This window comes from Clostridium neuense (genome assembly GCF_045310695.1).
GTDB lineage: Bacteria > Bacillota > Clostridia > Clostridiales > Clostridiaceae > Clostridium_S > Clostridium_S neuense.
The window spans coordinates 1-57671 of sequence record NZ_JBJIAA010000020.1; the positions used below are offsets into that span (position 1 = coordinate 1).

Below are 57671 nucleotides of genomic sequence, written 5' to 3' on the forward strand. Positions count from 1 at the left end.
AAAGTCCTAATAAATCTTGGTTCAAAAATTGTAAAATACTTAGATATTTCAATTGTCTGAGCATCCTCTCAGCGAGTTATTGAAATATCTTAGTATTTTACGATTTTTTAGCCTTAGATTTATAGGATTTTTTTAACGCGACGAAGCATTGTTACTTCACACTACTCGTACTTAATTGCTTCTATTATATTCATTTTAGAAGACTTTAGTGCTGGCACAAAGGATGCAAAAACAGTTATTAAAATTCCAAGCACAAGGCTCATCACAAAAACGCTTGTTGAATAATGCATATCCATTGGGAAATCTGCTAGCATAAGTATATGTGGCATTACCTCTGTCATTAAAACTCCACCTACAATACCGCATAGGCTGCCAATAATGCCAATAGATACAGACTCTATAAAAAGCATTTTTCTAGTTTGAAACTTGCTCATACCAACAGAAGCATAAATTGCAAGTGCTCTTTTTCTCTCAATAAAACTTATAACAAAATTATTTAAAACACCAACTGTGCCTATTATAAGTGCCAATACTGGAAATGCCTTTATAAGAAAAAGTGTCTTATTTATATAATCTGTATTTTCTTTTTCTCTTTCTGTTATAGTTTTCATAGTAAGAGCTTTATCTTTAAACTTTTTAGCAAGATCATCTTTTACAGAAGCTGCATCTGCATAAGTTTTTATATATATAAAGCTTGGCTGAAACAAATCAAAGTCACCTTTAGCATATTTTTTAGGAATAATAGCACTACTGCCGCTGTTCATAAGAGTATTAAAAGATCCAACTATTTTATATTCTCTATTACCTCTAGCCGTTTTGATACCTATATAATCCCCAACCTTCTTATTTATCTTTTTTAAATCTGTAGTTGTCATGATTATATTTCTTCCTTCTTCAAAGTTTTTCATAACAACATTTTTATTCTGAAACAACCTTATGTCCAGATAATTTTCAATATCATAATTGCTTAAAAAGTATATTCCAGAAATTTTATCATTGCTATTTTGAACCTCTACATCCCAAGAAAAATATACTGGCTCAGCATCATTTACTCCATATGTGCTTTTGACTCTATTTACAACACTCCTATCAATAGATTTTCCATCATCATTGTCTACCCAAACATTATATTTAAATATGCCGTAAGCTTTAACTATCTCCTTTCCCATACTGTAACTCACAACATTTAGCATAAATAAAGTTGAGATTCCAATAGTTAAAAGAGAAATATTATTCATAAGATTCTTGTTTTTTCTTAAATTTTTAGCTGCTAATAGACCTTCATTTCCAAAAACAATACTATAAATTAGTTCAAATACTTTCACAAAAGTTTCTGTTATATATGGAACAATCACAATGATTCCAATAACTGCCGCAATCATACTTATGATATCAAATATCATGTCTAATGATTTGCCCATAGAATTTTCAGCTACAACTCTTGGAGCTATAATAGAAAGAATTATAATTGCTATTCCAAGTATAAACTTCCACAAGTTTTCCTTTGTCACTGTGTCTATAGTATTTAAAACAACATCTTTTACAGATAGTTTGGCTGCCTTTACTATAGGAACAATAGAACTTATAAAAGATACAGCAATAGCAAATAAGAATGCTATGGCAAGCTGCTTTAAATCATATTCGATTGAGATATTTATGGTAAAATCATCTGACAGCTGTTTACTCATAATCCTAGCTAAAAGCTTAAGAATTCCTATACCTGCCGCATCGCCTACTATTCCACCTAGTATTCCATAGCAAATACTTTCTCCTATGAGAACAACACTTGTTGTCATTCTTGTTGCCCCTATACTTCTAAACGTACCTATTACAGGAAGCCTTTCTGTAATAACAACCTTAAATACGGTATATATTATAAACATACTCATAATAAGAACTACCATCATCATAGCTCTAAAAGCCATTACGACTTGTCCAGTCTGCTCCTCAATAGCTTTATCATCTATAGCTTTTTCCACGGTATAATTTTTGTAAACTGTAGATAATCCTTTTATTAAGCTATCTGTGTCCTTTTTATTTTTTGCTTTTACGTATACACTCCATACCTCATTTCCAGCATTATTTATTTGTTGAGCCACACTTAATGGAACTATTCCAAGCATATTTTTATCGCTTTCTATCGCAAAAAAGCCTGTATTTTGAGCTATCCCTACTATATTGAAGTTTGCAGCAGTGTCTCCAATTTTTATTTTTATTTTGTTTCCTACATTAAGCGAATATTTGTCAGCAGACTTTTTGCTTATTATTATCTTATTTCCATTAAAGGGTTTTATAGCAGAAGCTTTATAAAAATTAAGAGGATTCATTATATTTATATCCTCATAATTGAAACCTCTAAGTGTTATATCTCTATCTTTATTTTCTTTTGTATATGTACCACTGGCATCAATTTCACCAATGGCATAATCAATTTTATTTTTAAATTTATTTGTTTTAGCTACACTTATAAAAGGCGATGGCGATTTTCCATTTGCATATATTTGTATATCTGCGTCACCAAGGTACTGTTTAGTTACCTGTGTAAATGTTTTTTTAATTGTTGAAGCAGTTCCACTGGAAGCAAAAAACAAAGCTGTAGATGCCATTATTGAAAATACAATTAAGAAAGCTCTTAACTTTTTCTCTTTTATATTTGTTAATATAAATTTTATTATTATTCTCATTTAAACACCTCGTCACATGGAAAATCAGCTAAAACTTAAAAATACAATTTTTGAATAAATCTAAATCTTTTCCATCTTTCTAAGAAATATATCAATGCTTTCTCTTTCTTCTTTCTCCTTGTCTTTTGACATTGGTTTTCTTCCAAGCCTGTCACATAGCGATAGAAGTGCTATCTCAGAAATAGATGTTTCACTTTTCATTTTTTCAGGCTCTGCAAATGACATGCTCTTTGCAACAAAAAATGTCTGCATATGCCATCTTACAAGCTTAGCCACCTTATTTACAAAAGCCTCTGGCTCGTTAAAAGATTTAAAAAACTCATAAGCAAGCTCCTCCCCAACTTTATCGTGGTCATAAGCTGTTATTTTACCCTTTCGAACCTTTGTTGTTCTCGCTTTACCTATATCATGAAGAAGTGCTCCCCACATAAAAGCCCTTCCGTCAGAGCTTTTATCCTTACTCTTTGCTGCATTATCAACTACAAGCATGGTGTGATTCCACACATTACCCTCAGGATGATGCTTAGGTTCCTGCTCCGTCTTTTCAAGATCTCTTAGCATGTTAAATGGATACTCATCAAGCTTATCTTCATTAAGTAATTTTGTTAAATATTCAGATGGCTTTACATCCTTCATAAGGTGATAATCTACTTCTTGAAAAACTTTATTTTTATCCATAATTTCCACCTTTCAGTACATATATTTTAATAAGTAATTTTTTCTCTACCTAAGCTATATTTTTAAAAGTCTCTCATTAGTTTTCTCTATTATCTCCTCAGGATATTCAAGATATTTTAAAAGTTTTATTGCATTTCTGTTTTTGCATACGCCATCTTTTATTTTATAATCAAAATTAAGTCCTTCCTCATTTATATCTTCTGTAAAATAATAGCATGAATATTTATCCTTAAGAATTTCTGTAAGTTCAAGGTCATGAGTTGCAACTAAAGTAAGAGTATTATGCCTGCTTATATAATTTAATATTTCGGCTGCTGCATTAACTCTTTCAACAGGATTAGTTCCTCTAAATATTTCATCTACAATACATAAAACTGGTTCGTCCCCACATTCGTTTATTATCCTTTTAAGTGCCTCTGCCTCTCTAAAATAATAACTCTTTCCTGACGATATGTTGTCCTCTGGACTTATGGAGGTCATTATCTTAAAAAAGCTTGTTTTATAGAATTTTGCCGTACAAGTATATATAGTTTGAGCTAAAAGAGCATTTACTCCAATCGTTCTAAGGAAAGTAGATTTTCCGGACATATTAGTTCCTGTAAGTATTATTCCTTTATTTTCTAAGCATATTGAATTTGCTACTGCATCTTTTACTAAAGGATGATAAACTTCTTCAGTTTCTATTGTATTTTCACTGTTTACGAACTCAGGTTCAGTATATTCTTCTCCTATCCATTCCCTAAATGAAGCTACAGCCATTAAGGCATCTAATTCTCCTAAATTTCTATAAAGCTCCTTTAAATCATCTCTATATTTCTTTATATCACTAATTGAAGAAAAAAACTTTCTTTCCTCAATTAAGAATACAGAATATAAAAGTTCAATGATAGGATCCCTGGTACCATCTGACACTTGAAGCCCAGCAGTTTGCTTAACTATTACCGAAGCATTTTTAGAAGTTCTTTTTAAAATTTCAGTGTAATGTTTTATCTCATCATTTTCAAATTTAGATATGTTTTTAGCTATATGTATTATTCCATTAAGGTATCCAAGTGAATTTATATATGATTCAACATCCCTTTTAAATTTACCATGCTGCAAACTATTTATGACAAATAATCCAGCTGCTATTATTACAAACTTCAACTTAAAAATAGGTATTGTAATAACAGAGAATAGAAAGACAGCAGCTAAAAAATTAAATAAATATTTGTATTTATAATTTACATTAAAGTCTTTTGTTATTATAGAGTAAACTCCATTATCTTTCATTCTTCCTAATCTAACAAGTTCCATTCCAATTTTATTTCTTATTTCATCATTGTCCTTAAATAACTTTATAACTTTATTTCTTTCTAACAACTTTTTTTCTTTAAGTTCAGGCTCCCTTAAAATTTTATAAAGCATTTCCTCTCCAGGAGAAGTTACTGTTCTATCTATAAGTTGAAATAATTCATCCATATTTAAATCAGCCCAAGTTTGATCATCGATGCTGAAGTTACTATCTTCTTTTCTTGTAAGTTCAAAAAACTTTTGAGTTGCTTTAAAATTTCTTTTTCTCCTTTCAAAATTTCCCCAATGTTCTTTAAAATTTTTATAATTAACTATATTTATCAACTTAACTTTCACATATGCAATTATGACAATTAATATAAGTGCAACTGCTACCCCCAACAAATAATAAGGATTTTTAGTATTTCCTGCAATTCCGCCAAATATAAAAGCACCAACAAGTGCAAAAAAGCTTAATGCAGCACATGTCATGCTGATATTATCTTCATTCATTAACTTTCCTCCCAAACACATTATTTCCTTAAATAATACACTAGCTTAAAATAGCTGTCAATTTGCATTTTATAATAATACGAAAAGCAGCTGGGAGGGGGAAACCGTCCAGCTGCTTCTATTTATTATACTTCTATGGGGGATAATTTTTTCACTTGCCATGATTATATAATAACTTATAATTGTGACAATCTTATTACAATTATAAGTACAATGTATTAATTTATAGATAAGGAGCATAATTGTTATGGTAATATTCTCTTCTTATCTCTTACAAAAGCCTCTGCTTCCCTTATATTATCTAGTTTTAGAAGGTTCATTGTAAGTCTTTCAAGTCCTATTGCAAGACCACCATGAGGTGGCATTCCAAATTTAAAGGTATCTAAATAGTTTTTAAAATCCTCTGGGTTTAAGCCTTTTTCTATCATGCTATTTTTAAGCATCTCATAATCGTGTATTCTTTGACCGCCAGTTGTTATTTCCATTCCTCTAAAAATCAGATCAAAGCTGTGTGTTAAATTTTCTTCGCAGGGCATTGTATACATCGGTCTCTTTTCCTTAGTATACTTTGTTAAAAATACAAAGTCAGAATTATATTCTTCTTTTATAAACCTTCCTATAAGCTCTTCACCTTCATGATCTATATCTGTAGTTAAGTCTGTTTTATTATATTTTTCCCTTAATATTTTTATTGCTTTCTGAAGCGTCATAACTGGAAGTTCTCCTTGTAATTCTGGGATTTCAACCTCAAGAAGTTTAAGCTCTTTTGGGCACTTTTCTTTTATATTCTTAAATATATACTTTAAAAGTTCGCATTCAAGCTTTATTAAATCTCTCTCATCATTAATAAAGCCCATTTCAAGGTCCATACTTACATATTCATTTAAGTGCCTTTTAGTATCATGACTTTCAGCTCTATAAACATGACCTATTTCAAATACTCTTTCATATCCAGCTGCCACCATCATTTGCTTATAAAACTGTGGACTTTGTGCAAGGTATGCCTTTCTATCAAAATACTTTAATTCAAAAAGCTCTGTTCCTCCCTCTGCGCCTTCTGCAGTTATTTTTGGTGTAAATATTTCTGTAAACCCTTGAGTCTGTAAGTACTCTGAAAAACCATGCGCAATTTCTGCTTCAATTTTAAAAACCGCATTTACTTTTTCATTTCTCATGCTTAAAACTCTATGATCTAAAACAGTATCAATATTTGCCTCAATGTCTTCGGTGTTTATCTCTATTGGCAGTTCTTCCTTTACCAGAGATAAAACCTTCAAACTATCTACTTGAACTTCAAAAGTATCTTTATTCTTTTTGACAACTCCATTAACCTCAATTACACTTTCCAACCTTAAATCCTTAATATCAACCTCTTTTGTATTTATTACACACTGAATAATTCCAGTTCTGTCCCTTAAAAGTATAAATGCAATTTTCCCAAGTTTTCTTATTCTATGAACCCATCCTTGAAGCTTTACTGTTTTATCTAAATTACTTTCAACCTCACTTACTAAACATCTTTCCATAATTTATTCCTCCTAATTAAAATTTTGTATAAAAAAAACGCCCCCAAAAGGGACGAATTATTCGCGGTACCACCCTGATTAACCAACCTACTTGATTCAGTGACAAGCGACAGGTGATAAGCGACAAGTTTAGGATGGTTTTCTTCCATCGGGAAAATGAAATAAAATTAAGTTCAAAAGTTTTTCGAAGTGGAACTGAGAAAAACTATCCTTAACTTGTCACTTGCCACTGCTTTTATGCCTTTCCGTCAAAAAAGCTCCCACTCCAAATTAGGAGTGAGAGCATATTCCCACGGTACCATCCTTACTTAATCAAATAAGCTGATTCTCTTTAAACTGTTAACGGTAGAAACCGGATTATTCTACTTGAATTTCAAATAATCTACTCCAAGATGTCCTTCATCTTAATAACTTTTATCGGCTCGCACCAAACCCGATTCGCTTAAAACCTTATTAAAACTACTCTTCTCTTCTTCGTATTTAAGTTATATTGTATTACTTCTTATGATTAGTGTCAATGATAAAACTGAAATTCCAATAAACTTCTAAATCATAGTTTCAATAATCTTTCCATCACTTAAACTTATTATTCCACCATCAGAATTATCTCCAAACATACAAACATAAGTTCCTTTAAAAGAATACTTCTTAGCTGTTTTTACATTTGATACTACACCTTTTTGACTATCAATAGTATACAAGCCACCAGTATCAGAAACATATATATTCTTTGGCTGTATTGATTCTTTTAGAGATATTGTACTCCAGTTTCCCTTAAATGTATTTAGCATATGGGCCTTCTTTTCAGAATTGCTTCCTCCAGTCCCTTCTGCATTTCCTGTAGAAATATTACAGGTATAAACTTGACTAACCTTATTGTTAACCAACTTTCCTATATAAACCATTCCGTTATCATCCACACCAAGCAGCTTAGAATTAGTTACTTGTGGTACTTGAAGCTTTTGATTATATCCATTATTAGACCTCATGTAAACTTTTTTATCAACTTCATCCTCAAATACAATTGTGTTTTCGGATTTAAAAATATAATAATTTCCTATGTTATGTATTGGTAATTGAAGCTCTTTTATTCCAGTTGATATATCTAGTTTTTTTAGTAAACTATAATTTCCAGAACCATTTTGGGTTACTTTTAAATATATTAATGTATTCTTATTATTTTGTTCGATTCCTGTAATTCTATAACTTGATCCAACAGGATAAGCCTCTGCTTCATTTTTCATATTTAAATTTCTTTTCATGTTATTTTCTTTTGGTGAATAAGTGTAAACTTTTATACTAGAGTATTTTCTTTCTATTACCATAAGCTTATCATCGCTGGCTCTCCAGCTTATACTTGTATCAGCTACTGGTACTTCTAGATTAATGCTATTATCCTTACCAGTATCCATTTCTATAACGTGAATGGAGTTTTTCAAATAATAAGATACAAATTTTCCAGTAGAAGATACCTTAATATTATAAGCTCCACTAGGTATACTAACCTTCATATCACTCTTCTTTCGAGCTGGTATGTCGATTTTTTTATAGGTCACTTTTTTATTGACTCTAAAGTTATTAAAATAGAGCAGCACAGCAGATTGAAGTGTCAAAGAAATAAGTATCCAAATGATTATCTTTGTTATTCTTTTCATAGTATCTTCTCCTTACTTACTGTTCCACATATAATATATCTGGTACAGCTCTTTCTCCCGTGGCACTGGATGGATTATTTATAACTTCGCCCTTATAATACATTGTGGTAGAGCCTCCTCCATCTAAGCACACGGCATTAACTGCTTTAAAATCTCTCATTAAATTTTGTACATCCTTAAGACTGGCTCCAACCTTAGTTAGTCCTTGCCTACCATCGATAGTTAAAAATATAATGCTTTTATCTTCTGCCTGACCTATAACAGTTCTGGGATGAAGCCCAAGAACCTCATTTTCTTGTATTTTATTCTCGCCATCCTTTATTACATAAGGCTCTGTCACAAAGGCTTCCTTCACATTATTCTTAATAAGCTCATTTGCAGAATAGCTTCCGCCAACAGAAAGATTTCCATCTTCATCTATACTCATTACACTGTCCATTTTGTCATCCAATTTACTTGAATCCTTAGGATAAACTATCTTCCCATCAGAAATAACAAATCCCGATGGTATTGCTCCCGTTCCATTTCCAGAAGTATCCTCATAATACCCTCCATTAATGGCCGCCAATGCATTATACCTTTTAGCTATATCGTGCGTAGTATCTCCTACATACCCTATGTGACTGGAATACCCTATCTTAACTCTCTTTGGGTTTTTAATTACAAGGACGATGGCATTAAACTTATCAGTATCCGGCCTATATTCTGCAATTCCATCATCATTATATTGCACCTTTACCGGTTCACCCTTTTTATTATTGTCAATTGCATTTTCAGCTCTATTTTCTTCCTTTATTATGGCTGCTATTTGTGCATCGTTAAAAAACCATTTTGCTATGTATTGGTGTGCTCCTGTCCCCATGATAGTGCTAATTATAGTATTTCTTACATTTTTAAAAGGTCCATAAAGCGCAAATGGAAGAGCGGTTACACCAGTAAATATAATTTCAAACAAAATAAATATAATTATCTCTTTAATCTTATTTGATTTCCTGTGATTTTCTAATTTACCCATAATTATTCCTTTCCATATAAAAAATGTAAATATTTTCATATATAATATTAATTTTAAATAAGCTAGAAGTCAAGTTATTTAATTAAGCAAATAATTTACAAAATAAAAACAGTTGGATAGGGGGACTAACCAACTGTTTTCATATAAACTTGCAATCATGAGGGATCTTTAATAACTTTCTATGTTTATATAATACCTTATTATTGTTACAATAAAAAATACAAATTATTAATAAATTTAGAACTTTTTATTCCTCATAAACTTTAAAGATAAAAATATCAAAATCATAGAATATGCTATTGCAATGATAAGGTCTGCCATCAATTTATAAAAGCTTGAAAAACTCATAACATCAATTAAACCAAATCTGCTTATTATTAAGTATGCAGGTGGAAACACAATGGTAAGCCATTTTACAAATGAGTAATGCATTGAAAGGGGAACTTGTATAATGGACACTATGAGAACACCTACTAAATACAATAATCTCAGCTTACCACTATTTATTAATCTTTGGTCAAATAAAATAGCAGTTGAAATTCCAAGTAGACCTATAACCCAATGACTTAACAACGCTCCAAATACATCCAAAGCATAAACTTTTCTTATAAAAAAGCCTCCTGCTATAGGATAAAATACTGCTAATGTACTAAATAATATTACGAGCATCAAAATAAATACTATTTTACCTATATAATAATAATTCTCTTTTTCAACGTGTAAAATAATAAGCTGCTGCTGAACTAATTCCTCACTGCTCGCTAAACTGTACATAAGCCATGCAGAAAAGCAATATGTAAAAATGCATGAAAACATATAAGCCGTCATAACATAAAGAGGTTTCTGGCTATATGTAAATGCAATAAAAACTAAATAAAAAAGAAATGGTGCCACATATCTATTGGATCTTAAATACTGCTTAAAAAGATATGGCATTAAAATTTTAAAAGTCCTAGCCAAGTTCTTCACCCCAATACGAATTTACTGAAACAATGGTTGCACCTGTTTGAAGCAATTTTAATATACTTCTATCACTAAACTTTTTTTCTATTATTATATATCTATAATCTTTTTCCTTACATTCTAATATTAAATCTTCAATCTCAATTTCTGTAGAGTCATTTAGACTAAAACAAATCTTCATGTATTGTTTGTCCCTGTTCTTATAATAATCACTGTGAATTTTACCATCTCTGATATTTATAACTCTATCAGCCAGCTTTTCCACTAAATACATTTCATGGCATGCTAAAACAATGGAAAGCTTGGTTTTTCTAAACTCCTCTAGCATGTTTATAAAATTACTCTCAGATTCCGAATCCTGTCCTGAAATTGGTTCATCTAATAACAATATATCTGGTTCTACCATAACCGCCTGCATAACAGAAACTTTTTGAATTGTGCCCTTAGACAAATACTTTATTCTGGTATCCTTCATTCTGTCCATATTAAACATAGCAAATAACTCATTACAACGAACTTTGATGAATTCCTTGGATAATCCCTGAAGCTTTCCCATATAGAACAAATATTCACTTGGAGTAAAATTTAATTTAGGAAATCTATCTGGTACATAGCCTATCTTGATTTTTTCGCCTTCATTATGAACAATTCTTTTTCCACTTGATATACTAGTAAGCCCGCTTATTATTTTAAGTAAAGTACTCTTGCCTGTTCCATTAGGTCCTGTAATAGCTAAAAGTTCATTTTTAAATATATCCATACTTATATTATCTAGAATTGTTTTATCATAATAGGTTTTTGTAATATTTTCAAGTGCAATCAGCTTCTCCACAATACACCTCCATATGAAAAAGCAGTTGGAAGGGAGAGTATACCAACTGCTCAAACATGTTAATTATTATATACTATTGTTGCATTAATTGTAATAATTATATACTACATTATAATTATTACGATTATGTTTCAATTATAAATACAAATTATTAATTTATATTTACTGCTCTTTAATAAGGATAGCTCCATAATTATTCATTTTAAGGGTGTACACAGTTTTTTCCTTGGTATTAGGCTTCACTCCAAACACATTGTTTAAAATTCTTTCCTTAAGTAAAGTTTTCATAAGCTCATTATTAATTTCTATACTATAAGCAGCCAAGGAATTTTTCCATGAAGTAAACTTGCAGCCTGCCTTCCAATTAGTGCAATAATATGCCTTTGAATTTTCTAGTATATCACCACTTTGGCATAAAGGACATTTACCTAAAGCTTCTACAGTCTTTTTATTGGGATTCAACTTATTTTTATTGCCAGCTTCAAACACAATTGCCCTATTTACTTTAGCAGACTCCTGTATTATATATCTCACATATCTTTGAATACTTTGCATAAATCTTTGAGATGCCATTTTTCCCTTTGCAATAGATGTAAGACCCTTTTCCCATCTTCCTGTAGTTTCTGGTGACTTTAATTCCGGTGGAACAATTTCTATAAGCTTCATACCTTTATCTGTTGGCTGAAGAGTTTTTCCTTTTCTTTTTATATATCCAACACTTATAAGCCTCTCAATTATAGCCGCCCTTGTCGCTGGAGTTCCTATTCCACCTTCTTTAAGCTGTTCTCTTAATTCTTCATCTTCAACAAAACGTCCTGCATTTTCCATAGCTGAAAGAAGTGAAGCTTCATTATAGGTACTTGGAGGTTTCGTTTTTTTCTGTTGAACTTCTGTTTCTTTAATTTCTACCTCATCATTTTTCTTTAATTTTGGAAGTTCATCCTCTTCGTCTTCCTTTTTAGCTTTACTATCACTCTTATAAAATTCCATCCAGCCTAGCTTCAATATAGTTTTTCCTCTGGTTAAAAATTGTTCTCCGCAAACTTCAGAGGTTATTTTAGTTATTGTGTACTCATAGTTAGGATAAAATACACACATAAATCTTTTTACTATTAGATCATAAGCCTTAAACTCATCCTTTGTAAGACTCTCGATATTTGGCTTTACATCAGTAGGTATTATAGCATGATGATCTGTAACCTTAGAATCATCTATAATTCTCTTTGTAAAAGGCAGCTTTTTCATGCTTAAAAGCTTTGCCGAAAACTCCTTGTACGGCCCCATATTAAGCTTGGCTATGGTGTTTTTTACTTTATTCACCATGTCATGACTTAAATATCTACTATCTGTTCTAGGATATGTAACCATTTTTCTTTTTTCATATAAATTTTGAATAATATCTAAAGTTTTCTGAGCAGAAAATCCAAATTTTTTATTGCAGTCCCTTTGAAGCTCAGTTAAATCATATAGAAGTGGTGGCACTTGCTTTTTCTTATTATTTTCCACACTTACTACCTTACCGTTATTACCCTTAACCTTATTTGAAATATCCTGAGCCTTTTTAATATCCATTATCTTTGTTTCTTTTGTTTCTTTATCAAACCAAGTTCCCTTAAAACCATCAAACTCGGAAATCACTTCAAAGTAATCCTTGGGAACAAAATTATCTATTTCTTTTTGTCTCTCGGTTATTATTGCAAGTGTTGGAGTTTGAACTCTTCCTACACTTAAAAGTACATTGTATTTCAAGGTATAGGCACGACTTGCATTCATTCCAACAAGCCAGTCAGCTTCAGATCTGCACTTTGCTGAATAATAGAGATTATCATACTCCGAACCGGGTTTTATACTTTCAAAACCTTCTTTTATAGCTTGATCTGTCATACTTGATATCCACAGTCTGTTAAACGGCTTATTGCAGCCTGCTGCTTCATAAGTATATCTAAAAATAAGTTCTCCTTCTCTTCCCGCATCCGTTGCGCATATAAGAGAGGATATGTCTTCTCTATTCATCAATTTTTTAAGTATTTCAAATTGTTTTTTCGTATCTTCTATTGGTTTTATTTTCATCACTTCTGGTATTATTGGCAAAGTATCAAATCTCCATTTTTTATAAATAGGATTATACTCTTCTGGCTCCCATAGGGTTACTAAATGTCCCACTGCCCAAGTTACAATATACTTACTTCCTATAAGACACCCTTCACCTTTAGTTTTACAATTTAATACTCGTGCAATATCTCTTCCAACAGATGGTTTTTCAGAAACCACCAAAACTTTTTCCATGAAATCACTCATTTCTAAAAATTGTACCCACTTTAATTATGGGCACAACTCAAAATTACAATCACATTTAATTATATATTTTTAAGCACGAATATTCAACTTTAGTACAATTTTATTCTTTATCAAACACTGCTGCCACCTCATCAAGTGCTAGTACCTCATCTGGGCCAGATGCCGTAATCTTTACTTCTGCTCCACAATTTGCTCCCAATGCAAGTACATTTATTATGCTTTTACTATTTGCCTTTCTACCGTTAAACTCTATGAATATGTCTGATTTAAACCTAGATGCCTTCTTTACTACAAGCGTAACAACTCTTGCATGAAGTCCTAACCTATTCCTTATTACTACATTTCTAACGACCATAATATATTCCCCCCAAATATAAATGTATGAAAACGTTTGCTCACTTATTATAAGCATAGATTAATAGTTTACAATAGTCAATACATTATATACTTTTTTGTAAAAAATTATAAAAAAAATTAGCCAGTACCTTATCATACTATGCTAATTTTATTATAATCTCTAATCAATTATTCCACGTATTTACCAATACTTCTAAATTTATCGTATCTATTGCTTAAAAGAGTATCTATGCTTTCTGAGCATAATTTATTTATATCTTTAACCAAATTCTCCTTCAAGGTTTCTGCAACGCTGTCAACATCATTTTGAGCTCCACCCTTAGGTTCATCTATTACCTTATCTATTATCTTATAATTCATTAAATCTTTGGCAGTTATTTTCATAACTTCTGCTGCTTCTCTAGCTTTTGAAGCATCTTTCCACAATATGCTCGCAAAACCCTCTGGCGATAGGAGCGAATATACTGAGTTTTCAAGCATCCAGATTTCATCAGCTACTGCCATTGCGAGAGCTCCACCGCTTCCTCCTTCACCTATAACAATAGAAATTATAGGAGTTTTTAAATTTGCCATTGTTATAAGATTTTTAGCTATAGCTTCACCCTGTCCTCTTTCTTCAGCACCAACTCCACAATATGCTCCTGATGTATCTACAAAACATATTATAGGTCTATTAAACTTTTCAGCTTGCTTCATAAGTCTTAGAGCCTTTCTATAGCCTTCTGGATATGGCATGCCGAAATTTCTCTCAACATTTTCTTTAGTATTTCTACCCTTCTGCTGTCCAATTATAGTTACAGTTCTACCTGCAAGCTTACCAATTCCACCGACAATCGCAGGATCATCCCTATATCCCCTATCACCATGAAATTCTATGAAAGAATCAAATATTTTTTTTATATAATCTAAAGATGTAGGTCTTTCTATCATTCTTGCAATTGTAAGTCTTTCCCATGGTGTTAAATTCTTTTTTATATTCATCCTATCACCTCCTAGCATGCATCTCTAAAATTTTTCCTAAAACTTCTTTTAATTTTTTTCTTTCCACGATTTTATCTATAAAACCATGTTTAAAGAGAAATTCTGAAGTTTGAAAATCATCTGGAAGTTTCTCATTTATAGTCTGCTCAATTACTCTTCTCCCTGCAAAACCAACAAGAGTTTTAGGTTCTGCAAGTATAACATCTCCAAGCATTGCAAAACTAGCTGTTACCCCTCCAGTTGTAGGGTCCGTTAAAACAGATATATATAAAAGGCCTTCTTCATCATGCTTGGCAAGTGCTGCACTTGTTTTTGCCATTTGCATTAAGGAAAACATTCCTTCTTGCATTCTTGCTCCACCAGATGTGGTAAAAATTATTATAGGAAGCTTTTCCTCTGTAGATTTCTCTATAGCTCTTGTTATCTTCTCTCCAACTACAGATCCCATGCTGCCCATCATAAAATTACTGTCCATAACAGCTATAACCACTTTCTGACCATATATATCTCCTCTACCTGTAACTACAGCATCCTTTAATCCTGTCTTTTTCTGCATGCTTTTTATTTTTTCTTCATATTTATCAAAATCAAGCGGATTACCGGCTAACATATTTGCATCAAACTCTTCAAATGTACCTTCATCAACTATCATTGCTATTCTTTCATTGGCATTTAGCCTAAGATGTCCGTTACATTTAGGACAAACTTTAAAATTATCTTGCACATCGTTTTTATAGAGAATACTTCCGCATTTTGGACACTTAACCCACATACCATTAGGTATAACTGGTAAATTTGCTTCCGTATTTTGAAGTTCACTAAGTTTTTCACTGCTTATGGTTATATATTTTTTCTTTTTAAACAGAGACATTTTATACCTCCTTCTCTATAAAACTTGTATCATACTTTCCTGATATAAATTTAGGATTATTTATAAGATCATATTGAAAGTCAATATTTGTATCCACTCCATCTATTATGAATTCTCCAAGAGCTCTTTCCATTTTATTTATGGCTTCGTATCTATCTTTTCCATAAACCATTAGCTTACCAATCATAGAGTCATAATTGGGTGGTATATCATAACCTTGGTAAACTGCTGTATCGAGCCTTATTCCTGGGCCTCCTGGGACATTAAAATATTTAATTTTTCCTGGAGAAGGCATGAAACCCTTTTGTGGATTTTCTGCATTTATACGACACTCAATAGCATGCCCTTGCATTTTTATATCCTCTTGCTTGAGAGACAATTCCTCTCCACTAGCAATTTTTATCTGCTCCTTTACAAGATCAATTCCTGTAACAAGCTCTGTAATACCATGTTCAACTTGTATTCTTGTATTCATCTCCATAAAGTAATAGTTATTATGCTTATCTACTAGAAACTCTATGGTACCTGCATTTTTATAATTAACAGCCTTTGCAGCTTTAACGGCTATTTCTCCCATTTCACGCCTAAGTTCTTCTGTCATAACAGGAGATGGCGCTTCTTCAAGTACTTTTTGATTTCTTCTTTGCATTGAACAATCTCTTTCTCCAAGATAAACTACATTGCCATGAATATCACCAAGTACTTGAAACTCTATATGTCTTGGTTCTTCTATAAACTTTTCCATATACATAGTGTCATCACCGAAGGCTGCCTTCGCTTCAGCTTTTGCAGTTCTGAAAGCTTTCACAATTTCACTTTCATCCTTTACTATTCTTATGCCCTTTCCTCCACCTCCAGCAGATGCTTTAAGCATAACAGGATAGCCTATTTTCTTTGCTTCGGCTACTACAGCTTCTTCAGTATCTACGGTTCCATTTACTCCAGGAATAACTGGTACTCCTGCGTTTACCATTATCTCTCTTGCCTTTGCCTTATTACCTGCATTCTCGATTGTTTCAGCATCAGGTCCTATAAAAGTTATATTACACTCACTGCACATTCTTGCAAACTTACCGTTTTCGGATAAGAAGCCAAATCCTGGATGAATAGCTTGAGCACCAGTGAGAACTGTAGCACTTATTATGTTTTCCATGTTAAGGTAACTATCCTTTGACTTTGCAGGTCCAATGCAAACTGCTTGATCTGCTAAATAAACATGCATTGATTCCTTGTCAGCCTCCGAATACACCGCTACTGTTTCTATTCCTAGTTCTCTGCATGCTCTTATTATTCTAACTGCTATTTCACCTCTGTTAGCAATTAAAACTTTATTAATCATAATTACTCGCTCCATTTCCTTACACTATCATAAATGTAATCTCAGCTTCTACAGCCTTTTCTCCATTGACCGTTGCTATTCCTTTGCCAATTCCAGCCGGTCCTTTAATCTTAACTATCTCAATTTCTAATTTTAAAGTATCCCCTGGAACCACCATTCTTCTAAACTTAGCGTTTTTTATTGCTCCAAGTATAGGCTTTTTTCCTTTATACTTATCTAAGCTTAAAATTGCAACTCCACCAAGCTGTGCTAAAGCTTCAACCATAAGAACTCCTGGCATTATTGGCTTTCCTGGATAGTGTCCTTGAAAAATTTGTTCATTCATAGTAACATTTTTGTACCCAACTGCTTTTTTCCCTGGCTCAATTTCCTCAACTCTGTCTATTAAAAGCATTGGATATCTGTGAGGAATAATTTCCATAATCTGTTCTATATTTAGACTCATTAAAAACGCCTACCTTCAAATTATTACTTTAAGGCTATCTTAAATAGCTCCTGACCATACTCCACCATTTGTTCATCTTCTACTAAAACTTCTACTACTTCGCCATCTACTTCTGCCTCTATTTCATTCATGAGCTTCATTGCTTCAATTATGCAAAGAGTATCGCCTTTTTTAACCTTTGAACCAACTTTAACAAATGCTTCTGAATCAGGACTTGATGAAGCATAAAAAGTACCAACTATAGGAGAAACAACAGAAACTGTGTTTTCATCCTGAACCTTTTTTTCTTCATTATTTTTATTAGCTTCTTCTACTATAGTTTCTTCCTGTTTGTCTTGAACCTCAGCTGAAACACATTCTTCTGTCTTTACTTTAGGCTCATCATTACTATTACCCTTCTTCATTGTTATTCTCATTCCTTCAGTTTCTATCTCAAGGAATGTAAGTCCAGACTCACCAGCAGTCTTTATAATCTGTTCTATAGCTTTATAATCCATATCTAACACTTCCCTTATATCCGCTAAAATTAATCATTATACTTCTTAAAAATAAGCATAGCATTATGACCACCAAAACCCATAGAATTAGAAAGAGCATAATTTACTTCTGCCTCTCTACCTTGGTTTGGTACATAATCAAGATCACATTCTTCGTCTTTTTCCCTATATCCTATTGTAGGTGGTATAAAGTTATCTTGAATTGCCTTTACACATATTACAGCTTCAATTGCTCCTGCTGCTCCAAGCAAATGCCCTGTCATTGATTTTGTTGAACTTATAGGAATGTTGTATGCATGTTCTCCAAAGGCAGCTTTTATTGCAGCTGTTTCACATTTATCATTATACTGTGTTCCTGTTCCATGCGCATTTATATATGATACTTCTGTTTTATCTATATTAGCTTCTTCTAATGCAAGCTTCATAGCTCTAGCTGCTCCTTCACCGCCTGGTGCTGGCGAAGTTATATGATAAGCATCTCCAGTTGCTCCATAGCCTACTACCTCAGCATAAATCTTAGCTCCTCTTTTTAAAGCATGCTCAAGCTCTTCAAGAATTACTACTGCTGAACCTTCTCCCATTATAAAGCCGTTTCTTTCCTTATCAAAAGGAATAGATGCTCTTAATGGATCTGTACTTTTATTTAAAGTTGTAGATGCAATAAAACCTGCTACAGATAGAGGTGTTATTCCAGCTTCACTTCCCCCTGAAATCATTACATCTGCATAACCATATTTTATGTTTCTATAAGATTCTCCTATAGCATTGTTACCAGAAGCACAAGCTGTAACTATAGTTGTGCAAATACCCTTAGCTCCATACTTTATTGCAACATTACCAGCTGCCATGTTTGCTATAATCATAGGTATTACCATTGGAGAAACTCTATTAGGTCCCTTTTCCATAAGCTTTGTATGTTGCTCTTCTATAGTGCTTATTCCGCCTATACCAGAACCTAAAATAACGCCAAGTCTTTCTTTATCTAAAGCTTCTATATCTAATTTTGAATCTTCCATAGCCTGACTTGCCGCTGCCAAAGCAAATTGACAAAATCTATCAGTTCTTTTTGTTTCTTTCTTTTCCATGTAATCTTCTGGATTAAAATCTTTAACCTCTGCTGCAAGCTTTGCTTTAAAATCCGATGTATCAAAAGCTTTTATAAAATCTATTCCACATTTACCATGTTTAATTGAATCCCAAAATGTATTTACATCATTGCCAACAGGTGTTATAGCACCAAGACCTGTTATTACAACTCTTCTATTCATATTTACACCCACTTTTCTCTCTATTTTATCTACATTACCATGCCGCCGTCAACTTGAATAACTTGACCTGTTATATATGAAGCTAAATCAGAAGCTAAAAATACAACTGCATTTGCAACATCATCTACTTCTCCTGCTCTCTTTAATGGCACAGTTCCCAAAATAGCTTCCTTTTGTTTATCTGAAAGTTCATCTGACATATCGGTTTTTATAAAACCTGGTGCTATAGCATTAACAGTAATACCTCTGCTTCCAAGCTCTTTTGCTAAAGATTTTGTCATTCCTAAAATTCCTGCTTTAGCCGCACAATAATTTATTTGACCAGGGTTTCCAACTATACCTACTACAGAAGAAATATTTATTATTTTTCCACCCTTATTTCTGAACATCATCGGACTTGCATGCCTTATACAGTTAAAAGCTCCTTTAAGATTTACATTTATAACATCATCAAAATCTTTTTCCTTCATTCTCATTGCAAGGCCGTCTCTTGTTATTCCCGCATTATTGACAAGAATGTCTACCTTGCCAAACTCAGCCTTTGCTTTTTTCATTATTTCTTCCGCTTCTTCAAACTTGCTTACATCTGCTTTTACTGAAATAGCCTTTACTCCTTTGGCCTCTATTTCTTTTATTAGTTCTTCTGTTTCTTTTTCACTGCTTCTATAATTTAAAACCAAATTAGCACCTTCATCTGCTAATTTAAGTGCTATTGTTCTTCCTATTCCTCTTCCAGCACCAGTTACCACTGCAATTTTACCTAAAAGTAACTTTTCCATAATACCCTCCATCAAATTTTTAATTTATCTAGGCCTTCTACATCTTCAACATTAAAGGCTTTTACACTTCTATCTATTTTCTTTATAAACATAGTTAAGGTTTTTCCAGGTCCAAGTTCGATGAATGTATCTACACCGTCCGCTATCATTCTTCTTACAGTATCTTCCCAAAAAACAGAACTCATAACCTGCTTTCTTAAAAGTTCCTTTACATCACTTTCACTTTTTATATAATCACCTGTAACATTTGTTATTATAGGCACCTTCATTTTACCTATAGATATGTCTTCAAGCTCATGAGCTAATTTTTCTGCTGCTGGTTTAAGCATAGATGTATGGAAAGGTCCACTTACAGAAAGCATGACAACCTTTCTAGCACCTTTTTCCTTTAGCTTCTCTGCTGCCACCTCCACAGCTTTAACTTCTCCTGCTATTACTATTTGTCCTGGGCAATTATAATTTGCTATTTCAACTGTTCCAAGATTAGAACATTGGTCTAAAACCTCTTTTATGACTTCTCTATCAAGCCCTAAAACTGCTGCCATGGCTCCTTCTCCCTGTGGAACAGCCTCCTGCATATATTTTCCCCTTTTTTTAACAAGTTTAATCGCCTTTTCAAAGTCAAAAGTTCCACTGCAAACATGAGCTGTATATTCACCTAAACTTAACCCAGCCACAACATCAGGGTGTATTCCTTTTTCCATAACAGCTGCCATAGCTGCTGCGCTCACCGCTAAAATTGCTGGCTGAGTATTTTCAGTTTTATCAAGTTCCTCTTTACTTCCTTCAAAACACAAATCACTTATTTTAAATTGAAGTGCTTCATCTGCCCTTTTAAATATATCCTTACAACAGTCAAATTCATCATAAAGCTTTTTTCCCATTCCAACATACTGTGCACCTTGACCGGCAAAAACAAATGCTATTTTACCCAAGCTAATTCACATCCTTTTACTAATTCCAGTTTCAACTTCTTTTGCTTCAAAGAACATCTCTTTGATTATCTCGCTGCAAGTTTGTTCTTTATTTACAAGCCCTGCAATCTGTCCTGCCATAACAGAACCATTATCAACATCTCCGTCTCTTACAGCCTTTGGTAGTGCTCCTCTTCCTAAGTTTTCGAATTCTTCTGGAGTTCCACCATTCTTTTCTAAAAGTTGAAATTGCCTTACAAGCTTATTTCTCAAAACTCTAACTGGATGTCCTGTTGGCCTTCCTGTAACATGAGTATCTATATCCTTTGCTTTCAAGACTTTATTCTTATAATTTTGATGAACAGTACATTCCTTTGCAACTAAAAATCTAGTTCCAACTTGAACCCCAACTGCTCCTAATGCCAATGCTGCAATCACTCCTCTTCCGTCTCCTATACCTCCTGCTGCAACAACAGGTATATTTACAGCATCAACAACCTGTGGAACGAGTGCCATAGTAGTTAGTTCTCCAACATGACCTCCAGATTCACAACCTTCAGCAATAACTGCATCTACACCGCATCTTTCCATTCTTTTAGCAAGTGCCACTGATGCTACAACTGGTATAACCTTTATGTTATATTCTTTCCACATTTCTATATACTTTCCTGGATTGCCTGCTCCTGTAGTTACAACTTTTACGCCTTCCTCACATACCATTTTTGCAACTTCATCGGCATTATCACTTAAAAGCATTATATTTACACCAAAAGGCTTATCAGTTAATTCCTTAGCCCTTCTTATTTGTTCTCTTACATAATCTGTAGGTGCATTTGCAGCCGCTATAATTCCAAGCCCTCCTGCATTTGATACTGCTGAAGCAAGAGAACTGTCTGCTACCCAAGCCATACCACCTTGTATTATAGGGTATTCTATTCCAACCATGTCACACAATACTGAATTCAAATTAATTCCCTCCCACTTGGTCAGAGTACAGTTGACAAAGCACATTTAAGAAGAATTTTTCTGTTATAAGCAAAAATCACTTAAATAATTTAATTAAAGATTTATCCTCCATTATAAGAATAAATCAACTTTCGCTGCTCTTTGTCCTCTTCCTCTGTCCTCTTGTTCTTTTAACATTGCTTGCAAAACCTTAAAGATAAACCATTTCAAGGTGGTTTATCTTTAATAACCGCATTCTAAAAATTTCTACTGTATAAAATACTTATTATTCCTTACCAGTCTTTGCTTGAATAAATTTTACTGCATCCCCAATAGTATTTATATCATCAGTGTCCTCTATTTGAATATTAAATTCATCCTCAAGCTCCATAATTATCTGAAATAAGTCCAATGAATCAGCGTTTAAATCCTCTTGAAAAGATGTTTCCATAGTAAGTGTTGCTGAATCTACTCCTAATTGTTCTGCTGTTATTGATTTAATTTTTTCAAATATCATAATTTTTCCTCCTAAATTATAAGTCTTATTTTAATTTTTAAATTGTCCATTTAACCAATACTGAACCCCAGGTAAGTCCTCCACCAAAGCCTATAAATATAACTTTATTTCCTCTTTTTAAAAGACCTTGTTTATTCATTTCATCTAAGGCAATCGGAATAGTTGCTCCTGATGTATTGCCATATTTATTTAAGTTTATAAAGAACTTACTCATATCTATTTTTAATTTTTTAGCTACAAATTCTATTATTCTTATATTTGCCTGATGTGGAATGATATAATCAATATCCTCAATATTGCTTTGAGCTGCTTCAAGCACCTTTTCAATTGAATCAACCATTACTTTTACAGCAAATCTAAAAACCTCTTTACCATTCATAGTAATTTTATCTTTTACATCTAAACTTTCAAGCATAAATGGATTCTTATTCTGAGCTGCGAAACAACGCAAAAATTCTCTTCCGTTTATTCCATCAGAAGCCATATAAGTATTCATTATTCCTTCTTCTCCAGCTCTCAAAACGGCTGCCCCTGCGCCATCTCCAAAAAGAACACAAGTATTTCTATCCTTCCAATCCATTATTTTAGATAAAACTTCTGCTCCTATAACAAGTGCAGTTTTATATACTCCTGTTTTTATATATTGAGCAGCTGTATTAAGTGCAAATATAAATCCTGTACATGCAGCACTTATATCAAAGCATGCAGCATTAGATGCTCCTATTAATCCCTGAACGATACACGCCGTAGATGGTACATAGGAATCAGGACTAGTTGTTGCAACTATTATAAGCTCTATATCTTTAGCCTCCAGTTTAGAATCTTTCAATGCTTCTAGTGCTGCTTTTGCAGCTAAATCGGAGGTATTTTCACCTAAAGAAATTCTTCTTTCACTTATACCCGTTCTTGTTGATATCCATTCATCACTAGTTTCGACTATTGTAGATAATTCGTCATTTGTAACTATTCTTTCTGGAACACAACTTCCTGTTCCTATAATCTCAACATTTTTCACTTTATCAGCCCTTTTTTATATTGTATTTTGATCTAAAGAACTCATTTAATTTTTCAAGTGCAGAAACAAGCACCTGTTCTTCATCTTCATTAAGTCCCTCAATAGTGGATTTAACCATATCTGAATGGAACTTTTTATGAATTCTATAAGCTAATTTTCCCTTTCTGGTGAGTGCTATTTTCACAACTCTTCTATCTTTATCCCATCTCTGTCGTTCAACATACTGCTTTTTCACAAGGTTGCTTATTGCAATCGTAAGCGTTCCAACTGTTATTCCAAGATCGCTCGCTACCTCAGACATAGTCCTAGGCACATACATACCTATAGCTTCTATTGTGTGTATTTCTGTAATGGAAATATCGTTAAATGCACCTTCTTTAAGTGCTGTTTGCTCTATAGTTAAAATATCATTAAAAAGATCCACTAAAACCTCATTAATAATACTGATTGTTTTCTTCACATTTATCACCATTTCATTCCAATTATCATGTTCTATAAATTTTTTTCAGCATCATCTACAAGCTCTTTCATCAGTTCTGAAACTTTTACAATTTTATTGATTTTATAAGATTTAGCTCCTGTGAATACAAGTGCTTCATCAATATCCCCTTCAACAGCATTTATAAGTGCTTTTGATATACAATACGGAGTATTTTTAGGATTACATGGTTTTAAGCAATTATAGCACTTCTTAATTGCCACACCCTCATCATGAACATTCTGTATAAAGTTATTATTCAAAGCTCTTCCTGGCATGCCAACCGGGCTTTTAACTATTTTTATATCACTTTCCTTAGCATCTACAATAGACATTTTATATTTTATATCAGCATCACATTCTTCTGTTGCTATAAATCTGGTTGCTATTTGTACTCCTGACGCTCCAAGCTTTATATATTCAGCAATTTCCTTTCCTTCTGAAATTCCACCACCACATATAACAGGAATCTTCTTTCCATACTTTTCTTCAAATGGCTTTACTACTTCAATGACCTCCAAAAGTATTTCTGAAAGTTTTCTCTTCTTACCTTCCTCAAGTTCCGCTGGTTTAAATCCCAAGTGTCCTCCTGCATCTGGTCCTTCAACCACAACTAAATCTGGTATTCTTTTATGGTGCTTATCCCAAAGCTTACATATTACAGATGCTGCTTTACCTGATGATGCTATTGGAGCTATTTTTACATTACTTCCTTCAACTAGCTTAGGCAGCATAGTTGGAAGACCTGCCCCTGAAACAATCATATCTACCTTTTCATCTACAGCAGCTTTTACAAGTTCATCATAATGACTTAATGCAACCATAAGATTGACAGCGATTATTCCATTTGGACTAATTTCTCTCGCTCTTCTTATATGCTTCTTTAATGCTCTTACATTTGCTTCTAATGTATTAGTTTCAAAATCAGGTTCATCAAATCCAATTTGAACTCCCGATATAGTTCCTATTCCCCCACAATTTGCCACTGCCCCTGCTAAGCTTGAGCGTGAAATGCCAACACCCATTCCACCTTGTACTATAGGAACTTCAGCTTTTAATTCTCCAATTAATAAAGGAGGCAATTTCATTTTTATCTCTCCCTCTTAAATAGCTACCATATCAAAACTTAATTGCACATGTTTTAAAACGCTGTATTCAAAGCATGTCAATCTATTTACATTCTGAAAGTTAAGTTGGCAACACTATATTTTATATTGACAATCAAATATTTTGATAATCAAAGTATATACAAAAAGAATATTAGTGTCAACTAATATTCTTTCCAAATTATATTAATAATGTGTAACATTTAACTTACAGTTTTTTTATCTTTTACTCAGTTCAACAAGATAAGACATATTATTTTTATCAGCTAATTGTGGATTATTATAATATTTTTCATGAGTAATTTCAAGTGAAAAGTATCCTCTATAATGATTTTCATTAAAATCTTGTAAATATTCCTCTATAGGCAAATTACCTTCCCCAAGAACTAAATGACCCTTTGGTGTACCATCTACGAAATGAACGTGCGCTATTTTATCCCCAAATGCTTCATAAAATTTCCTTACACTTTCACCAGCACATGCCATAGCTCCTGTATCTATTGTGATTTTCAAATTAGGATGATTAACCATCTTCATATATTCTTTTAAGGTTGGTATATTATACACTATATGTGATTCATCGTATCTTAAAGTTTCTATTACAATAGTAACACCCTTTTCACTAGCAAATTCACATATATTTTGCACCATATCTGCCGAACGCTTTCTAGCTTCCTCCAAATTTTCTGAATAAAATGCCCATCCAGATGTAACAAGCACTTTATTGCATTCAAGTTCATTTGCTGCACGAACTGCATTTTTAAAATAATTTAGAGTTTTTTCTTTAAGATGTGGAAAACTTGTAGCTATATTATATGGCTTAGGGTTATTCTGCTCTGGAGTTATACATATTATTTTCAAATTATGTTTTTTAGACTTCTCTTTAATTTCTTTAGTGTTTTGATATAAATTGTAGTCTAAGAAAAAATGAGAATTGAAAGTCCAGAGTTCTGCATTCTTAATATTTAGCTTCTCAAGTGAAGAAAAATAGTCATCAATGGTATAAAAGCTGTAATGAGTGTTCATTCCAGAAATTCTATTAAGATCTATATTCATTTACTTCTCCTTTAAACATAAGTATCTTAAATTGTACTTAATCTAATTAATATTCAACAACTCCCATGTATCTCCTAACACTTGTTGGATGTCCCTTTACCTTTGCTAATTCCTCACGGTACAGGCATGCCATTTTATAAAATACAAATGGATTAAAATAATCAACTACATCCTTGTCTATGATATCTATTCCAAAATTTCTTGTATCTATTACCGCATATTTTGAGCCATATTTCTTTAAGAATTTTAGAACTCTTTCATCCATAACTCTCGTTCTTCCTTCATTCATAAGAAGTATATAAAGTACATCCTTATCCAGCACTTCAAAAGGTCCATGAAAAAATTCCGCAGAGTGAATATACCCGCAATTTATCCACTGCATTTCCATCAATGAACAAATAGAAAATCCATAAGCTTGAGAAAAAGATGCTCCTGAACCTACAATGTATAAAAAAGGCTCTTTTGAATATTTATCAGCAAAACTAACAGCACTATCTTTTTCTACTTGCACAGCTTTCCTTATTACACCATCTATTTTCGATAAACCATCTTTCATCTTTTCATATTCACAATAGTCCTCCTGTGCTTTAAGAAGCTCATTCATAAGTGCATAGCTTTCTCCCATAGGTTCATCCTGTACTGATATTTCATCTCCCCATGGATATACAATTACGTTAAAGGAATCACTGTTAATTTTGGACTTTTCATTATTTGTAAATACTATTACATATGATCCAAGTGATTTTGCAAGTTTAGCTGCTTCAATAGCTTCAGGAGTATTTCCACTATGACTGCATACAATAGTTATACTGTTTTTAGTAAGGGTCTTTGGTGCAGATATTACAAATTCCTTAGAAGTATAATACATTGAATGAATAGTTTTTGATTCACCTTGAATAAAATAACTCACTGGATATAGATCTACAAGAGAACCCCCACAAGCCACAAAGTAAACATCAGTTATTTTTCCTTTTTCCTCTAATATTTGATTTATTATTTTTTTTGCATCCATATTTATATCTCCTTTATAATTAAAATTTTTATGGTACTAATACCCCAGCTGCTGTTCCTAAAATTCCAACTATAGCTGTTCCCAAAAGAATGTACCCTATTTTTACTTTTTTACTTAATAGGTAATACATCAAAAAGGTAACAGCAAGAGGAAGCATCCCGGGTAAAATTTTATCAAAAACATCTGCCTGAAGCTTTATAGCTGCCTTACCTGAGCCAAACACTACAGGAGTATTAATTGTAATTAAACTTCCAGTCATAGCGCCAACTACCATCATTCCTAAGACCGAAGCTTGTTTTGAAACTTTTGCTATCAAATTGCTATCTCCTAATTTTTCAAAAAAGCTTGTTCCTGCTCTGTACCCAAATTTAAGTCCAAAATAACGCACTAGTGTACATGGAACATTGTAAATCAGCAAAAATAATATTGGTCCAAGTACATTACCCTGAAGAGAGAACGCTGCTGCTATACCTGTCGCTATAATTCTTAATGTTGCCATAAAAAGAGAATCTCCAATGGCTGAAAGAGGCCCCATTAAACTTACCTTTATATTGTTTATAGAATTAGTATCAAAATTTTTATTTTTTGCATTTTCTTCTTCCATTGCAGCTGTAATGCCTAAAACAATGGGAGCAAGTACATTGGTAATATTAAAAAACTCAAGATGTCGCTTTAAAGCTTCTGCTTTTTCCTTTTTATCTTTATAAATACGATCAATTACAGGAGTGATAGCATAACCATATCCAACTCCCATTTGGCGGGTATATTCCCAAGAAGCACCCATAGTAAAAGTTCTCCAGAACACTCTTCTTAAATCTTTTTTTGTTACTTTGGAACTATTTTTTATCTCGCTAGAAGTCTTCATCTTCTGTTTCCACCTCCATCTTTGAATTCTCATTATTCATAGTTAATAAGATGTAAACAACTCCAAATAAAGCTACACCTATTACTGGCACCTTTAAATATTCTGTAAGGAGAAAGCCTAAAAAGAAAAATGGAAGAATTTTTTTGTTCATTATCATCCTTAAAAGCATTGCAAATCCAAAGGCAGGTAATATTTCACTTGCAACAACTAGTCCATTCTGAACATAATTAGGAATATACGCTATAATAGTTTTTGCAAAGGTATTTCCAAAATAGAAGCAAACTGTAACTATTAGAATTGAAGGTAAAAAGTTAACTATAGTACCTCCCCAAAATGCCATACGAGATAACTTTTTTGAATCTCCAAGCTCAGCATACTGATCGCACTTGTGTACATACATTGGAGAAATAAAAATATAAAATACATTTTGAATGAAAAGTATTAGCATAGAAAGAGGAACTCCAAAAGTAAGTGCAGCTGCAGTTCCCTTACCAGTACTTATTGCAAAGGCTGTTCCAATAATTGCTGCAGAAGTTGTATCCTGCGGAACAGATGCTCCAATATCCTGCATGCCTATAAAAGCCAGTTCAAGATTGGCGCCAACTATAAGACCTGTTTTTAAATCTCCAAGAACTAATCCAGTGAGCGCTCCAAGCACAATTGGTCTATAAATTTGCCCTCTACCTGATAAAAAATATTCTGCATAACCAAAAACACTTACAAGAAATATGAGAAACGTTTTCAAAAGCATTTGTTTTCCCCCTCAATTTACATATTAAATTAATACTGTTTTTTTGATTCTGTAGGAACTTGCCTTAATTCTACTTCAATTCCATTTTTCTTCAAACTATCTAATATTTTTTCCTCTTCATCTGTTATATTTACTGCATTTGAAATTGCATGTGTTTTATCTGTAGCCTTTGTGCCTCCAAGATTTATACTTTTAATTTCCTGAACTCCATTAGCTAATGCAGCAGCATCTTTTATATTTTCAACTACTATAAATAGCTTATATTTATCTGTAACACCACTATTTAATGCTTTTATTGAATCATTAATGCTTTTCATGACAAGCTTAACTCCATTTGGTTTTGCAAGCTTAATTGAAGCTTTTTTTATTTTATCAGTAACAACTACATCATTAGCAATTAATATGCAATCTGCCTGCAATGCTGCTGTCCAAGCAAAAGCCACCTGTCCATGAAGCAATCTATGATCTACTCTAAGCAAACGAATCATTTTATATCATCTCCTAATCTAAATTAAAAATCTTCATCCTCAATCTGAACCTTTTGCTTGTTATAAAAAATTATACCTTTCTTACTTTCTTCAATAGCATTTTCAATGAGCTCTTCTATATTTTGAGAATTACTTATAAGAATTTCTATTACAAGCTGTAAATTCATTCCTGTTACAAGATAAATATTTTTCTCCCTTAAAAGCTTTGAAAGTTCGTTATTTACGCTTCCTCCTAAAATGTCAGTTATAATTATTATTTCATCATTCTCATCCCTTAAAAGAATTTTTTTCCTCACTTCCTCTCCTAAATCCCTGTCTTCTACATAGGCACAAATGAAATCAAGATTTTCTTGCTTGCCTAATATTTTTTCAACAGAGTATTTCATTCCTTTAGATAAATAACTATGTGATGCTAATATTATCTTTCTCATTTGCAACCTCCTTTTACGTAAAATATAAAAGAGCAAAAACCGTGCCAAATAGATGGAACGGCTTTCACTCTTTAATTCCTACATTTTAAATTTTTACTGCTTAATTATATCGTAAATGTACCCAATTTCAGCTTCATTAAAGTTGACACCATATAAATCCTCCAAGACACTGAAAGCTTTTTTAGATATTTTAATGAAATTTTGTTGACACTTTTTAAATTCGGTTAAATTTGGATAATCTAAGATAGGATTTTTTCTTATTAATCTTTCAAGTAGGCAACTTATATGGACATAAAGACTAACTTTAACTGCATTTTTTATATTTATTCCAAGTAAGTACTCAAGGTTTAATATTGACTTTTCAATTTCATTCATTACTTTTTTTGTATCCAAAATGGTTAACGAATTGATTACCTTTTCTAGTGAAAAATTTTTAATCAAATTCATGTTTATCTTCTCTATTTCTCTTTGTGTAAATATTCTCTGCAGTGAATTCATAAATTCATTTCCATTACCAGAAATTAAATCTTCAAGTGAAATAAAGCTCACTCCTTTAATACTTGGATTTTCTGTTCCCACAATTGCAATTACATTGTATATTTTAAAAAGTTCATTATTTAACTTATTGTTTTTTAAATTTGCAAAGTTACAAGAAACTACATCTACTTTTTCATCATCCTCAATACTTATAAGTATAAGCTTTTTTATTTTATTTGCAGTCCCTATACCTGTCCTACAAGTTGTTATTATAAGATTTTTTTTATCTTTAGGATAATTTACTTTGTACTGAATTTCATTTTCTTCTTTTGCTTCTTTTAAAATCTTCTCAATAGGCTGCTTTTGTAAAATCCTCGTTCCAATATCTAAAGCCATTTGAGTTGATATGTTACTTATTAAACCTATAGGCATTTTAGTATCTTTAATTACATAAGCACCTATATCGTTCAATGAACCGGTATCTACCATAAAAATTATACCTTTATTTAAAGCATTGCTTTTTATATACTTATTAACCTCATCTATTATTTCCTCCGAGGATACTTCAATTGGCATATCAAAGGCTTCAAAAATATTTTTTGAAAGAAGTCTATTTACAACATTTGATATGCTACTCGCAGTCGCATACCCATGAGTTATTATTACACCCTTTATAAAATCACTTTGTTTATCCACCGTAAGACTTTTAATATAAAATGTAAATATAATATCTTCTATATCACCTAGTCTTGTGTCAAATTTATTTTCTATAAGGTACTTTAAATCCTTTGTTAGCTTATACTCGGAAGGATATTTTGAAGCTATAAATTTCATAAGTTCTTTAATATAGTTTTTTACCCTTGAATTCATACTTAATTCATGAAATCCAAATTCATTTCTATAAATAAGATAGCTTGAAAAAGTTTTTATACTATTAGAGTATAATCTTATGTTTGAGTTTTCTGTCCAAAAATTCAAAACACTCTTAAGGTTTCTTATAGTATAGTCAACTATAATATCATTCTTTTTATGTGCATTAGAAAATATAAGTTTATCAAACAAAAGATCAATTTTTCTAAATGCATCTGATTCAAAAGATATGGAATCAATCCTATTTTGTTTTAAGTTCTTAAAGCTTCTTATTATACTTTCTATAGTTTTAATTATTAAATTAGAACTACTTCTCTCTATGTCCATAAGCTTTAATATATCTGTGTCTTTATCAATTAATACATCGTTTTCTTCTACACTGATTTTTTCATTTATATCTAGAAAATTAAATATTTCCTTAGGAATATTGCTTATCCTTATGTAAAGCTCATAAGCCCCTGGATTAGACGTATATACATAGGCACACATATATTTAATTATATTTTTAAGTTCACCAATATTTCCTGTAAACTCATGATTTAAGAGTAGATTTCTCACTTTTGAACTTATAAAAATTTTTTTGTTCAAAATGCTAGCTTCATTTCTAATAAAACTGTATATAAGCTCCAATTTTTCACTCCAGCCTCTTTCTCTTAAATCAGGAATAACAATAGATATTGGTATTCTTCTTGTAAATGTTTTAAGAAGATAGTTTTCTGATTTTTCAGTTGTAGCAAAAATAAGCCTTACTTGCGCTTTCTTAGTAATCCCATTTTCACCGAGTCGTGTAAATATCCCTTTGTCCATAAATACAAATAATTTCTCTTGACCTTCTGGATTTAATCTATGTATCTCATCTAAGAATAAAATACCTCCATTAGCTTTTTGAAGCATACCTTCTCTGTCTTTATCTGCTCCTGTATATGCTCCTTTTACGTTACCAAACAAATTTGCCGATAATAATTCTGGATTATCTGCATATTGAGCACAATTAAGCGTCATAAACGGAGCATCACTTTTTAAAATTTTGTTTGCTTTTGCGTAATCGTATACTAATGACGCTATAAAACTCTTTCCCACACCCGTAGGACCATATATTATAATTGGAAGCCCATTTGGAGGATATAATATAGAAGTTTTTAATTCTTCTATTATTGCCTTAAGGCTGCCATTATATCCTATAAGCTTCTCAAAAGGATTATCGTTTTCCTTTTTTTCACTAATCAAGCAACTCAACTTAGAATATTTATTAAAACGAGGATTAAAAAAAGCTTTAGAAAAAGCTCCCTTATGAATATACAGTACAGGCCTTGACTCTATCTTAATTAGCTTTCCCTCGTTAAAAAGCTTATTTAGATGATGGCTTACTGTATTTCTCTTAATACTTAAATTTTCACTTATATTACTTGCTGACAACTTATCAAATTTTAAATTTGCCGAAGAATCTCTAGTAATGTCCTCAATTAATTTCAAAATAGCTTCTTTTGTATCCAATTTCCCCATTTTTTCTCCTTCCCAAAAACTATTAGTTAATTAATTAATGCAAACAAATAGTATGAGAGTTAATTAAAATGTAGAATTTCAAGCATTAATTCCTTCTTCTTTTAGCTTTTTCTCCATATCCTCAAAACCTTTGAATAGTACACCATGAAGTCCAAGTTTTTTTGCTGCCTCAATGTTTATTTTGGTATCATCTATAAATACACTTTCCTCAGGTTTTAAATTATACTTATCCATTAAAGCCTTATATATCTCAGGTTCTGGTTTTAAAAGTTTAACTCTACAAGATATAATTTCTCCATCTACATTTCTTATAAAATCATATTTGCCATTTATAAATTCAAAGGCTTTTAAATGATAGTTTGAAAGCAAATATATTTTGTATCCCTTTTTCTTCATTCTCTTTAAAAATTCTGAAGTTCCCTCAACAGGCAAATGCATTTCATTCCAAGTTGCCATAACTTCCTTTATTTCATTTTCATGTTCAGGATCTCTGCTGCAATATCTATCAATTGCCTCTTCATCAGTGATTGTCCCTCTATCAAGTTCAATCCATTCCTTACTTAAAAATATATTCTTATATAAAGCATCTACTACTTCTTCATCATGAAACTTATTTTTAAGAAATTCCACCGGTGTAAACTTTAAAAGAACATTTCCAATATCAAAAATTATGTTTTTAATCATTCTGACACCCCCAAATCAGTTTATAGTTAACAGATAACAATTGACAGTTGTTTGTTGATAATTAACAGTTAATAATGATTTTTTTCCGCTAACGCTACGAAAAATTTAGGACTAATTTTTCCTAACTATCAACTACAAACTTCCAACTATCAACCCTTAACTATCCTCTATCAACTGTCAATTATCAACTGTTACAAGTTTTCTGCTATAAAATAAATTAACTTTTCACTGTCTTCCCATCCAATGCATGGATCTGTTATTGATTTTCCAAATACATTTTCTCCTATTTCTTGTCTTCCACTTTCAATGTAGCTTTCAATCATAAGTCCTTTAACCATGTCTTTCAAAACAGAATTGTACTTTCTGCTCATTAAAACTTCTCTAGCAATTCTAGGCTGTTCCATATGCTTTTTCATTGAATTTGCATGGTTACAATCTACAATTATAGCTGGATTATTAAGTTCCATCTCCTGATAATTGTTTGCAAGCTGTACCAAATTTTCATAATGATAATTAGGTATGCTTCTTCCATCAGAATCTACAGCTCCTCTTAATATAGCATGTGCAAGTGGATTTCCTTCACTTTTAACCTCCCAGTTATTATATATAAATTCATGGCTTAATTGAGCAGCCTTAATTGAATTAAGCATTACTGAAATATCTCCACAAGTTGGGTTTTTCATACCAACAGGTATATCAACACCACTTGCTGTAAGCCTATGCTGTTGGTTTTCTACAGAACGTGCACCTACTGCAACATATCCAAGCACATCTGACAAATATGCATGATTCTCAGGATATAGCATTTCATCTGCTGCTGGCATATGAAAATCTGTAAGTGCCCTTATATGCAAATTCCTTATAGCCGTAATTCCTTCTGATAAATCTGGTGCCTTGCTTGGATCTGGCTGTGACATCATACCCTTATAGCCTTCTCCTGTAGTTCTTGGCTTGTTTGTATAAATTCTTGGTACAATTATAATTTTATCTTTAACCTTTTCTTGAACCTTTGCAAGTCTTCCTATATATTCACAAACAGAATCCTCATTATCTGCGGAACAAGGTCCTATAATTAACACAAACTTATCACTTTTGCTCTCAAAAACATCGTTTAGTGCTTTAATCTTTGTTGCTCTAATTTCTGATGCTTCCTTAGAGAGTGGAATGCTTTCTCTAACCTCTTGTGGACTTGGTAGTTTCTTTTCAAATTTTAAGTTCATTAAAATAGCCTCCAGTATTTGTTTTTTGCTCATATGGTAAAATTAAACTCAATTTAAATCTATTACAGATTTTAAAATCAAATGCTACTAAAAATACTTTTGTCGCTTAAAACTTAGAAGTAATTTCACCATATAAAAATCCCCTAATCCTTTTATACTACATTTTGTAGAAATTTGCACGAATTAATTTTCGTTTATGTTCAAATTAGTTATATATTTAAACCTTACCACTTACTTTTTAATACATCCTCAAGCTTTCTAATTTCTTCTGTTTTATAATTAATCATATTCTTTAATATTTCATATGTCACTTTATGGACATCATCCTCATCTTTTACTAGTCTACCCTGGATATCTATAAATAGCGTTCTAACATCTCTTTGAAAATCTAATATATTTCTAAAATAATCCTTTGCATTAGTAAACTCTAACGAATAGATTCTTTGATTAAATTGATTTACCAAAAATGATATTCTATCATAGGTTTTGAAATCGATTTCTTCTAATTTCAATCCACATATTTCTTTTTTAGCATCTTTATAATACTTTAAATTCTCATACGCTTCCTTTATAACAACTTTAGATATTATTTTAGCATATGGTTTATTTTGATTCTCTTCCTCTATTTTTTCATACGCACTTATTCTTTTACTTAATATTTCTATTGCTTTATCAACTATATCTATAATACTGTATCCCATAATCATTCCACCTTGTACTTTATGTATGTGTATAAATAACAATATATAGCATAAGTTAACATAATGCAAGTGTATAAAATTTACAGTATTTAATTATATTAAAATATCTAGTTCTACTTTTTTAATTTTTTGTACCTATCCAAAAAACACTTCAAATATAAAATTCTTTGTTCTATATCAACTTTCCAATCATCAAGCTGATTAAGTCCAGCATCTGTAATGCTATAAATTTTTTTTGCAGGTCCTGTGCTAGTTGTATCCCATGAAAATGTAACTGCATTATCCTCCTCAAGCTTCTGGAGAGCACGATATATAGCTCCTTGGTCACATTGAAAATTTGGCACCTTTTCCATAAGTGAATTATATATTGCACCACCATGAGCTGCTCCTTCAGCCAATGTTAACAAAATAAAAGCAGGCAGATGACGGGATTGTTTTCTTTTAATAGGCATAAAACCTCTCCTTTTGTTCATATTTTAATGACATTATATTACTTAATGCATCTTTTATCAAATAATACATTAGTGCTATTGACACTATTCAAAAATAATTGTATGCTAATAGTGTTAATTACACTATAGTGTTTTATATTTGACATGTTTTATTTTTACGTAACTAATTAAGGAGGGCTTTATGTTTACTATCGGATTATATATCTTAGTTTTTATTTTATTGATAATGTCTCTAATTAAAAGTCGTAAAAAAACGCTGCTAGCTATTAAAAAAGCATGGAAATTCTTTGAAAACATTCTACCATTATTTCTCTCAATACTATTTATTATTGGAATAATGCTCGCTGTTTTAAGTCCACAATTTATTTCAAAAATACTTGGTAAACAATCAGGTATAGTAGGTATACTATTAGCTGCTGTTATTGGATCCTGCACTGTAATACCTGGTTTTGTCACATTCCCATTAGCAGCCACATTATTAAAAAGTGGTGCTGGTATGCCTCAAATAATCATGTTTATATCAACATCAGTAATGGTAGGCGTTATTACAATTCCTCTCGAAGCAAAATATTGGGGCAAAAAGGTCACATACACCAGAAACTTTCTTGCCCTTATGTTTTCTTTTATAATTGCTTTTATGATGGGAGTGTTGATAAGATGAAAAAAACACTAAAAAGATATAGAGTATTTGGATTGATACTAATAGTTAATTTAATTTTACTATTAATAAAACCTTCTCTTGGAATAGCTTCATTAAAAGGAACAGAAGATAGTCTAAAGGAACTACTTGCAATTATGCCACCGGTTTTTCTTTTAATGGGACTTTTAGACGTTTGGATAGAGAAGGATACTATGATAAAGCTTATGGGAGAAGGTTCAGGATTAAGAGGCATGCTTATTGCTTTTTTATTAGGTTCATTTGCCGCTGGACCAGTATATCTTTCATTTCCTTTTGTTGCTGTTTTGATGAAGAAGGGAAGTAAATTTTTCAATGTGTTAATTTTTATAGGTGCATGGTCCGCCACAAAAATACCTATATCCCTATTTGAAGCATCTGTAATGGGCTGGCGGTTTATGCTTACTAGATACATGATTGATATACCTGCCATTATATTAATAGCATTTATTACTGACAAAACAATATCACAGCAGCAAAGAGAAAGCATCTATAAGCATGCAGAAAGCGTAAATTAAATCTATACTGATTCAAAAGTAATCTTATATTATAGATAGACAAAATGAAATTATCACTACCAAATTCATCCTAATAAACTAAAATTTAAAAAGCAGAGTAGAGAGTAAAGAATATAACGAAGGTAAATCCACCTTCACTGTACTCTTTACTCTCTAATCTGCTTCTACAAATTTATAAATCACTTGTTCATTTATTCAAACCTTAAAGTATCCACAGGATTCAATTTTGCTGCCTTTCCTGCTGGAACAAGTCCTGCTATCATTGCTACAACAACTGTAAATACTATTGTAAATACTACTGTAGAAATTCTAATATCAATAAGTGTCATTCCCTCTTCAATTCCACCTATCTTATTAGCAACTATAACTTGGTTTGCAATTGCAGAACCAGCTACTGCAATTATAGTTCCTACTGCTGATCCAACAAATCCTAGGCTACCGGATTGAACTACAAACATAGCTCTTATATTTTTTCTTGAAGCCCCTTGAGCTTTCATTATTCCAATAGACTTAGTTTTTTCATGCACAGCCATAGACATAGTATTTATAACCCCTATTGATGCAACTAAAAGTACTATAATTCCTGCTGCTGTTAAAAGAACTTTGATTATTATAAGTCCAGAATTCATTCGATCTGCATAACCTTCATATGCTTGAGTTATATATCCAAGCTTTTTTATTTGCTTGTTTACTTTTGCAACATCTTCCATCGTTTTTGCTTCAACAGTTACATTGCTATATCCTTTTGCCTGTATGTAGTTCTTTGTGCCCATATAATATTCCTGAATTTTAGCTGCCATTTCATCTGATGCAATAACTACATTTCGCCCAGAGTTATATGCTCGATTTACAACTCCTGCTACCTTCGCCTTTATTACAAGAGGAGCTTTTTCTTGCATACCCTGCATTTTAGGAAGCGAAACCTTTATTTCTACCTCCTTACCTACTGCACCTTTATAGTTAGTTAATCCTATTTTACTTAAATATCCCTGTCCAACAAGAACAGAAGTAGTATCTCCAGTTTTTATACTGTTTCCTGCAATTATATACTTATACCCATATTTCTTAACTTTTTCTTTATCGCTCTTAAGCTGGCTTTTCTCTCCATCCATAACTATATTAAAGTTCAAATTATTACCTTGAATATTAACATTTTTGCCTGTCTTATCATCTATTTTAACTTCAGCAGCTGTAGTATTTATTGATGCCGAAACACCTGATGTACCATCTATAGCTTTAAATTTATTAAGGATATCCTGATCAATTTTCTTATCCTTAGTTTTATCTTTTCCTAAACTCTCTTGAGGTTTAACAACTATTTCTCTAAACGTGTCCATATTCTTTATTTGATTATTAGATACAGTTTGAATGCCCTGTCCAAGTCCAGCCATTACTATTACAAGCGTTGATCCTATTGCTATACCAAAAGAGGTTAATGCTGTACGCAGCTTCCTTTTATTAAGATCGCTAAAAGCCATTTTAATGTTATCACTTAATTTCATTTAATTTGCCTCCTTATGCATTTAATGCTTCTACAGGATCCATTTTTGATGCTTTTCTTGATGGATATATTCCTGCAATTATACAAATTACAATTGAAAAAGCCAAGGTTCCAAATATTAGCCATAGTGGCATTGTAATATTAATAGTTCGAGTTACTTTTTTACTTTCAAGATATACTTTAAGTGCAAAATTAATTATAGCTACATTCACGCCACTAAATATTAGCCCCATTACCCCACCAATAACACCTATTATTCCTGCTTGAGTTAAAAATACTCTGTGGATATTGCTTCTATTTGCTCCTATAGATTTCATTATTCCTATGGATTTGGTTCTTTCATATATAACCATTGTCATAGTATTTACGGTACCAACAGCTGCAACAAATAATACTATTAATCCAAGTATGCCAAGTATAACTTTCGTGATTTTAAACATGCTTTTTATCTGCTGTACAATAGAATAGTAGCTAGAGTTAGCATAATCCATTCTTTTTATCGAATCAGTTATATTTGAAACATCATCAATACTTTTAGCATTTATCATTACTCCATCATAACCTTGATTTTTCAAATAATTATCTTGAAGGGAATAATAGCTCTTTAATTTATCTGCCATATCTATAGTTGTTATTACTTGATTCCCGTCTACAAACTTATCATTTATTATTCCTACCACTTTTCCTTTTATGGAATATGGCTGCAATGTAATACTTGAATTTTCTGTTTTTGTCTCAGTAATAGTTACTTCTTTTCCTAACACACTTTTATAATCCTTTATACCCATAGCTTTAAGATAATTTTCAGATATAAGTACATTATCTTTATCTAAGCTAGTTAAATTTCTTCCAAAGACTATTGGCTGAAGTTTATTATTTTTGTTACTTTTTCTTACTGATGCAATGCTATCTTTACTAAATGCACTGTCATTGTTATATAATGCTAAAATTGAAGTCTCATTTTTGTTTTCATTGTTATTTATTTTAATGCTATTTACATTAACAGAAATATTAGCTTTAATATCATTTATACCTTTTATCTTTGAAAATTTCTTCATAGCCTTATCATCTATCTTTTTAAACATTGTACTTGTATCTATATCATCAGAATCCGGACTATTCATATCAAAATATTTCATGTTCATTACTTGAACTGCCTTTAGTGATGGGCTGTCTTGTACTTCATTTAAAATAAGACTTTCCCCAGAGGTTCCGAGGCTAACTAATGTAACTATAAGCATTGTACCAACTGCAACTGCTAGAGCTGTCAAAAACGTTCTTCCCTTTCTTCTACTAAGATCCCTTAATGCCAGTTTTATTCCATCGTTAAATTTCATCCTTTGACACCTCCTGAACTTGTCCATCCTTTATCTTTATTACCCTTTTTGATTTTTTAGCTTCTTCCATATTGTGTGTTACCATTATTATTGTATATCCCCTTGAATTCAAATCATTTAAAAGCTTCATTATAAGTTCGCCATTTTTAGAATCAAGGTTTCCTGTAGGCTCATCTGCAAATATTATTTGTGGTTCATTTACAAGTGCTCTTGCAATACTAACCCTCTGCCTTTGTCCTCCTGACATTTCTGTTGGCTTATGATTAATTTTATCTCCGAGTCCAACCATCTCAAGTGATCTTCTAGCTTTTTCCTTTCTTTCCTTACCACTTACTCCAGCAAATATAAGTGGCATCATTACATTTTCAAGTGCGGTTTGAGTATTTTCAAGGTTAAATGCTTGAAACACAAATCCTATAGTTTCATTTCTATATTTAGACATTTCCTTATCTTTTAATTTACTTATATCCTTGTTATCAATATAAATGCTCCCTGTACTTGGAGTATCTAGTCCACCGACAAGATGCATAAGTGTTGATTTTCCTGAACCTGAAGGTCCAACTATAGCTACAAATTCGCCATCATCTATTTTTAAGCTTACATTATTTAAAGCTGTGACTCTTTCCTTTCCCATCTTATAAACCTTTGAAACATTTTTTACTTCTATCATAATTGACCCTCCACAATTTATTTTTTTATTTTATTATTAATGCTATTTATTATTTCACCATTATTAAACCCTATATTTTTCATCTTATTTATAAACTCATCTATTATTTTTTCTGCTGTTTCTCTCTTTAAGCTCATTATAATAGTTGCATCATTTTCAATAAAAGTTCCCATTCCTCTTTCAACATGTACTATTCCTTCTCTTTCCATTTCCTTGTAAACTCTTTGTACTGTATTACAATTAACTTTGAACTGATTTGAAAGTTCCCTTATAGAAGGCAATTTTGATCCATTATTTATTTTTCCAATAATAATTTCATTTTTTAAATAATTCATTATCTGAATGTAAATTGGTATTTCATTATTAAAGCATATATTCACATTATCCCTCCTAAACCAATATTCTAGTGTACTATAATTATAGTACACTAGAATATTAAATATGTCAATGCCTAATTAAAAATTAACTTTATACTTATTTGGCTAGCTACTTCTCATACAAATTTTATAAAAGTTATTTTAAAATAATATTTAATTTATGACCAATGATTTATTCCATGCATTTTCCTGTACTTTCTTATTGATGAACCCACTCTTGACCATTGCATTTAGAACAATTTTTTGTCGCTTTTTAGCCTTATCTATGTGTTTTTCAGGATTATAATCATTAGGGGCTTGAGGTATACCTGCAAGCATTGAGCATTCCGATAATGATAACTTTTTTAAACTTTTATTAAAATATCTTTCACTCGCATTCTCTACACCATAAACATTCGAACCATAATATATTACATTTAAATACATTTCCAATATTTGATCTTTTGTATATCTTCTCTCAAGTTCCATAGTAAAAAATATCTCTTTAAACTTTCTTTTTATAGTCTTATCATTAGACAAAAATAAATTCTTAGCTAACTGCTGAGTAATTGTACTTCCTCCCTCTTTAAACTTACCTTCCTTTATATCTGTAATCAATGCTCGTCCAATTGATATAAAATCAAAAGCACCATGCTGATAAAATCTTCTGTCCTCAGTAGCCACAACTGCATTTTTTAAATTATTTGGAATATCATTTATATTTGTATAATTCGGTACCCTACGAGAAATTTGATTTATTAAATTATTATTCATAACATATTTAGAATTACTATTCTCGACTATATAGTGAACTGATATATTTAAAAATAAAATAGTTATTAAAAAAATGCATGCTTTCCTCATATGTTATCATCTCCTATACTCATTGTATGTTTCACTTATCATTTTAACCAATTATATTAATTTTACATATTGTTTTAAATTTCATTTAGATTACAATTTTGTAATAATAGAAATAGTGTACTATTGATATAGTACACTATTGAGCAATTATTGTCAACAATAAAAAAACTCTGCAATCAATTATCATTTGCAGAGTTTTTAACCTTTCTTAAGTTACATATCTATATTTTTAGTTCTACCCCACTCTTCTTCTCCATCATCATAACATCTACAAGATGAACAATTTGAGCTCCTGCCTCCACTGGTGGAGTACCCTTTTTGTGTATATTAGAAATTACAGTTCTTTGAGATTCCGGCTTCAAGATACTTGCCTCATAAGCCATGTAGCTGCTCATGCTTTCACCTGTTGCAAGTCCAGGTCTTTCTCCAATTAAAATTATTGTCACTTTTGCATTTAAAGCTTCACTTATTCTATCCATCGTTGCAACCCTACTATATCTTACGAATATAGGAGTACCTATTTTATAGCCCTTAGCCTTTAACCCATCAATCATTATAGAATATATGTCCTCTAAGTTTACCGTAATAGCAGGAGAACTAAGTCCATCACCAGCTATTATCTGAACATCAGGATTTTTAATGCAATTATCCTTAATATACTTCATAGTTTCCTCAGAAAACCTTCTTCCAAGATCTGGTCTTGTAATATACTCTTCTTTATCCCTCACAAGAGTTTGAACTTTTAAAAATCCGAGCCCATCAATTACACTCTCATCAACATAAGACCAAACTGCATCTTGTGCTACTGCATGGTCAGCTCTAAATTTTAAAAATGTGCTGGTTTTATATCTTGCTCCCGCCCTTCCCACACAAATTCTCGCTGGAGTAGTTTCCTTCATTTTTAAACAAGCCTCATAATTTTTATTATTATCTAAGGTCATGCTCTTTTCTATATCATCATAGTTCATGTAATCCCCCCCCTTTTTTATTATGTATGTTCTGAAATACTTGGAGCACTATTATTTTAATTTCTACAAGTAATCCTATGAAAACAAGAGTAGAGAGTAGAGAGCAAAGAGTAGAGTGAATGTGGATTTCCCTCCATTTCATTACGGAAAATCTTTCAACAAATGATGCTTAGCAAAGCTAAGCGAAAAATTGTTTTAAGTATTAATTCTAAGATTTTCTGAAGCAAAGCGGAAGAAAATCATCCTTCACTCTACTCTCTACTCTTTACTCTCTACTCTATTTTAAAAATATTGACGGGTCTCCCGCATTTTCTCCAAGTGTTCCATCTCTAAGTATTCCGAGTTCTTCCATTCTCTTTTCAAATTCTTTTATAGGCGTTTTTCCGCTTATCTCTCTTAATGCTGCAATATCATGATAACCTGTCGATTGGTACATAAGCATTACATCATCACCACATGGTATACCCATAAAATAGTTACAATTAGCAGAAGTTAAAAGCATTGCAAGGTTTTCTAAATCATTTTGGTCCGCTTTCATGTGATTTGTATAACATACATCAACCCCCATTGATAAACCTGTAAGTTTACCCATAAAATGATCTTCAAGACCTGCACGTGTGACTTGGCTTCCATTATATAAATATTCTGGTCCTATAAATCCAACTACCGTGTTAACTAAAAATGGATTATACCTCTTTGCTAGTCCATAACATCTTGCTTCCATAGTTAATTGATCTGACCCATTATGACCCTCCGAGGATAATTCAGAACCCTGTCCCGTTTCAAAATACATAAAATTATTTCCTTTAGAATTCTTCTTTTCCTTCATTAATGCGTAAGCCTCATCCAAAAGCGAAACTGTTATTCCAAAACCTCTATTTGAAATTTCCGAACCTGCTATGCTTTGGAACATTAGATCTATTGGTGTTCCCTTTTTTAATGCTTCCATTTGAGTTGTAACATGGGATAAGACACAGCTTTGAGTTGGTATTTTCCATTCTGTAGTAAACTCATTAAACTTTTTTAAAATCTTAGCTGTATTTTCTATGCTGTCATTTACAGGATTTAGTCCAATTACCGCGTCCCCAACTCCATAGCTCATTCCATCCATGAGTGATGCCATAATTCCTTTAATATCATCTGTTGGGTGATTTGGCTGAAGCCTTGCAGATAACGTTCCTCTTTCACCAATAGTAGTGTTGCAGGTTGCAGTATTACATATCTTCCTTGCCGCATAAACAAGATCCATGTTACCCATTAACTTTGTTACAGCTGATACCATTTCCGATGTTAAGCCATCTCTTATGCTCTTTATCTCAGCTTCAGGTGAACTCAAGATAAACTCTCTTAAATCTGAAACTGTCATATTTTTTATTTTATTATATACAGTTTCATTTACAGAATCTTGTATAATCCTTGTCACTTCATCTTGTTCATAAGGTACAACAGGATTATTCCTAAGCTCAGCTAAAGTAATATCTGCAAGCACAAGTTTAGCAGCAACTCTTTCAGAAGTATTTTCTGCTGCTATGCCTGTAAGCATGTCCCCTGACTTTTCTTCATTGGCCTTTGCCAGTAAATCCTTTATATTTTTAAACTCATATATCTTATTAAATAATTTTGTCTTTAAAACCATCAAAATCACCTGTCTTATTATTTTTTTTAAGATGCCTAAAGATGCATAAAGATGTCTAAACTGCTTTTTCCTCTTCAACTTCCATTTCAATTTGTCTACCAGAAAGCTTAGAATATACAAAATAGTATACGCCTGCAAGTACAAATGCTCCGATTACCCAACCAATAGTTGTCTTATTTGCATAAGTAACAGTTATTAAAAATACAACATCTATAATTATGGCTACCACTGCTAAGAAATATGGAACTTTATAAGGTCTTTCCATATTAGGCTCTTTCTTTCTTAAAATAAAAAACGAAATCATACTTATAACCTGAAGTGCTATTGCTCCAAAAGCTGAAATCACTATAATTACAGCCGTATTATTCGTCAAAACAAATAACATTCCTATAAGGCTTGGTATTATTATGGCAGGTACAGGTGCACCCTTAGAATCTAATTTTGATAATGCCTTAGGCAAGTAACCTGACCTTGCCATAGCAAATACTTGTCTTGAGTATCCAATTATTATTCCGTGAAGGCTAGCTATAAGTCCAAATAAGCCTATAAAACTGATTATTTTAGGAAGTACACTATTCTTGCCAAATATAGCTTTAAGTGTATCCGGAATAGGAGAATTTGTGGCTCCTAAAGTTTTAATATCAAGTACCCCTGCTGTACACAAAAATGTAGCTAAGGCTAAAATCACAAGAGTTACTATAGCAAATATAAATCCTTTTGGTATATCCTTCTTAGGATTTTTACATTCTTCTGCTGACATGGCACCCCCTTCAGCAGCCAAGTAAAACCATATTGCAAAGGGAACAGCATTAAATATTCCACTAAAGCCTCCCTTAAACATATCGCCGCCAATTATTTTAGCCGTACTAACATGTGTAAAGCTAGCTCCAATAAATAATATAAGTCCTATAATTGCTACAACAGTAACTACTGTTTCAATTATCGCAGCAGTCTTTACTCCAATACAATTTATAATTACAAAGATTGCATAAACAGCAAGTGCAGCAGCCGTTACTGGCACAGAAGGCAAAATAAAATTAATATATGAACCAATAGAAATTGCTATTGCTGGTGTTGCAAATAAAAACTCAACTACAGCTGAAAAACCAGCAAAAAAACCTCCAAACCTACCAGTAGCTCTTAAAGCATATTCTGAAGCTCCATCTGCTTTAGGCATTGCTGTTGCAAGCTCCGCATAACTAAACATAAATGCAGTATAAAAAACCGTTACTATTAAGGTTGCTATTATAAAACCCACTGGACTTGTAGAAGAAAGTGCATTATTCCATCCGCAGTACATTCCCGATATTACCATGCCAACTACAATAGCCCAAAGTTGAAAGGGTGATAAAGTCTTTTTCAACTGATTATCCATAAAATTTCCTCCCTTAAAATTTAAAAATCAAAGTTTTTACCACCACCGGAATAATTCCGGCTACTGGCTTTCCCAAGTCTATATAATCTCCACTGCTTGTTGAAATTTCATCTATACAAACTATTCTTCTACTATTACCAAGCTTATTCTTAATTGTCTGCCCCAACGCCTTTGCAAAATCATTTTGAACAACCACTATTATTGTCTCCTGCTCTAATCCTTCAAAGACTTTAATAATTCCATCCGCCATATTTTTTATCTGCATATATGAAGGATTCTTGGGCCCTTCGTAGGCTAATGCAACAGTTCTCCCCTGATATACACTTATATCTTTCTTTATCCTTTCAATGTCCTTCCCTTCAAAAGAATCATCTAACACCTTCACTATAGGTACATTTTTCATAGGCAAAACCTCTTCATCGAAAATCACAGTACTACCACTTATTTTTATAGAATGATTACCTGCACCTATTACAGTAGCTCTAATTCTTTCCCTTGGAGTGATAATTTTATCCTTATATTTATCAAATGTCTTTCTTATTGAATATCCCAAAAGTGGACCTATATCCCCAAATTTAATTGCAGCTTCCATACTGCATATTTCTTCATTTCCATAAATATATTCTGATACTCCCCCTGAAAACGTAATATAATTTACCTTAGCACCACTATTCTTATGTCCAATAAAAAGTTTATTAGTATTCTCTGATAATTGTGTGAAGCCCGATAATTCAACAAACATCTCCGCCATTTTATCTGTAAGCTTCTTTATTTCAATGAATTTGGCTGTTTTTCCGACCCTAATATTAAGTCTAAAATTTTCAATCATAAATTTGATTTTGTTAGATATGTATGTAACCTCACCATACTCATTGAATTTGATAAGACGTCCACCTATATCTAATGCAAAACAATCCTCTCTTTTACCAGAGTTAAATAAGCATGCGTTTGTAGTTCCCCCTCCTACATCAAAGTTAATAATTCTTTCCTTCATACTTTTAGATATTTCATAAGTGCCTGCTCCAAAGCCTGCAAGAACTGCCTCTAGATCCGGTCCTGCTAGGGCAACCACAAAATCGCCTAAAATATCTGACAACTCATGTGCTATAAGTTCAGCATTATCTTTTCTAGCAGTTTCCCCCGTTACTATTATTGCTCCTGTAGATATGCTTTCCTTTTTTATACCCGCCTTTTCAAATTCAGCTCTAACAATCTTAGTAACTGCATCAAAATCAATGTTATTCTCTAACGTCAATGGAGTAAAATATATTTGACTTTTATGAAGTATTATCTTATCTGTCACCTCAACCTTAGGAATAAAAAATGCTGAATTAATATTTTTCACTGTAAATTTGCTAAAAATCACTTGAGTTGTTGTAGTACCAATATCAATTCCCAAGCTAAATATTTGATTCTCCATAAAACCCCCACAATTCTAATATAAAAAATAAAACTCTTAAAAGGCTAATCCGGATTAATTTACCCATGTTTATAATATATGATGATTTATTAAAAAAGTCAATATTTTATTAACAATTTATTAAAATTAAGTGTAGTCATATATTGATTGTATATATTTTTATAAATATCACTAACTATAATGATAGAAAAGTTGAAATTGATACGAATTTAATATATGAGGGCCTCAGAAAGGAGAGCAAAAATTGAAAATTGATGATAAAAATTTCATAAAAGAACTCCGACATAAAAATAGCAAAGCTATGGATTATATAGTTGATAGCTATAGCAATCTTATATATAAAGTCATATACAGCATACTGTACTCAAATTATGATATAAGTTCTATAGAAGAATGTGCAACTGATGTTTTTATGTCTATATGGAATAACATAGACTGCTTCGATATGGAAAAAGGTACTTTTAAAACTTGGGTTATGACAATTGCCAAGTTTAAAGCTATTGATTACAAAAGAAAGCTTATGAAACGCTCCGATTATACGGATATAGATAATCTAAACCTTGCTTCCGGTGAAAACATCGAAAATGCTTTTATATTAAAAGAGAAAAGAAATGAAATACTATCAGCCATAAACGAAATGAAAGAACCAGATAAGTATATATTTTTAAAAAGGTATTTTCTAAATGAAGATATTGATTCAATAGCAAAAAGCTTAGGCTTAACCAGAGCTGCAATAGACAATAGGCTTTCTAGGGGTAGAAAATTTTTAAAAGGTAAGCTTATTAAATTCAATGAGGAGGTCATTTAAATGAGCGAAAAAGATATATTTAAGGCTTTTAATAATATAAATACAGACGAACATGAATTTGATAATATTGATGTAAACATAGATGATATGCAGAAGAAAAGAATAAAAAACAATCTGAGAAGCAAAATAAAGCCCCAAAAATTTATAAAACTAAAAATAACTGCCGCTAGTGCCGCTGCAATTTTAGTATGCCTCACCGGGATAAGTTATATGAATCCATCCTTTGCATCGCAAATTCCGGGCTTAAATCCTATAGTTCAAACCCTAAATTATTATGGTGATCAAGGAGAATATGCAAAATGCTCTGAAATAATAAATAAAACCGTAAGTTGCAACGGAAAGTCCTTTACAATAAACAGTGTTGTTTGTGATGAAAACTCACTTATACTAGGATATACAATAAAAAGTGACAAAGAAATAAATCCTAAAGATCTTCCAGGATTTTCACCTTCTTTTAAAATAAACGGCATCCCTATGAGTTCCGGCTGGGGAGGCGGACTTAAAGATACAGCTACAAACACCTACATTGGTACAATGCAAATAAGCGTGGCACGAAAATTATATTTCCCAAATAAATTTAAATTTGATATGTCTTTCAAGTCTCTTCTAGGTACACAAGGCAACTGGGATTTTAAATTTATAGTTTCCAGAGAAGCTTTAGATAAAGAGACTCGTTCATTTAAGCCAAACCTAGATGTAAAATTAAAAGATACAACTATAAAAATCAAAAAAATTTCACTAACTCCAGTAAACACAACAATTTTATTCGATAGCAATTCAGCTGATACGGCTGATTATAATTGGCTAGTTTTTGATGATAGCAGAAACGAGCTTTCTTTTAAAAGTAGTAACACCTCGAATGGCTTGTTCTCTAAATACGAATCCACATATAACTATTCGAGGGCAAGTAAAACTGCAAAGGAATTAATATTAATACCATATACAAGTTCTGATAACACTGGAAAACTATCAGAGAAGCATAAACTTGCTAAATCAAAGGATGTAATAATCCCTGTTAATACCAAGCTTCCTTTTGAGGCTTCTCAAGGAAATAATGGTAAAATCACAATAACAGGTATCAATACTTCAGATGATAAGCTTACTGTTCATGGAATTGTTACTGGAAACTTACCTCAATATCAAGTAACTGGCGTATATGTTAACAGTACAGATAAAAATGCTGACAGTAAAATTAAAGAATTGAATACAACCCTAAAAAAAATCTCGGATAATAACTATGAATTTACAAGGGAATATGGCAGCGTAAATAACAGTATTCCTTGTAACATTACAGTTAAAAATTTTGATTATATAGACTACAGTAAAAAAATCGAAATTCCACTTGCAAACTAACAACCAGTGACAAATGATAAGTGACAGGTAACAAGTTTAGGATGATTTTCTTCCACTTTGGTATAAGAATTTATATATAATAAGACTGCACAAGTTCCCACCTAAAATTCCGTAAGCACGGAGGAATTTTTTCCTTGCACCACCGTGGGAGCGAAGTAACAATGCTGAAGGAACAGTTTAAAAAAATTCTAATAAATCTTGGTTCAAAAATCATAAAACACTTAGATATTTCAATTGTCTGAGCGATAGCGAGTTATTGAAAATAAACATACACGAGGCTTGGGCTTTGCCCATTATCCTTCTTATCTTTAGTATTTTATGATTTTTGAGCCTTAGATTTATAGGATTTTTTTAATGCGACGAAGCATTGTTACTTCGCATTGTTTCTCTTCTAATCCAATCAAGTGCAATAGTTACAACTCTATTTCTAACCTTTTGTCTATCCCCTGGAATATTAAGCTTTTTAGTTTTAACTTTGCCATTTATATATAAGCCAACATATACAAGCCCAACAGGTTTTTCTTCTGTTCCACCGCCTGGGCCTGCTATTCCTGTAGTCGAAACCCCTATGTTTGTATTTGATGTTTTAGCTATACCCTCTGCCATTTCTGCTGCTGTCTCACTACTTACCGCACCAAATTTATCTAAAGTTTCTTTTTTCACTCCAAGTCTCTCTATCTTTGCATCATTGCTATAGGTTACAGCTCCCTGCATAAATACTTCAGAAATTCCAGGATAGTTTACAAGTCTTCCTGCAAGAAGTCCTCCTGTGCATGATTCTGCTGTAGCTATTGTTATATTGTTTTCTATTAGAAGTTTTCCTACAACTTCTTCAAGAGATGTGTCGTCAGTCCCATATACATTGTCTCCAAGTCTTTCCCTAACTTCCTTTTCCATAGGCTCTATCAAATCAAGTGCCTCTTTTTCTGTTTTTGCGCTAGCTGTTATTCTAAAAGTAACTTCATTATCCTTTGCATATGGAGCTATTGTAGGATTGGTTTGCCTATCCATTATATCTTGAAGCTTTTCAGCTGCATTTCCTTCTCCTATTCCAACAACTCTTAAAACCTTTGAAACAAATACAGCTTCCTGATACTTTTTAAGATATGGAACAACATAATTCTTAAACATAGGTAAAACTTCCCTTGGCGGACCTGGAAGCAATATTACAATTTTATTATCTTCATTTATTATGCAGCCTGGTGCAGTACCATAATCATTTTTTAGTATTGTACATCCTTCCGGGAAGTAAGCTTGCTTTTTATTATTTTCACTTATTTTTACACCTAACTTATCAAAGTATTCTACAATTGAAGTATAGGAATCTTCATCAAAAATAAGCTTTTTCCCAAAATACTCTGCAGCAGTCTCCTTTGTCAGGTCATCCTTAGTAGGTCCAAGTCCTCCTGTAGTTATAACTATATCGGCTCTTTCTATAGCAAGCTTAAATTCATTTTTAAGCCTTTCTACATTATCTCCTACTACTGCCTGATGGTAAATTGAAAAACCCATATTAGCTAATTCTTTAGATAAAAATTGAGTATTTGTATTCAAAATATCTCCAAGTAAAATCTCTGTTCCTACACATAATATTTCAGCTTTCACAGTTGCCAACCCCTTTTCTTAATTGTATAATATAAGCTCGACTAAAAATTATATACTCTTATTATATATCTTTATCAAGTCTTTGAGTTTGTATTGTATATTTTATTCTTATATAATAATATTATCATAGATAAAAATGATTTAAAGAAAGGTTGCGATACTATGAGCACTTTCATGTTCAAGGCTAATACAAACAATATTACACCTGTAAGCAACACATTTATAGAAAAGTATATGCCAAATGCACGTGGAGAATATGTTAAGGTATATCTGTTAGGGCTTAAGTATTGCGTTTGCGGTGAACCTGGCATTAATTCTTCAATGATGGCTTCAATTCTTCATTTAATTGAAACAGATGTAATAAATGCATGGAATTATTGGAATGACGAAAACGTAGTTAAATTACTTCCTCTAGATAATAAAGGGAATTTCAATATTCAGTTCTTAGATTTATCAGATAACTTTGAAGAGAAAGATGAAAATGTTAATCTATTAAGTGAACTTAATAAAGACTCTATAAAGGGTATGCTTCAAGATATAGAAAAACTTCTTGGAAGAACCCTTTCACCAAAAGAAATGACAGTTTATATAGGCTGGCAAAATGACTTTAACTTTTCTCCAGAACTAATACTACTACTTATACAATACTGTGTGTCAAAAGGCAAAACAGACTATAGGTATATAGAAAAGCTAGCTATATCCTGGCACGATTCAAATATAAAATCTGTAGAAGATGCTCAAATCTACATAAAGAAGCATGAAGATAAATGGGTTAAAATACGCAAAATATTAAACTATCTTGGAATAAAGGATCCCGAAATAATGAAACCTCAAGAAAAAATTCTTGATAAATGGATAACCACATATAATTTCCCTACCGATGTTATATTAAGGGCTTGTGATATTTGTTTTGAAAGAATAAATAAATCTGACTTTAAGTATATAGATGCAATTTTAACCAACTGGTTTAAATCAGGAATCAAAACAATTTCTGATATAGAAGTTAAAGATTCAAGAAAAGGTTCCTTTAAACAACCTAAGCCAGGTAATGCTCCAAAGGGTAACTTCAATAATTATGAGCAAAGAGATTACGATTTTGATGATTTAGAAAAAAAATTATTAGGATGGGATAATAATGATTAAAGGCTATGCTGAAGAAATGGAAAAAATATATACTAAAATACGGGAAAAGGAAACATCTGAATTAAAGAAAAGAAAAGAAGAAATATCCTTAAAGCTTCCTGAGGTTATTAGCATAGATAATCAAATAGGAAAACTTTTTATTGAATTATCAGTAAGTATGTTCAAAGATATAAAAGTGGATAGAGACACTTATGTTAAAAATTTAAAAAATAGAATTACTGATTTAAGAATAAAAAAATCCGAAATTCTTTCTTCAAATGGGTATCCAATAGATTATTTAAATATAAAATATAGATGTCCCAAGTGCAAAGATACAGGATATATAGGTACCGAAAAATGTTCTTGCTATAAAAAATATCTCGTAAGATTGTATTATAAAAATTCAGACTTAAAACCACTTTTATCTGAAAATAACTTTGACAACTTTGACATAAATTTTTATTCTACAAGGAAAACTCAAAATGAACTAGAAAGTCCAAGAAGGAATATAGAAAAGATATTTACTAAAGCCCTAAACTTTGTAAATAACTTTGATACTTCTAAAGAAAACTTACTCTTTTACGGAAGTTCTGGCACTGGCAAAACTTTCTTATGTCAGTGCATTGCAAAGGATTTACTAGACAAAGGTCATCTTGTAATATACAAAACCTCCGACGATTTGCTTAACATTTTAAAGAAAATAAGATTTGAAAACAACGCTGAATTAGAAGATATAATTGTAAACTGTGATCTTCTTATAATAGATGACCTTGGTACAGAACAAATAAATGACTTTTCAAAAACAGAAGTTTTCAACCTAATAAATAAGAAACTTTTGGCCGGAAAGAAAATGGTTATATCCTCCAACCATACTTTAGAAGGATTATCTAGAATATATTCTGAAAGAATTACCTCAAGACTTTTTGGAGACTTCACACTTTGCAAATTCTATGGTGACGATATACGAGTTAAGAAAAATTTAAACAGAATGAAAGAGTGAACGAATAGTATTCTGGGACATTAAATAGAAGCCATAAATCTAAGTAAGATTTATTGGCTTTTATTTAAATCATCCCAAAATACCATTCGTTCACTGACCTAAAAATCAAGGAAAATTTTTCTCCATTGTGATTACGAAAAATTGATGTATACATGAAATTTTAAGAATATTGATATTTTAATGCGTATTTCATAAATACTTAAGCAATCTGAAATCTACATATAAAATAAAAACTCTAGAAATCACTTTCTAGAGTTTTTGGTGCTGGCAGAAGGAATTGAACCCTCAACCTACTGATTACAAGTCAGTTGCTCTACCAATTGAGCTATGCCAGCTTATACATTATTTATTTTTTAATTGGCGACTTGGAAGGGGATCGAACCCTCGACCTCTGGCGTGACAGGCCAGCACTCTAACCAGCTGAGCTACCAAGCCGCAATATTGTGGTGGGCACTACAGGGCTCGAACCTGTGACCCTCTGCTTGTAAGGCAGATGCTCTCCCAGCTGAGCTAAGCGCCCACAATATTTTTAAATGGTGACCCGTACGGGATTCGAACCCATGATACCACCGTGAAAGGGTGGTGTCTTAACCGCTTGACCAACGGGCCATATACTTGGTGCTGGCAGAAGGAATTGAACCCTCAACCTACTGATTACAAGTCAGTTGCTCTACCAATTGAGCTATGCCAGCTTATACATTATTTATTTTTTAATTGGCGACTTGGAAGGGGATCGAACCCTCGACCTCTGGCGTGACAGGCCAGCACTCTAACCAGCTGAGCTACCAAGCCGCAATATCATGGTGGGCACTACAGGGCTCGAACCTGTGACCCTCTGCTTGTAAGGCAGATGCTCTCCCAGCTGAGCTAAGCGCCCATGATATTTAAATGGTGACCCGTACGGGATTCGAACCCATGATACCACCGTGAAAGGGTGGTGTCTTAACCGCTTGACCAACGGGCCATATATTATTTTCTCATTCCGGTCTCGCGACCCGACAAGTAATATAATACAAAAAAAATCATCATGTGTCAACATGTTTTTTTAATTTTTTTATTTTAATTTATAAAAAAGTATTTAATGAGGCAAATATAGTATGTTTATATACTACTTGAAGCTGATTATACATACTTAATCCATTAGTTCAAAATCTCAACCCATAATTTATTCTCTATTTTTCTACAAATTCCCCCCTAATTGTTATGAACTTATACTATAAGTATTCCTTATTTTTAATTTTAATATTAAAATATATATATAAACCATTTCAACAAGTTTATCCTTGCAAAAATAAGATTTAACTTAGAGTACAGAGGACAGTTACTGTTGACTTTTTTCCATTTCACTATATAAAGTCTTAGCATTAGCTATTTTAAGCTTTCGGCTTATTTATATATACTATTTTATCAAGGGGGCACTTATCATGGATAGAATAAAAAAAACATATTCCGCTTTTATAATATTATATGTATCGATTTTTTACCTTCTTATATTTTTATTTAGAACAAAACACTCATACCTTACAAATATATCAGATACTTTACAAACTCTATCTTCAATAATTACTTTAGTTATACTCTGGAAAACTTGTAAAAAGTCAAATTCCTTAAGAAAACGTTTTTGGGCAATTATCCTTATTGGCTGTACCAGTTATCTCATGTCTCAGCTTACTTGGGATTATAATGAAATAATTTTAGGAATCTACACGCCTAATTCCATATATGTTGCTATCTTTTGGTCAATAACAGGATTATCTTATGTGTTTGCAGCCTTTTATATAACTTATGAGAAAAAAAATACTGATTGGTTATTCACCTTGATACTAGACATTTTAACTATTATGTGCTTGTTTATAGCTGTAGCTTTATTCTACATATTAACCCCAGTAATGGAGAGAATGAGCATATACAGTTTATTTCTAGCCATAGAATATACCGTTTACCCCGTTGGTGACTTAGTTTGTTTATTTGTAACCTTTAGTCTCTTTCTATCCCTAACTGATGATAGTGAGAAATGCTATCTTGCACTTATTTCTTTGGCATTTTTTATATTATCTATATCAAATTTATTTTACTCCTATTTATGCATAACAAAAAATTATTCTACTGGTAATTTAATTGATCCATTATGGTCCTTAGCAACCCTTATAATTGGATTAGCCGGAATTGAGTATACAAATTTAATCCATACAAAAAAAATTTCTAAAAAGACAAAAAATAATAATACTATAAATTTGGTAAGTATTGCTCCAATTTTAAGTGTAATCTCTCTTTTTATACTAGCTATAGTACAACAGAATAACATTATAACAACCTTTTTTGAAGTAAGCATCATTTTAATTATGATAAAACATATATTCATAATTTTGCAAAATACAAAATTAATATTGAAGCTTCAAGAACTCAATGAAAATTTAGAATCAAAAGTGTTGGCAAGAACAAAAGCTCTATCTCATATAGCTTTTAACGATCAATTAACCGGTCTTGCAAACAGGAGATTTTTTGAAACTACTCTTAAAAATTCAATACAATTTTCAAAAGATAAAAACAAGTCATTTGCCCTATTATTTTTAGATTTAGATAGCTTTAAAAGCATAAATGATACCTTAGGACATTATTCAGGTGATATTGTACTTAAAGAAGTTTCAAAACGCTTAAAGGAGTGCTTAACTCTAGATTGTTTTATTTCAAGACAAGGCGGAGATGAGTTTGCCATAATAGCAAGCAACATTGATACCCGTGATAAAGTAAAAGAACTTTCACAGGAGATACTTCACTCTCTTTCTGAACCTATACTGCTCAATAATCATAATCTGTATGTCACTTGTAGCATTGGTATCTCTATGTATCCAGCAGATGGTATCACCTTTGACGAATTAATGAAGCATGCTGATTCAGCTATGTACTGTTCAAAGGCTTGTGGCAAAAATACCTATGAATTTTATAATAGCAGTATAGATGCATTAATTTCTAAAAAATCAGCTATTAAACATAAACTTCATAGTGCCATAACTAATAATGAGTTTGTAATATATTATCAACCTCAGTATGATGTACTCACCAATGAAATCATAGGTGCTGAAGCCTTAATCAGATGGTCTCACCCAACTGATGGAATAATTCCACCTTCTGATTTTATACCAATAGCAGAGGAATCCGGCTTAATAGATACTCTTGGAAAATGGATTTTAAAATCAGCATGTAGTCAAGTTAAAAAATGGCAAGATAAAGGTCTTAAGTCCTTTAAAATAGGAGTTAACGTTTCCCCTCATCAATTTAAACAAAAAAGTTTTGTATCAGATATATGTAATATACTTAGGGACACAAATCTTTCTCCAAAATATCTTGATTTAGAAATAACAGAAACAGTAGGCATTGAAAATACTTCTAATGCAATAACTAAAATACATATTCTAAAAAAATTAGGTGTAAAAATCTCCATAGATGATTTTGGGACAGGTTATTCTTCTTTAAGCTACTTAACTAAAATTCCAGCTGATACTTTAAAAATCGATAAAAGTTTTATACAAAACATAAACAATGATTCTACTAGTAAAACTATTGTTTCCTCTATAATTGCTGTAGGTAAAAATTTAAATCTAGAAGTAATCGCTGAAGGTGTTGAAACCAAAGAACAGCTTGAATTTTTAAAATCCCAGGATTGTATTCAAATACAAGGATATTTATTTAGTAAACCTATTCCAACAGATGAATTTGAAAAATTATTAGAGCGTACTTCTACAAAATCAAAATAATTTAATTATTCTTTCTTAGCTCAATAATAACGTAAAGTTTAACTTTACGTTATTATTCAAGTTTTATTGTTGTTTTTTAAAACATATTCGTTTAATAAAAAAATACACAAAAATTTCAAAAATAAATTTATTTGGCTTAAATACTACGTTTTTAGGTTTATAAACGTTTTCTTGGAAATCTCCTCCTAGTGCAAAGAATAAAAAATTATGCTATTTTTATACTGACCAGTAAGTACAAAAACAAGAGAGGAGGAAAATTATGGAGCAAAAAGAATCAAAATTCACAAAAAGTTTCTTATGGAAGATTATAGCCATAATTACTTGCGCAATTATGTTTATTCCTATGATGTATTCACTTTTCTATTTAGGGGCATTTTGGGATCCGTATGGAAATTTAAAAAATGTGCCTGTAGCTTTCGTCAACCTTGATGAACCTTATAATAATGATGGCAAAAGTTACACCTTGGGAAAAGATTTAGAGAAAAAACTTAAGGATAATGACTCCTTTAAATGGGAATTTGTTGGCTATAATAAAGCCAAGGAAGGTGTTGATAACACCTCATATTACGCCATGATAGTAATTCCAAAAGATTTTTCTAAAAAATTAGCCAATTCAACAAATGGTAATTTTGAAAAACCGCAAATAATATACAGAGCAAATAAAGGAAGAAATTTTATATTCTCTCTACTTTCACAAAAAGGTGCAGAGAGCATTCAAAGTCAAATAACAAATAGCATTTCAAAAGAAACTACTAAAACTTTAGTTGACAAGCTATATGATGTAAAAGACTCTTTAAAGGATGCTAGTGATGCACAAGATAAAATTCAAGATGGAACTCAAAAGCTATTTGATGGAAGTGGTACATTGGCTACAAACTTAGTTTCTGCATTTGATGGATCTAATAAATTAAAAACAGGATTAAATCAATTAACTGATGGAAGCAAACAGCTTAATGATGGTTTAGGAGCTGCTTATAATGGTTCAAATGCTCTTGGCAATGGATTAGGACAACTTGCACAAGGACAAAAGAAAGTTGTTGGTGGTTTAAGTGATTTAGATAACGGATTAACTCAATTTAAAGCAGCTATTAATCAAACTGATGGAAAAATGGATCAGTTAGTCAAAGGTTCTGATCAATTAAATGAAGGTGCTAAAGGACTTAATGGTGGAGTTGATAAGCTTAACAAGTTAGTTTCCGGTAGTCTTGATCAAGCAGCTAGCGGTCTTGATTCAGCTGCATCTTACGCT

52 protein-coding genes, 8 tRNA genes and 1 other annotated feature (1 of these 61 running past the window's edge) are annotated in these 57671 nt (G+C 31.9%); of the genes, 8 read left to right on the forward strand and 52 right to left on the reverse strand.

Annotation, left to right across the window (positions count from 1 at the left end):
- Window positions 1-161 precede the first annotated feature (161 nt).
- From ACJDT4_RS19945 to ACJDT4_RS20110, 34 genes are all read right to left on the reverse strand, one after another.
- Window positions 162-2684, reverse strand: a complete 2523-nt coding sequence (locus ACJDT4_RS19945; protein ID WP_406789361.1) for an ABC transporter permease — start codon at window positions 2682-2684, stop codon at window positions 162-164.
- 60 nt (window positions 2685-2744) lie between these two features.
- Window positions 2745-3362, reverse strand: coding sequence for an HDIG domain-containing metalloprotein (locus tag ACJDT4_RS19950; RefSeq protein ID WP_406789362.1), 618 nt, complete (start codon window positions 3360-3362; stop codon window positions 2745-2747).
- 54 nt (window positions 3363-3416) lie between these two features.
- The gene (locus ACJDT4_RS19955; protein ID WP_406789363.1) at window positions 3417-5147 is read right to left on the reverse strand and encodes a MutS-related protein; all 1731 of its coding nucleotides are present in this window, start codon (window positions 5145-5147) and stop codon (window positions 3417-3419) included.
- 245 nt (window positions 5148-5392) lie between these two features.
- Window positions 5393-6673 carry an aspartate--tRNA(Asn) ligase gene (gene aspS, locus ACJDT4_RS19960; protein WP_406789364.1) on the reverse strand — a complete coding sequence of 427 codons (1281 nt, stop codon included), beginning with the start codon at window positions 6671-6673 and terminating at the stop codon, window positions 5393-5395.
- A gap of 269 nt (window positions 6674-6942) precedes the next feature.
- Window positions 6943-7157: a binding site (T-box leader), on the reverse strand.
- Between the two features lie 61 nt (window positions 7158-7218).
- Entirely contained in the window at window positions 7219-8328 is a 1110-nt protein-coding gene (locus tag ACJDT4_RS19965) for a hypothetical protein (RefSeq protein WP_406789365.1), read from the reverse strand.
- A gap of 16 nt (window positions 8329-8344) precedes the next feature.
- Entirely contained in the window at window positions 8345-9343 is a 999-nt protein-coding gene (locus tag ACJDT4_RS19970; protein ID WP_406789366.1) for a phosphodiester glycosidase family protein, read from the reverse strand.
- Window positions 9344-9580: 237 nt separating this feature from the next.
- Window positions 9581-10303, reverse strand: a complete 723-nt coding sequence (locus ACJDT4_RS19975) for a hypothetical protein (RefSeq protein WP_406789367.1) — start codon at window positions 10301-10303, stop codon at window positions 9581-9583.
- Window positions 10296-11138, reverse strand: a complete 843-nt coding sequence (locus ACJDT4_RS19980; protein ID WP_406789368.1) for an ABC transporter ATP-binding protein — start codon at window positions 11136-11138, stop codon at window positions 10296-10298. The genes ACJDT4_RS19975 and ACJDT4_RS19980 overlap by 8 nt, the downstream gene beginning before the upstream one ends.
- Window positions 11139-11300: 162 nt before the next feature.
- Window positions 11301-13424, reverse strand: a complete 2124-nt coding sequence (locus ACJDT4_RS19985; RefSeq protein WP_406789369.1) for a DNA topoisomerase 3 — start codon at window positions 13422-13424, stop codon at window positions 11301-11303.
- Window positions 13425-13536: 112 nt separating this feature from the next.
- On the reverse strand, window positions 13537-13791 hold the full coding sequence (locus ACJDT4_RS19990) for an HPr family phosphocarrier protein (protein WP_406789370.1): 255 nt from the start codon (window positions 13789-13791) through the stop codon (window positions 13537-13539).
- A gap of 170 nt (window positions 13792-13961) precedes the next feature.
- The gene (locus ACJDT4_RS19995; RefSeq protein ID WP_406789371.1) at window positions 13962-14774 is read right to left on the reverse strand and encodes an acetyl-CoA carboxylase carboxyltransferase subunit alpha; all 813 of its coding nucleotides are present in this window, start codon (window positions 14772-14774) and stop codon (window positions 13962-13964) included.
- Window positions 14775-14778: 4 nt separating this feature from the next.
- A complete protein-coding gene (gene accD / locus ACJDT4_RS20000; protein ID WP_406789372.1) occupies window positions 14779-15645 on the reverse strand; it encodes an acetyl-CoA carboxylase, carboxyltransferase subunit beta in 867 nt (288 codons plus the stop codon).
- Between the two features lies 1 nt (window position 15646).
- Complete coding sequence (locus ACJDT4_RS20005; protein WP_406789373.1) at window positions 15647-16984, reverse strand: acetyl-CoA carboxylase biotin carboxylase subunit; 1338 nt, start codon at window positions 16982-16984, stop codon at window positions 15647-15649.
- 19 nt (window positions 16985-17003) lie between these two features.
- Entirely contained in the window at window positions 17004-17429 is a 426-nt protein-coding gene (fabZ, locus tag ACJDT4_RS20010) for a 3-hydroxyacyl-ACP dehydratase FabZ (RefSeq protein WP_406789374.1), read from the reverse strand.
- Window positions 17430-17452: 23 nt separating this feature from the next.
- Window positions 17453-17926, reverse strand: a complete 474-nt coding sequence (gene accB, locus ACJDT4_RS20015) for an acetyl-CoA carboxylase biotin carboxyl carrier protein (protein WP_406789375.1) — start codon at window positions 17924-17926, stop codon at window positions 17453-17455.
- Between the two features lie 29 nt (window positions 17927-17955).
- The gene (gene fabF / locus ACJDT4_RS20020) at window positions 17956-19194 is read right to left on the reverse strand and encodes a beta-ketoacyl-ACP synthase II (protein ID WP_406789376.1); all 1239 of its coding nucleotides are present in this window, start codon (window positions 19192-19194) and stop codon (window positions 17956-17958) included.
- Window positions 19195-19223: 29 nt separating this feature from the next.
- Window positions 19224-19973, reverse strand: a complete 750-nt coding sequence (fabG, locus tag ACJDT4_RS20025; RefSeq protein ID WP_406789377.1) for a 3-oxoacyl-[acyl-carrier-protein] reductase — start codon at window positions 19971-19973, stop codon at window positions 19224-19226.
- Window positions 19974-19984: 11 nt separating this feature from the next.
- A complete protein-coding gene (gene fabD, locus ACJDT4_RS20030) occupies window positions 19985-20908 on the reverse strand; it encodes an ACP S-malonyltransferase (RefSeq protein WP_406789378.1) in 924 nt (307 codons plus the stop codon).
- Between the two features lie 6 nt (window positions 20909-20914).
- The gene (fabK, locus tag ACJDT4_RS20035) at window positions 20915-21853 is read right to left on the reverse strand and encodes an enoyl-[acyl-carrier-protein] reductase FabK (protein WP_406789379.1); all 939 of its coding nucleotides are present in this window, start codon (window positions 21851-21853) and stop codon (window positions 20915-20917) included.
- 265 nt (window positions 21854-22118) lie between these two features.
- The gene (gene acpP, locus ACJDT4_RS20040; protein ID WP_406789380.1) at window positions 22119-22349 is read right to left on the reverse strand and encodes an acyl carrier protein; all 231 of its coding nucleotides are present in this window, start codon (window positions 22347-22349) and stop codon (window positions 22119-22121) included.
- A gap of 37 nt (window positions 22350-22386) precedes the next feature.
- Window positions 22387-23364 carry a beta-ketoacyl-ACP synthase III gene (locus ACJDT4_RS20045; protein ID WP_406789381.1) on the reverse strand — a complete coding sequence of 326 codons (978 nt, stop codon included), beginning with the start codon at window positions 23362-23364 and terminating at the stop codon, window positions 22387-22389.
- A 4-nt stretch (window positions 23365-23368) separates the two neighbouring features.
- Window positions 23369-23824, reverse strand: a complete 456-nt coding sequence (locus ACJDT4_RS20050) for a MarR family winged helix-turn-helix transcriptional regulator (protein WP_406789382.1) — start codon at window positions 23822-23824, stop codon at window positions 23369-23371.
- Window positions 23825-23856: 32 nt separating this feature from the next.
- Window positions 23857-24930 (reverse strand): NAD(P)H-dependent flavin oxidoreductase, encoded by a 1074-nt coding sequence (locus ACJDT4_RS20055; protein ID WP_406789383.1) that lies wholly within the window; start codon window positions 24928-24930, stop codon window positions 23857-23859.
- A 237-nt stretch (window positions 24931-25167) separates the two neighbouring features.
- Entirely contained in the window at window positions 25168-26004 is an 837-nt protein-coding gene (locus tag ACJDT4_RS20060; protein ID WP_406789384.1) for a sugar phosphate isomerase/epimerase family protein, read from the reverse strand.
- A gap of 46 nt (window positions 26005-26050) precedes the next feature.
- On the reverse strand, window positions 26051-27016 hold the full coding sequence (locus tag ACJDT4_RS20065) for an SIS domain-containing protein (protein ID WP_406789385.1): 966 nt from the start codon (window positions 27014-27016) through the stop codon (window positions 26051-26053).
- Window positions 27017-27044: 28 nt separating this feature from the next.
- A complete protein-coding gene (locus ACJDT4_RS20070) occupies window positions 27045-27881 on the reverse strand; it encodes a PTS system mannose/fructose/sorbose family transporter subunit IID (RefSeq protein ID WP_406789386.1) in 837 nt (278 codons plus the stop codon).
- Window positions 27868-28632 (reverse strand): PTS mannose/fructose/sorbose/N-acetylgalactosamine transporter subunit IIC, encoded by a 765-nt coding sequence (locus ACJDT4_RS20075; RefSeq protein WP_406789387.1) that lies wholly within the window; start codon window positions 28630-28632, stop codon window positions 27868-27870. Before ACJDT4_RS20075 ends, ACJDT4_RS20070 begins: the two co-directional genes overlap by 14 nt.
- A gap of 29 nt (window positions 28633-28661) precedes the next feature.
- A complete protein-coding gene (locus tag ACJDT4_RS20080; RefSeq protein ID WP_406789388.1) occupies window positions 28662-29120 on the reverse strand; it encodes a PTS sugar transporter subunit IIB in 459 nt (152 codons plus the stop codon).
- A 23-nt stretch (window positions 29121-29143) separates the two neighbouring features.
- Window positions 29144-29551 carry a PTS sugar transporter subunit IIA gene (locus tag ACJDT4_RS20085; RefSeq protein WP_406789389.1) on the reverse strand — a complete coding sequence of 136 codons (408 nt, stop codon included), beginning with the start codon at window positions 29549-29551 and terminating at the stop codon, window positions 29144-29146.
- A gap of 93 nt (window positions 29552-29644) precedes the next feature.
- Window positions 29645-32401 (reverse strand): sigma-54-dependent transcriptional regulator, encoded by a 2757-nt coding sequence (locus ACJDT4_RS20090; RefSeq protein ID WP_406789390.1) that lies wholly within the window; start codon window positions 32399-32401, stop codon window positions 29645-29647.
- Window positions 32402-32479: 78 nt separating this feature from the next.
- The gene (locus ACJDT4_RS20095) at window positions 32480-33085 is read right to left on the reverse strand and encodes an HAD family hydrolase (RefSeq protein WP_406789391.1); all 606 of its coding nucleotides are present in this window, start codon (window positions 33083-33085) and stop codon (window positions 32480-32482) included.
- Window positions 33086-33276: 191 nt separating this feature from the next.
- On the reverse strand, window positions 33277-34305 hold the full coding sequence (locus ACJDT4_RS20100; protein ID WP_406789392.1) for a 3-deoxy-7-phosphoheptulonate synthase: 1029 nt from the start codon (window positions 34303-34305) through the stop codon (window positions 33277-33279).
- Window positions 34306-34529: 224 nt separating this feature from the next.
- A complete protein-coding gene (locus ACJDT4_RS20105) occupies window positions 34530-35006 on the reverse strand; it encodes a hypothetical protein (protein ID WP_406789393.1) in 477 nt (158 codons plus the stop codon).
- 113 nt (window positions 35007-35119) lie between these two features.
- A complete protein-coding gene (locus ACJDT4_RS20110) occupies window positions 35120-35458 on the reverse strand; it encodes a helix-turn-helix transcriptional regulator (RefSeq protein ID WP_406789394.1) in 339 nt (112 codons plus the stop codon).
- A gap of 181 nt (window positions 35459-35639) precedes the next feature.
- Between ACJDT4_RS20110 and ACJDT4_RS20115 the strand changes: the two genes are divergently transcribed.
- Window positions 35640-36119, forward strand: coding sequence for a permease (locus ACJDT4_RS20115; protein ID WP_406789395.1), 480 nt, complete (start codon window positions 35640-35642; stop codon window positions 36117-36119).
- Window positions 36116-36652: a permease gene (locus tag ACJDT4_RS20120; RefSeq protein ID WP_406789396.1), complete on the forward strand. Its 537-nt coding sequence runs from the start codon at window positions 36116-36118 to the stop codon at window positions 36650-36652. Before ACJDT4_RS20115 ends, ACJDT4_RS20120 begins: the two co-directional genes overlap by 4 nt.
- 191 nt (window positions 36653-36843) lie before the next feature.
- On the opposite strand, the gene ACJDT4_RS20125 is transcribed toward ACJDT4_RS20120, so the two are convergent.
- From ACJDT4_RS20125 to ACJDT4_RS20165, 9 genes are all read right to left on the reverse strand, one after another.
- Window positions 36844-38154 carry an ABC transporter permease gene (locus tag ACJDT4_RS20125; RefSeq protein ID WP_406789397.1) on the reverse strand — a complete coding sequence of 437 codons (1311 nt, stop codon included), beginning with the start codon at window positions 38152-38154 and terminating at the stop codon, window positions 36844-36846.
- Window positions 38155-38167: 13 nt separating this feature from the next.
- Entirely contained in the window at window positions 38168-39490 is a 1323-nt protein-coding gene (locus tag ACJDT4_RS20130; protein ID WP_406789398.1) for an ABC transporter permease, read from the reverse strand.
- Entirely contained in the window at window positions 39480-40160 is a 681-nt protein-coding gene (locus ACJDT4_RS20135; protein WP_406789399.1) for an ABC transporter ATP-binding protein, read from the reverse strand. The genes ACJDT4_RS20130 and ACJDT4_RS20135 overlap by 11 nt, the downstream gene beginning before the upstream one ends.
- Window positions 40161-40177: 17 nt before the next feature.
- Window positions 40178-40540, reverse strand: coding sequence for a GntR family transcriptional regulator (locus ACJDT4_RS20140; protein ID WP_406789400.1), 363 nt, complete (start codon window positions 40538-40540; stop codon window positions 40178-40180).
- 150 nt (window positions 40541-40690) lie between these two features.
- Window positions 40691-41380, reverse strand: a complete 690-nt coding sequence (locus ACJDT4_RS20145) for a transglycosylase domain-containing protein (RefSeq protein WP_406789401.1) — start codon at window positions 41378-41380, stop codon at window positions 40691-40693.
- A gap of 221 nt (window positions 41381-41601) precedes the next feature.
- Window positions 41602-42321 (reverse strand): ethanolamine ammonia-lyase subunit EutC, encoded by a 720-nt coding sequence (gene eutC, locus ACJDT4_RS20150; RefSeq protein WP_406789450.1) that lies wholly within the window; start codon window positions 42319-42321, stop codon window positions 41602-41604.
- 304 nt (window positions 42322-42625) lie between these two features.
- On the reverse strand, window positions 42626-43984 hold the full coding sequence (locus ACJDT4_RS20155) for an ethanolamine ammonia-lyase subunit EutB (protein WP_406789451.1): 1359 nt from the start codon (window positions 43982-43984) through the stop codon (window positions 42626-42628).
- Window positions 43985-44039: 55 nt separating this feature from the next.
- The gene (gene eat, locus ACJDT4_RS20160; RefSeq protein ID WP_406789402.1) at window positions 44040-45359 is read right to left on the reverse strand and encodes an ethanolamine permease; all 1320 of its coding nucleotides are present in this window, start codon (window positions 45357-45359) and stop codon (window positions 44040-44042) included.
- 13 nt (window positions 45360-45372) lie between these two features.
- Complete coding sequence (locus tag ACJDT4_RS20165; RefSeq protein WP_406789403.1) at window positions 45373-46779, reverse strand: ethanolamine ammonia-lyase reactivating factor EutA; 1407 nt, start codon at window positions 46777-46779, stop codon at window positions 45373-45375.
- A gap of 244 nt (window positions 46780-47023) precedes the next feature.
- Here ACJDT4_RS20165 and ACJDT4_RS20170 point away from each other — a divergent pair, with 244 nt between their 5' ends.
- A complete protein-coding gene (locus ACJDT4_RS20170) occupies window positions 47024-47587 on the forward strand; it encodes a sigma-70 family RNA polymerase sigma factor (RefSeq protein WP_406789404.1) in 564 nt (187 codons plus the stop codon).
- Entirely contained in the window at window positions 47588-48940 is a 1353-nt protein-coding gene (locus ACJDT4_RS20175; RefSeq protein ID WP_406789405.1) for a DUF4179 domain-containing protein, read from the forward strand. It begins immediately after the preceding gene.
- Window positions 48941-49291: 351 nt separating this feature from the next.
- Here the strand turns inward: ACJDT4_RS20175 and ACJDT4_RS20180 are convergent, their stop codons facing one another.
- Window positions 49292-50545, reverse strand: coding sequence for a competence/damage-inducible protein A (locus ACJDT4_RS20180; protein WP_406789406.1), 1254 nt, complete (start codon window positions 50543-50545; stop codon window positions 49292-49294).
- Between the two features lie 162 nt (window positions 50546-50707).
- Here ACJDT4_RS20180 and ACJDT4_RS20185 point away from each other — a divergent pair, with 162 nt between their 5' ends.
- Window positions 50708-51688 (forward strand): DnaD domain protein, encoded by a 981-nt coding sequence (locus ACJDT4_RS20185; protein ID WP_406789407.1) that lies wholly within the window; start codon window positions 50708-50710, stop codon window positions 51686-51688.
- Entirely contained in the window at window positions 51681-52667 is a 987-nt protein-coding gene (locus ACJDT4_RS20190; protein ID WP_406789408.1) for an ATP-binding protein, read from the forward strand. The genes ACJDT4_RS20185 and ACJDT4_RS20190 overlap by 8 nt, the downstream gene beginning before the upstream one ends.
- Before the next feature lie 259 nt (window positions 52668-52926).
- On the opposite strand, the gene ACJDT4_RS20195 is transcribed toward ACJDT4_RS20190, so the two are convergent.
- The 8 genes from ACJDT4_RS20195 to ACJDT4_RS20230 form a co-directional block, all read right to left on the reverse strand.
- Window positions 52927-53002: transfer RNA gene (locus ACJDT4_RS20195), tRNA-Thr, on the reverse strand.
- 23 nt (window positions 53003-53025) lie between these two features.
- Window positions 53026-53102 (reverse strand) — tRNA-Asp (locus ACJDT4_RS20200).
- 9 nt (window positions 53103-53111) lie between these two features.
- A tRNA-Val gene (locus ACJDT4_RS20205) sits at window positions 53112-53187 on the reverse strand.
- Between the two features lie 14 nt (window positions 53188-53201).
- Window positions 53202-53276, reverse strand: a tRNA-Glu gene (locus ACJDT4_RS20210).
- 7 nt (window positions 53277-53283) lie between these two features.
- Window positions 53284-53359: transfer RNA gene (locus ACJDT4_RS20215), tRNA-Thr, on the reverse strand.
- A gap of 23 nt (window positions 53360-53382) precedes the next feature.
- Window positions 53383-53459, reverse strand: a tRNA-Asp gene (locus ACJDT4_RS20220).
- A 9-nt stretch (window positions 53460-53468) separates the two neighbouring features.
- Window positions 53469-53544, reverse strand: a tRNA-Val gene (locus ACJDT4_RS20225).
- Window positions 53545-53556: 12 nt separating this feature from the next.
- Window positions 53557-53631, reverse strand: a tRNA-Glu gene (locus ACJDT4_RS20230).
- Between the two features lie 460 nt (window positions 53632-54091).
- Between ACJDT4_RS20230 and ACJDT4_RS20235 the strand changes: the two genes are divergently transcribed.
- The gene (locus ACJDT4_RS20235) at window positions 54092-56422 is read left to right on the forward strand and encodes a putative bifunctional diguanylate cyclase/phosphodiesterase (protein WP_406789409.1); all 2331 of its coding nucleotides are present in this window, start codon (window positions 54092-54094) and stop codon (window positions 56420-56422) included.
- A 259-nt stretch (window positions 56423-56681) separates the two neighbouring features.
- A protein-coding gene (locus ACJDT4_RS20240; RefSeq protein ID WP_406789410.1) for a YhgE/Pip family protein crosses the window boundary here: on the forward strand, window positions 56682-57671 show its beginning. Its footprint extends 1254 nt past the window's final position; 990 of the gene's 2244 nt are visible here — the first part of the coding sequence; it begins with the start codon at window positions 56682-56684; its stop codon lies off the right edge, out of view.

Bases quoted from the DNA above. Each gene is read 5' to 3' on its own strand.
- ACJDT4_RS19945 (WP_406789361.1), bottom strand. From the start codon at position 2,684: ATGAGAATAATAATAAAATTTATATTAACAAATATAAAAGAGAAAAAG.
- ACJDT4_RS19950 (WP_406789362.1), bottom strand. From the start codon at position 3,362: ATGGATAAAAATAAAGTTTTTCAAGAAGTAGATTATCACCTTATGAAG.
- ACJDT4_RS19955 (WP_406789363.1), bottom strand. From the start codon at position 5,147: ATGAATGAAGATAATATCAGCATGACATGTGCTGCATTAAGCTTTTTT.
- aspS (WP_406789364.1), bottom strand. From the start codon at position 6,673: ATGGAAAGATGTTTAGTAAGTGAGGTTGAAAGTAATTTAGATAAAACA.
- ACJDT4_RS19965 (WP_406789365.1), bottom strand. From the start codon at position 8,328: ATGAAAAGAATAACAAAGATAATCATTTGGATACTTATTTCTTTGACA.
- ACJDT4_RS19970 (WP_406789366.1), bottom strand. From the start codon at position 9,343: ATGGGTAAATTAGAAAATCACAGGAAATCAAATAAGATTAAAGAGATA.
- ACJDT4_RS19985 (WP_406789369.1), bottom strand. From the start codon at position 13,424: ATGGAAAAAGTTTTGGTGGTTTCTGAAAAACCATCTGTTGGAAGAGAT.
- ACJDT4_RS19990 (WP_406789370.1), bottom strand. From the start codon at position 13,791: ATGGTCGTTAGAAATGTAGTAATAAGGAATAGGTTAGGACTTCATGCA.
- ACJDT4_RS19995 (WP_406789371.1), bottom strand. From the start codon at position 14,774: ATGAATATAAAAAAGAATTTAACACCATGGGAAAGACTTACAATTGCA.
- accD (WP_406789372.1), bottom strand. From the start codon at position 15,645: ATGTCTCTGTTTAAAAAGAAAAAATATATAACCATAAGCAGTGAAAAA.
- ACJDT4_RS20005 (WP_406789373.1), bottom strand. From the start codon at position 16,984: ATGATTAATAAAGTTTTAATTGCTAACAGAGGTGAAATAGCAGTTAGA.
- fabZ (WP_406789374.1), bottom strand. From the start codon at position 17,429: ATGAGTCTAAATATAGAACAGATTATGGAAATTATTCCTCACAGATAT.
- accB (WP_406789375.1), bottom strand. From the start codon at position 17,926: ATGGATTATAAAGCTATAGAACAGATTATAAAGACTGCTGGTGAGTCT.
- fabF (WP_406789376.1), bottom strand. From the start codon at position 19,194: ATGAATAGAAGAGTTGTAATAACAGGTCTTGGTGCTATAACACCTGTT.
- fabG (WP_406789377.1), bottom strand. From the start codon at position 19,973: ATGGAAAAGTTACTTTTAGGTAAAATTGCAGTGGTAACTGGTGCTGGA.
- acpP (WP_406789380.1), bottom strand. From the start codon at position 22,349: ATGATATTTGAAAAAATTAAATCAATAACAGCAGAACAATTAGGAGTA.
- ACJDT4_RS20055 (WP_406789383.1), bottom strand. From the start codon at position 24,930: ATGAAATTGCCTCCTTTATTAATTGGAGAATTAAAAGCTGAAGTTCCT.
- ACJDT4_RS20060 (WP_406789384.1), bottom strand. From the start codon at position 26,004: ATGAATATAGATCTTAATAGAATTTCTGGAATGAACACTCATTACAGC.
- ACJDT4_RS20065 (WP_406789385.1), bottom strand. From the start codon at position 27,016: ATGGATGCAAAAAAAATAATAAATCAAATATTAGAGGAAAAAGGAAAA.
- ACJDT4_RS20070 (WP_406789386.1), bottom strand. From the start codon at position 27,881: ATGAAGACTTCTAGCGAGATAAAAAATAGTTCCAAAGTAACAAAAAAA.
- ACJDT4_RS20075 (WP_406789387.1), bottom strand. From the start codon at position 28,632: ATGCTTTTGAAAACGTTTCTCATATTTCTTGTAAGTGTTTTTGGTTAT.
- ACJDT4_RS20080 (WP_406789388.1), bottom strand. From the start codon at position 29,120: ATGATTCGTTTGCTTAGAGTAGATCATAGATTGCTTCATGGACAGGTG.
- ACJDT4_RS20085 (WP_406789389.1), bottom strand. From the start codon at position 29,551: ATGAGAAAGATAATATTAGCATCACATAGTTATTTATCTAAAGGAATG.
- ACJDT4_RS20090 (WP_406789390.1), bottom strand. From the start codon at position 32,401: ATGGGGAAATTGGATACAAAAGAAGCTATTTTGAAATTAATTGAGGAC.
- ACJDT4_RS20095 (WP_406789391.1), bottom strand. From the start codon at position 33,085: ATGATTAAAAACATAATTTTTGATATTGGAAATGTTCTTTTAAAGTTT.
- ACJDT4_RS20100 (WP_406789392.1), bottom strand. From the start codon at position 34,305: ATGAACTTAAAATTTGAAAAGAAACTACCAAGTCCACAAGAGGTTAGA.
- ACJDT4_RS20105 (WP_406789393.1), bottom strand. From the start codon at position 35,006: ATGGGATACAGTATTATAGATATAGTTGATAAAGCAATAGAAATATTA.
- ACJDT4_RS20110 (WP_406789394.1), bottom strand. From the start codon at position 35,458: ATGCCTATTAAAAGAAAACAATCCCGTCATCTGCCTGCTTTTATTTTG.
- ACJDT4_RS20115 (WP_406789395.1), top strand. From the start codon at position 35,640: ATGTTTACTATCGGATTATATATCTTAGTTTTTATTTTATTGATAATG.
- ACJDT4_RS20120 (WP_406789396.1), top strand. From the start codon at position 36,116: ATGAAAAAAACACTAAAAAGATATAGAGTATTTGGATTGATACTAATA.
- ACJDT4_RS20125 (WP_406789397.1), bottom strand. From the start codon at position 38,154: ATGAAATTAAGTGATAACATTAAAATGGCTTTTAGCGATCTTAATAAA.
- ACJDT4_RS20130 (WP_406789398.1), bottom strand. From the start codon at position 39,490: ATGAAATTTAACGATGGAATAAAACTGGCATTAAGGGATCTTAGTAGA.
- ACJDT4_RS20135 (WP_406789399.1), bottom strand. From the start codon at position 40,160: ATGATAGAAGTAAAAAATGTTTCAAAGGTTTATAAGATGGGAAAGGAA.
- ACJDT4_RS20145 (WP_406789401.1), bottom strand. From the start codon at position 41,380: ATGAGGAAAGCATGCATTTTTTTAATAACTATTTTATTTTTAAATATA.
- eutC (WP_406789450.1), bottom strand. From the start codon at position 42,321: ATGACCTTAGATAATAATAAAAATTATGAGGCTTGTTTAAAAATGAAG.
- ACJDT4_RS20155 (WP_406789451.1), bottom strand. From the start codon at position 43,984: ATGGTTTTAAAGACAAAATTATTTAATAAGATATATGAGTTTAAAAAT.
- eat (WP_406789402.1), bottom strand. From the start codon at position 45,359: ATGGATAATCAGTTGAAAAAGACTTTATCACCCTTTCAACTTTGGGCT.
- ACJDT4_RS20165 (WP_406789403.1), bottom strand. From the start codon at position 46,779: ATGGAGAATCAAATATTTAGCTTGGGAATTGATATTGGTACTACAACA.
- ACJDT4_RS20175 (WP_406789405.1), top strand. From the start codon at position 47,588: ATGAGCGAAAAAGATATATTTAAGGCTTTTAATAATATAAATACAGAC.
- ACJDT4_RS20185 (WP_406789407.1), top strand. From the start codon at position 50,708: ATGAGCACTTTCATGTTCAAGGCTAATACAAACAATATTACACCTGTA.
- ACJDT4_RS20190 (WP_406789408.1), top strand. From the start codon at position 51,681: ATGATTAAAGGCTATGCTGAAGAAATGGAAAAAATATATACTAAAATA.
- ACJDT4_RS20235 (WP_406789409.1), top strand. From the start codon at position 54,092: ATGGATAGAATAAAAAAAACATATTCCGCTTTTATAATATTATATGTA.